The 57671-nt window shown below is 62.9% G+C and carries 58 protein-coding genes and 7 pseudogenes; 48 read left to right on the forward strand and 17 right to left on the reverse strand.

Annotation, left to right across the window (positions count from 1 at the left end; translation table 11 throughout):
- The 3 genes and pseudogenes from QMK32_RS22450 to QMK32_RS22460 all read left to right on the forward strand — a co-directional run.
- Nucleotides 1-798, forward strand: a pseudogene (locus QMK32_RS22450) (hypothetical protein); the annotation flags it as partial.
- A 397-nt stretch (nt 799-1195) separates the two neighbouring features.
- Entirely contained in the window at nt 1196-2422 is a 1227-nt protein-coding gene (locus QMK32_RS22455) for an IS110 family RNA-guided transposase (protein WP_283477695.1), read from the forward strand.
- A 64-nt stretch (nt 2423-2486) separates the two neighbouring features.
- Nucleotides 2487-2996, forward strand: a complete 510-nt coding sequence (locus tag QMK32_RS22460; RefSeq protein ID WP_283477599.1) for a P-loop nucleotide/nucleoside kinase family protein — start codon at nt 2487-2489, stop codon at nt 2994-2996.
- Here QMK32_RS22460 and QMK32_RS22465 read toward each other — a convergent pair.
- Both QMK32_RS22465 and QMK32_RS22470 read right to left on the reverse strand, forming a co-directional pair.
- Nucleotides 2932-3273 carry a winged helix DNA-binding protein gene (locus QMK32_RS22465; protein ID WP_502943740.1) on the reverse strand — a complete coding sequence of 114 codons (342 nt, stop codon included), beginning with the start codon at nt 3271-3273 and terminating at the stop codon, nt 2932-2934. The genes QMK32_RS22460 and QMK32_RS22465 overlap by 65 nt on opposite strands.
- Entirely contained in the window at nt 3195-3815 is a 621-nt protein-coding gene (locus QMK32_RS22470; RefSeq protein WP_283477602.1) for a MerR family DNA-binding transcriptional regulator, read from the reverse strand. The genes QMK32_RS22465 and QMK32_RS22470 overlap by 79 nt, the downstream gene beginning before the upstream one ends.
- A gap of 63 nt (nt 3816-3878) precedes the next feature.
- Between QMK32_RS22470 and QMK32_RS22475 the strand changes: the two genes are divergently transcribed.
- From QMK32_RS22475 to QMK32_RS25460, 7 genes are all read left to right on the forward strand, one after another.
- Entirely contained in the window at nt 3879-4490 is a 612-nt protein-coding gene (locus QMK32_RS22475) for an NADPH-dependent FMN reductase (protein ID WP_283477604.1), read from the forward strand.
- A 264-nt stretch (nt 4491-4754) separates the two neighbouring features.
- Complete coding sequence (locus QMK32_RS22480) at nt 4755-4910, forward strand: hypothetical protein (protein ID WP_283477606.1); 156 nt, start codon at nt 4755-4757, stop codon at nt 4908-4910.
- A 130-nt stretch (nt 4911-5040) separates the two neighbouring features.
- The gene (locus QMK32_RS22485) at nt 5041-5205 is read left to right on the forward strand and encodes a hypothetical protein (protein WP_283477608.1); all 165 of its coding nucleotides are present in this window, start codon (nt 5041-5043) and stop codon (nt 5203-5205) included.
- Between the two features lie 82 nt (nt 5206-5287).
- Nucleotides 5288-5458, forward strand: coding sequence for a hypothetical protein (locus QMK32_RS22490; RefSeq protein WP_283477610.1), 171 nt, complete (start codon nt 5288-5290; stop codon nt 5456-5458).
- Nucleotides 5455-5871: an ImuA'/RecA-like NTPase gene (locus QMK32_RS22495; protein WP_283477612.1), complete on the forward strand. Its 417-nt coding sequence runs from the start codon at nt 5455-5457 to the stop codon at nt 5869-5871. Before QMK32_RS22490 ends, QMK32_RS22495 begins: the two co-directional genes overlap by 4 nt.
- Nucleotides 5753-6130 (forward strand): hypothetical protein, encoded by a 378-nt coding sequence (locus QMK32_RS22500; protein ID WP_502943741.1) that lies wholly within the window; start codon nt 5753-5755, stop codon nt 6128-6130. The genes QMK32_RS22495 and QMK32_RS22500 overlap by 119 nt, the downstream gene beginning before the upstream one ends.
- Nucleotides 6131-6744: 614 nt before the next feature.
- On the forward strand, nt 6745-7893 hold the full coding sequence (locus QMK32_RS25460; protein ID WP_502943742.1) for an LGFP repeat-containing protein: 1149 nt from the start codon (nt 6745-6747) through the stop codon (nt 7891-7893).
- 85 nt (nt 7894-7978) lie between these two features.
- Here the strand turns inward: QMK32_RS25460 and QMK32_RS22505 are convergent, their stop codons facing one another.
- Together QMK32_RS22505 and QMK32_RS22510 are read right to left on the reverse strand one after the other, a co-directional pair.
- Nucleotides 7979-8377 (reverse strand): hypothetical protein, encoded by a 399-nt coding sequence (locus QMK32_RS22505; protein WP_283477616.1) that lies wholly within the window; start codon nt 8375-8377, stop codon nt 7979-7981.
- A 669-nt stretch (nt 8378-9046) separates the two neighbouring features.
- A pseudogene (locus QMK32_RS22510) lies at nt 9047-9431 on the reverse strand (tyrosine-type recombinase/integrase); the annotation flags it as partial.
- Nucleotides 9432-9492: 61 nt separating this feature from the next.
- On the opposite strand from QMK32_RS22510, the pseudogene QMK32_RS22515 reads away from it, so the two are divergent.
- The 3 genes and pseudogenes from QMK32_RS22515 to QMK32_RS22525 all read left to right on the forward strand — a co-directional run.
- Nucleotides 9493-9902: pseudogene (locus QMK32_RS22515) on the forward strand (transposase); the annotation flags it as partial.
- 88 nt (nt 9903-9990) lie between these two features.
- Nucleotides 9991-10365, forward strand: a complete 375-nt coding sequence (locus QMK32_RS22520; RefSeq protein ID WP_283477617.1) for a hypothetical protein — start codon at nt 9991-9993, stop codon at nt 10363-10365.
- The gene (locus QMK32_RS22525; protein ID WP_283477618.1) at nt 10349-12544 is read left to right on the forward strand and encodes a Tn3 family transposase; all 2196 of its coding nucleotides are present in this window, start codon (nt 10349-10351) and stop codon (nt 12542-12544) included. Before QMK32_RS22520 ends, QMK32_RS22525 begins: the two co-directional genes overlap by 17 nt.
- A gap of 21 nt (nt 12545-12565) precedes the next feature.
- On the opposite strand, the gene QMK32_RS22530 is transcribed toward QMK32_RS22525, so the two are convergent.
- Nucleotides 12566-13504 carry a tyrosine-type recombinase/integrase gene (locus QMK32_RS22530; RefSeq protein WP_283477620.1) on the reverse strand — a complete coding sequence of 313 codons (939 nt, stop codon included), beginning with the start codon at nt 13502-13504 and terminating at the stop codon, nt 12566-12568.
- Between the two features lie 91 nt (nt 13505-13595).
- Here QMK32_RS22530 and QMK32_RS22535 point away from each other — a divergent pair.
- Nucleotides 13596-13991, forward strand: a pseudogene (locus tag QMK32_RS22535) (SDR family oxidoreductase); the annotation flags it as partial.
- A gap of 314 nt (nt 13992-14305) precedes the next feature.
- Nucleotides 14306-15295: a site-specific integrase gene (locus QMK32_RS22540; RefSeq protein ID WP_283477623.1), complete on the forward strand. Its 990-nt coding sequence runs from the start codon at nt 14306-14308 to the stop codon at nt 15293-15295.
- A 281-nt stretch (nt 15296-15576) separates the two neighbouring features.
- On the opposite strand, the gene QMK32_RS22545 is transcribed toward QMK32_RS22540, so the two are convergent.
- Nucleotides 15577-15729, reverse strand: a complete 153-nt coding sequence (locus tag QMK32_RS22545; protein ID WP_283477625.1) for a hypothetical protein — start codon at nt 15727-15729, stop codon at nt 15577-15579.
- A 386-nt stretch (nt 15730-16115) separates the two neighbouring features.
- Complete coding sequence (phoU, locus tag QMK32_RS22550) at nt 16116-16763, reverse strand: phosphate signaling complex protein PhoU (protein ID WP_283477627.1); 648 nt, start codon at nt 16761-16763, stop codon at nt 16116-16118.
- 1099 nt (nt 16764-17862) lie between these two features.
- Here phoU and QMK32_RS22555 point away from each other — a divergent pair.
- The gene (locus QMK32_RS22555; protein WP_283477629.1) at nt 17863-18651 is read left to right on the forward strand and encodes a GAF and ANTAR domain-containing protein; all 789 of its coding nucleotides are present in this window, start codon (nt 17863-17865) and stop codon (nt 18649-18651) included.
- Between the two features lie 50 nt (nt 18652-18701).
- A complete protein-coding gene (locus tag QMK32_RS22560; RefSeq protein WP_283477696.1) occupies nt 18702-19019 on the forward strand; it encodes a hypothetical protein in 318 nt (105 codons plus the stop codon).
- Nucleotides 19020-19154: 135 nt separating this feature from the next.
- Here the strand turns inward: QMK32_RS22560 and QMK32_RS22565 are convergent, their stop codons facing one another.
- Nucleotides 19155-19730, reverse strand: coding sequence for a TetR/AcrR family transcriptional regulator (locus QMK32_RS22565; protein ID WP_283477631.1), 576 nt, complete (start codon nt 19728-19730; stop codon nt 19155-19157).
- Between the two features lie 58 nt (nt 19731-19788).
- Between QMK32_RS22565 and QMK32_RS22570 the strand changes: the two genes are divergently transcribed.
- Nucleotides 19789-20784, forward strand: coding sequence for a hypothetical protein (locus QMK32_RS22570; protein WP_283477633.1), 996 nt, complete (start codon nt 19789-19791; stop codon nt 20782-20784).
- Between the two features lie 48 nt (nt 20785-20832).
- Here the strand turns inward: QMK32_RS22570 and QMK32_RS22575 are convergent, their stop codons facing one another.
- Nucleotides 20833-22320, reverse strand: a complete 1488-nt coding sequence (locus tag QMK32_RS22575; protein ID WP_283477635.1) for an FAD-dependent oxidoreductase — start codon at nt 22318-22320, stop codon at nt 20833-20835.
- A gap of 220 nt (nt 22321-22540) precedes the next feature.
- Nucleotides 22541-22747: pseudogene (locus QMK32_RS25465) on the reverse strand (MarR family transcriptional regulator); the annotation flags it as partial.
- A 637-nt stretch (nt 22748-23384) separates the two neighbouring features.
- Here QMK32_RS25465 and QMK32_RS22580 point away from each other — a divergent pair.
- Nucleotides 23385-23849: a hypothetical protein gene (locus tag QMK32_RS22580; RefSeq protein WP_283477637.1), complete on the forward strand. Its 465-nt coding sequence runs from the start codon at nt 23385-23387 to the stop codon at nt 23847-23849.
- A gap of 39 nt (nt 23850-23888) precedes the next feature.
- On the opposite strand, the gene QMK32_RS22585 is transcribed toward QMK32_RS22580, so the two are convergent.
- On the reverse strand, nt 23889-24536 hold the full coding sequence (locus QMK32_RS22585; RefSeq protein ID WP_283477639.1) for an RES family NAD+ phosphorylase: 648 nt from the start codon (nt 24534-24536) through the stop codon (nt 23889-23891).
- Between the two features lie 3 nt (nt 24537-24539).
- Nucleotides 24540-25136 carry a hypothetical protein gene (locus QMK32_RS22590; protein WP_283477640.1) on the reverse strand — a complete coding sequence of 199 codons (597 nt, stop codon included), beginning with the start codon at nt 25134-25136 and terminating at the stop codon, nt 24540-24542.
- Between the two features lie 188 nt (nt 25137-25324).
- Here QMK32_RS22590 and QMK32_RS22595 point away from each other — a divergent pair.
- Together QMK32_RS22595 and QMK32_RS22600 are read left to right on the forward strand one after the other, a co-directional pair.
- Nucleotides 25325-25664, forward strand: a pseudogene (locus QMK32_RS22595) (PLD nuclease N-terminal domain-containing protein).
- Nucleotides 25665-25951: 287 nt separating this feature from the next.
- Nucleotides 25952-26476 carry a hypothetical protein gene (locus QMK32_RS22600; RefSeq protein ID WP_283477642.1) on the forward strand — a complete coding sequence of 175 codons (525 nt, stop codon included), beginning with the start codon at nt 25952-25954 and terminating at the stop codon, nt 26474-26476.
- Between the two features lie 196 nt (nt 26477-26672).
- Here the strand turns inward: QMK32_RS22600 and QMK32_RS22605 are convergent, their stop codons facing one another.
- The 3 genes from QMK32_RS22605 to QMK32_RS22615 all read right to left on the reverse strand — a co-directional run bounded on the left by QMK32_RS22605 (nt 26673) and on the right by QMK32_RS22615 (nt 30602).
- Nucleotides 26673-27362 (reverse strand): hypothetical protein, encoded by a 690-nt coding sequence (locus QMK32_RS22605; protein ID WP_283477644.1) that lies wholly within the window; start codon nt 27360-27362, stop codon nt 26673-26675.
- Nucleotides 27363-27729: 367 nt separating this feature from the next.
- A complete protein-coding gene (locus tag QMK32_RS22610) occupies nt 27730-29604 on the reverse strand; it encodes a hypothetical protein (RefSeq protein WP_283477646.1) in 1875 nt (624 codons plus the stop codon).
- A gap of 611 nt (nt 29605-30215) precedes the next feature.
- Nucleotides 30216-30602, reverse strand: coding sequence for a hypothetical protein (locus QMK32_RS22615; RefSeq protein ID WP_283477647.1), 387 nt, complete (start codon nt 30600-30602; stop codon nt 30216-30218).
- A 491-nt stretch (nt 30603-31093) separates the two neighbouring features.
- Between QMK32_RS22615 and QMK32_RS22620 the strand changes: the two are divergent.
- The 3 genes and pseudogenes from QMK32_RS22620 to QMK32_RS22630 all read left to right on the forward strand — a co-directional run.
- Nucleotides 31094-31294, forward strand: a pseudogene (locus QMK32_RS22620) (helix-turn-helix domain-containing protein); the annotation flags it as partial.
- 173 nt (nt 31295-31467) lie between these two features.
- On the forward strand, nt 31468-32907 hold the full coding sequence (locus tag QMK32_RS22625; RefSeq protein WP_283477648.1) for a cytochrome P450: 1440 nt from the start codon (nt 31468-31470) through the stop codon (nt 32905-32907).
- Between the two features lie 137 nt (nt 32908-33044).
- Nucleotides 33045-34043 carry a GAF domain-containing protein gene (locus QMK32_RS22630; RefSeq protein ID WP_283477650.1) on the forward strand — a complete coding sequence of 333 codons (999 nt, stop codon included), beginning with the start codon at nt 33045-33047 and terminating at the stop codon, nt 34041-34043.
- Between the two features lie 245 nt (nt 34044-34288).
- Here the strand turns inward: QMK32_RS22630 and QMK32_RS22635 are convergent, their stop codons facing one another.
- The gene (locus QMK32_RS22635; protein ID WP_283477651.1) at nt 34289-34747 is read right to left on the reverse strand and encodes a helix-turn-helix domain-containing protein; all 459 of its coding nucleotides are present in this window, start codon (nt 34745-34747) and stop codon (nt 34289-34291) included.
- Nucleotides 34748-35312: 565 nt separating this feature from the next.
- Here QMK32_RS22635 and QMK32_RS22640 point away from each other — a divergent pair.
- The 24 genes from QMK32_RS22640 (at nt 35313) to QMK32_RS22755 (ending at nt 55903) form a co-directional block, all read left to right on the forward strand.
- Nucleotides 35313-35573, forward strand: coding sequence for a hypothetical protein (locus QMK32_RS22640; protein ID WP_283477653.1), 261 nt, complete (start codon nt 35313-35315; stop codon nt 35571-35573).
- Nucleotides 35574-36008: 435 nt separating this feature from the next.
- Nucleotides 36009-37295 (forward strand): hypothetical protein, encoded by a 1287-nt coding sequence (locus QMK32_RS22645; RefSeq protein WP_283477655.1) that lies wholly within the window; start codon nt 36009-36011, stop codon nt 37293-37295.
- An 89-nt stretch (nt 37296-37384) separates the two neighbouring features.
- Nucleotides 37385-38287, forward strand: a complete 903-nt coding sequence (locus tag QMK32_RS22650) for a DUF8176 domain-containing protein (RefSeq protein ID WP_283477656.1) — start codon at nt 37385-37387, stop codon at nt 38285-38287.
- Between the two features lie 31 nt (nt 38288-38318).
- A complete protein-coding gene (locus QMK32_RS22655) occupies nt 38319-39986 on the forward strand; it encodes a cutinase family protein (protein ID WP_283477657.1) in 1668 nt (555 codons plus the stop codon).
- 32 nt (nt 39987-40018) lie between these two features.
- Nucleotides 40019-40657: a DUF6668 family protein gene (locus tag QMK32_RS22660; protein ID WP_283477659.1), complete on the forward strand. Its 639-nt coding sequence runs from the start codon at nt 40019-40021 to the stop codon at nt 40655-40657.
- A 41-nt stretch (nt 40658-40698) separates the two neighbouring features.
- Entirely contained in the window at nt 40699-40998 is a 300-nt protein-coding gene (locus tag QMK32_RS22665; protein WP_283477660.1) for a hypothetical protein, read from the forward strand.
- Nucleotides 40995-41195, forward strand: coding sequence for a hypothetical protein (locus tag QMK32_RS22670; RefSeq protein ID WP_283477662.1), 201 nt, complete (start codon nt 40995-40997; stop codon nt 41193-41195). Before QMK32_RS22665 ends, QMK32_RS22670 begins: the two co-directional genes overlap by 4 nt.
- Before the next feature lie 34 nt (nt 41196-41229).
- The gene (locus QMK32_RS22675; RefSeq protein ID WP_283477664.1) at nt 41230-41496 is read left to right on the forward strand and encodes a hypothetical protein; all 267 of its coding nucleotides are present in this window, start codon (nt 41230-41232) and stop codon (nt 41494-41496) included.
- Between the two features lie 54 nt (nt 41497-41550).
- Nucleotides 41551-42189 carry a DUF8175 domain-containg protein gene (locus tag QMK32_RS22680; RefSeq protein ID WP_283477666.1) on the forward strand — a complete coding sequence of 213 codons (639 nt, stop codon included), beginning with the start codon at nt 41551-41553 and terminating at the stop codon, nt 42187-42189.
- Nucleotides 42186-43022, forward strand: coding sequence for a DUF8175 domain-containg protein (locus QMK32_RS22685; RefSeq protein WP_283477668.1), 837 nt, complete (start codon nt 42186-42188; stop codon nt 43020-43022). Before QMK32_RS22680 ends, QMK32_RS22685 begins: the two co-directional genes overlap by 4 nt.
- On the forward strand, nt 43019-44599 hold the full coding sequence (locus QMK32_RS22690) for a hypothetical protein (protein WP_283477669.1): 1581 nt from the start codon (nt 43019-43021) through the stop codon (nt 44597-44599). Before QMK32_RS22685 ends, QMK32_RS22690 begins: the two co-directional genes overlap by 4 nt.
- Entirely contained in the window at nt 44596-44856 is a 261-nt protein-coding gene (locus tag QMK32_RS22695; RefSeq protein WP_283477671.1) for a hypothetical protein, read from the forward strand. Before QMK32_RS22690 ends, QMK32_RS22695 begins: the two co-directional genes overlap by 4 nt.
- Nucleotides 44853-46358, forward strand: a complete 1506-nt coding sequence (locus QMK32_RS22700; protein WP_283477673.1) for an SCO6880 family protein — start codon at nt 44853-44855, stop codon at nt 46356-46358. The genes QMK32_RS22695 and QMK32_RS22700 overlap by 4 nt, the downstream gene beginning before the upstream one ends.
- A 70-nt stretch (nt 46359-46428) precedes the next feature.
- Nucleotides 46429-48264, forward strand: coding sequence for a putative type IV secretion/conjugal transfer ATPase (locus QMK32_RS22705; protein WP_283477675.1), 1836 nt, complete (start codon nt 46429-46431; stop codon nt 48262-48264).
- Nucleotides 48264-48587, forward strand: coding sequence for a transposase (locus QMK32_RS22710; RefSeq protein ID WP_283477676.1), 324 nt, complete (start codon nt 48264-48266; stop codon nt 48585-48587). Before QMK32_RS22705 ends, QMK32_RS22710 begins: the two co-directional genes overlap by 1 nt.
- Nucleotides 48584-50218, forward strand: coding sequence for a M23 family metallopeptidase (locus QMK32_RS22715; protein WP_283477678.1), 1635 nt, complete (start codon nt 48584-48586; stop codon nt 50216-50218). Before QMK32_RS22710 ends, QMK32_RS22715 begins: the two co-directional genes overlap by 4 nt.
- A gap of 22 nt (nt 50219-50240) precedes the next feature.
- Nucleotides 50241-50579, forward strand: a complete 339-nt coding sequence (locus QMK32_RS22720) for a hypothetical protein (RefSeq protein WP_283477679.1) — start codon at nt 50241-50243, stop codon at nt 50577-50579.
- The gene (locus QMK32_RS22725; protein ID WP_283477681.1) at nt 50576-51124 is read left to right on the forward strand and encodes a hypothetical protein; all 549 of its coding nucleotides are present in this window, start codon (nt 50576-50578) and stop codon (nt 51122-51124) included. Before QMK32_RS22720 ends, QMK32_RS22725 begins: the two co-directional genes overlap by 4 nt.
- Nucleotides 51125-51186: 62 nt before the next feature.
- The gene (locus tag QMK32_RS22730; RefSeq protein WP_283477682.1) at nt 51187-51843 is read left to right on the forward strand and encodes a type IV toxin-antitoxin system AbiEi family antitoxin domain-containing protein; all 657 of its coding nucleotides are present in this window, start codon (nt 51187-51189) and stop codon (nt 51841-51843) included.
- The gene (locus QMK32_RS22735; protein WP_283477684.1) at nt 51844-52902 is read left to right on the forward strand and encodes a nucleotidyl transferase AbiEii/AbiGii toxin family protein; all 1059 of its coding nucleotides are present in this window, start codon (nt 51844-51846) and stop codon (nt 52900-52902) included.
- 339 nt (nt 52903-53241) lie between these two features.
- The gene (locus QMK32_RS22740) at nt 53242-53877 is read left to right on the forward strand and encodes a DUF1109 domain-containing protein (protein ID WP_283477686.1); all 636 of its coding nucleotides are present in this window, start codon (nt 53242-53244) and stop codon (nt 53875-53877) included.
- A 287-nt stretch (nt 53878-54164) separates the two neighbouring features.
- Nucleotides 54165-54548, forward strand: a complete 384-nt coding sequence (locus QMK32_RS22745; RefSeq protein ID WP_283477687.1) for an SdpI family protein — start codon at nt 54165-54167, stop codon at nt 54546-54548.
- A 345-nt stretch (nt 54549-54893) separates the two neighbouring features.
- Nucleotides 54894-55253 carry a PadR family transcriptional regulator gene (locus tag QMK32_RS22750; RefSeq protein WP_283477688.1) on the forward strand — a complete coding sequence of 120 codons (360 nt, stop codon included), beginning with the start codon at nt 54894-54896 and terminating at the stop codon, nt 55251-55253.
- A complete protein-coding gene (locus QMK32_RS22755) occupies nt 55250-55903 on the forward strand; it encodes a hypothetical protein (RefSeq protein ID WP_283477689.1) in 654 nt (217 codons plus the stop codon). The genes QMK32_RS22750 and QMK32_RS22755 overlap by 4 nt, the downstream gene beginning before the upstream one ends.
- Before the next feature lie 516 nt (nt 55904-56419).
- On the opposite strand, the gene QMK32_RS22760 is transcribed toward QMK32_RS22755, so the two are convergent.
- A complete protein-coding gene (locus QMK32_RS22760; RefSeq protein ID WP_283477690.1) occupies nt 56420-57319 on the reverse strand; it encodes a hypothetical protein in 900 nt (299 codons plus the stop codon).
- Nucleotides 57320-57671: the final 352 nt, after the last annotated feature.

Raw genomic sequence — 57671 nt, forward strand, 5'->3', positions numbered from 1 at the left:
TCCCCCCCCCCCCCCCCCCCCGAAATCGCCGTCGGGTCCCTCGCGGCCGTCCTCCCGGCCCTTCAAGCGCAGTTCGGTCACATCAGCTCCCTGGTCCAGAGGGTCGAATCCGCGATCGGGACCGTCTCGGACCCGAAGGCTCTCGACCAGCGTCTCGAGCTGATGCGCGCCGAAACCGCACGCACTGTCTCGGCCGCCGAAGAACGCGCCGCAGCCGCCGAAGCAGCAGCGCACGCCGCGACCGTCCGCGCCGACGCGCTCGATGCCGAAAACGACGAGCTCCGCGCCGATGCCGCCGACGCATGGGAGCAGACCGAGGCAGCAGAAGACGCGGCCGAGCGGGCCCGAACCCAGGTCGAGGAGCAGAAGGCCGCGCACCGCGCCGAACTCGACGAGCTCGACGCACGCCAACGCGCCGAAATGACTGCCCTGCAGGACAATCACGACTCCATCGTGGCCTCGCTCAACACCTCCCACCGCGAGGCCATCGACCGCTACGACGAAAAGGATCGACGCTTCGCGGCCGAGCTGGCCGAGCTGCGTACCGAGGCGAAAACTCTGCGCGCGGATCTCACCGCCGAACGCACCGCCCACCAGGACGACAACCGCACTCACGCAGCAACACTCACCCAGCAGCGCACCGACGCCACCAAACGCGAAGCAGAGCTGCGCCGCGACTACACCGAACGCATCGACGAACAGAAGACGATCGCCGCTGACCTGCGCGAAGAGATCTCACTGCAACGAGCCGACCTCGACCGACTCCGCGGCCTCGAGGAAGATCGCCGCCACAACTGAAGGGCGCAGGGACGCGGCCACCCTGGCGAGGTAGTGCACCTGCGCTACCTCGCCGCCTGCAGCGTCGCCCAATATGGGTCACCAAGGGGGTCGTACGAGGACGCCGAGTCTGACATGCCGGGGACCCCGACCAGTCAACCCACGGTCCCAAGCTCCCCTCTTCGGGGTTGACAGGCCACCCGTTATCTTCTTCTCAGTCCTCGACCATCGGGGGCTGGTCGACCGATCCGGTATGGCTTACAGGCCACCGGCCGACTTCAGGTCTCGGCGAGTGCTGCCGCCGGATCGGTAGGCGCCGATTCACCGCTGATAGAGGCATGGCTACGACGAAGGTCTGCATAACGTGGGTGACGGGAACGGTGCCACGACCACCACAACCCGAAGGGCAGGGGAGACGTTGGACAACAACAGCTACCAGGTGTTCTGCGGCATCGACGTCGGCAAGACCAGCCACTACGCCGTCGCGCTGAACCGAGACGGTGAACGACTCACAGGGATCGACGTACACCAGGATGAAGTGAGCATGCGGCGACTGTTCAAAGATTTGAGCCATCACGGGAAGCTGCTGGTGATCGTCGACCAACCGCGCAACATCGGCGCACTCCCAGTTGCGGTGGCCAGAGACTGCGGCATCGATGTCGCCTACTTGCCGGGACTGCGGATGCGACGCATCGCCGATCTATACCCAGGCAACGGAAAGACCGATGCCAAAGACGCCCACATCATTGCCGACGCTGCCCGCACGCTCCCGGACACGCTGTTGCCGGTCGGGGAGAGCAACGACCTCGTCGAAGGACTTCGCATGTTGTCCGGGTTCGACGCCGACCTGGCGGTCGACGAGAATCGCCTCATCAACCGTCTGCGGTCGGTGCTGTTGTCGGTGCATCCGGCGCTCGAACGCGCGATCGGCGCGCAGATGCACCGCCCAATTGGACCTGGACTGCTGGCAGAATTTGGTGGACCGGTGGGCTTCTCTACTGCATCACGGACCGACATCGAGTCCTGCGCAAAGGGTCTCGCACCACGACTATGGAGCAAGATTGTCGACAGCATCGTCGGCACGCTCGGTGAACAGACTGTGAGCGTGCCCGGTGCGGCGCAAGCCGATGTCGTCGTCAAGCACCTCGCCCGTCAGCTGCTCGAGGTCCGCGTCGCACGCAGCGATCTGGCGGCTCGCTTTGAACAAGCGTTGATTGAACACCCGGCAGGCCCGATTCTGACGTCTCTACCCGGTGTTGGAGTGCGGACCGGGGTGACGATGCTCGTCGAGATCACCGACATCGGCCGCTTCCGAGATGCAGGCGCACTCGCCGTCTACGCGGGGGTCGCACCCCGGACACACCGCTCTGGAACGTCCATCAGAGGCGAACACCGACAACACAGCGGAAACTCCAGACTCAAACGTGCCATGTACCTTTCAGCGTTCGCATCTTTGAAAAATCCCATCTCCCGTGCCTACTACGACCGAAAACGGGCCGAAGGTAAAAATCATCGTTCGGCACTAATTTGTCTCGCTAGACGCCGCAGCAACGTTCTGTACGCCATGCTGAAGTCGAAAGAGTGCTACAGGGCGGTATCGAGACCCGAGCTTGGTGGCACCGCCGGCGACCGAGCCGCCGCTTAGTCTCGGTCCGGCAGACGAAGCCAACAGCGCGAGGGTTGTCTAGTCTGACCACCTGCTGATCGTGATGGCGGGACTCCCCGGAAGCGGCAAGAGCACCGTTGCAGATGTTCTCAGTGTAAAACTCGGCGCTGTGCTGTCGGTCGACCCGATCGAAGCGGCCTTGTGGCGGTCGGGTGTAGACCGGCAGCAGCCCACGGGACTCGCGGCGTACGTCGTCGCCGAAGAACTGGCGCGGGTGCAGCTCGGCTTGGGTCATGACGTGGTGGTCGACACTGCGAACGATGTCGCCGCCGCACGAGAGCAGTGGCGACTTCTCGCCCGCAAGAGTGGCGCAAGGTTGATCTTTGTTGAAGTCGTATGCACCGACGCCGCCGAACGTCGACGTCGCCGAGCTATGGGTCAGGCACCCGATTCGGTCTGGGCCGTTGCTGACGCGGTGACGGGCCCATCGACGCCGACGGACTCGCCGACGAGCTGCGCCGGATCTTGTAGACGTCGCGCCGTGTGGCTCACCAGTGCCAGGCATCTCCGCCCACGTTGGAAATCGTGCGCTGCAGCACCTCGATGGTGGTGACGAAGTCTGCCTCGCTGATGCCCTGCATGCGTTCGGCCTGCAGGTGGTCCTGCACCTGGGCGGCGCGCTGGAATATCGCGGTGCCGAGCTCAGTCGCTCTGACGCGAATGCCGTCATCGACGGTCCAGGCTTGGGCCGATGCCGAGAGGAGTGCATCCTCGATCACCGGGATCGTGTCGTTGGGTCCGATCGTCTCGATCATCGTCGCGCGATCCATCCCGTCTGGGTGGAGCGAGAGCTGATGCAGCACCCACCACTGCGGTTGGGACACACCCACGTCCGCGAGTGCGCCTCGAGTACGGGCCGCGACGGCCTCGCCGGCCCGTGTGGTCCAGAAGCCGATGGGTTGTCGGGAAGGGGGCTGCAAGGGTGTGATTGGCATGAGGTGACGCTAAGAGTTGAACCTTGGTTGAAGTCAACTGTCGGCGCGAGGATGTCCGATCTCGCACAGCCGGCCTTCGCGCCACCCCCGAGCGCATCGAGGGTGGCGCGAAGGCCGGCGATCCGCTCCTCGGCCTCGTCGATCAGGGTCCGACAAACGAAATCCCAGTCCTGAGGTCGTGCGTCCCTGGGCAGGACGGCCAAGATGTCGGCGATCTCACGCACGGTCAGTCCGACGCGTTGAGCCACCTTGGCGACCTTGATCCTGCAGGCGGCGTCGGCCTCGAAACGTCTGGCGTCGCCTGCGGTCCGCCTGGCGCTCACGAGTCCGTGCTTCTCGTAGAACCGCACCGCGGAGGTGGCGACGCCGGCTGCTCGGGCGACGTCGGCGACGGACTCGGTGAAGGTGCCGGTGGTCGCGGCTGTGTCGATGCTCACGTCTGCACCGTCGCACATAGGAGCCTTTGACTTCAACCAATGTTCTACCTGCAGCCTCGGCGTATGACCTCTCTGACGAACTCTCAGATCGCTCCTTCTCTCGTGCCGTCTGCCGCGCCCGCCCCGCTCCGTGTGACCGTCATCTCCGGTAGCGTGCGGGACGACCGGATGGGCTCGGCCGTCGCGGACTGGGTGGTCGATCGCGTCCGAGCCTCGGGCGCGAGGACGGAACTCATCGACCTCGCCGACGTGACCCTGCCCGACGACCGTCACCTGCAACCGGGGGGCGGGCCGCGCTCGGAGATCGCGGACATCATCGATCGATCCGACGGGTTCGTCATTGTCACGCCGGAGTACAACCACAGCTATCCCGGATCTCTCAAGCGAGCGATCGACTGGCACTACGGCGAGTGGATGTTCAAGGCAGCGACCGTCATCTCCTACGGTGCGCGTGGAGGACTGCTAGCCACTGAGCACCTCCGTGGTGTGTTCGCCGAGCTGCACGTGGTCACCACCCGCAGCGTCGTGGGACTGTCCGCGCCGTGGAACCACGTCGACGACAGTGGTTTCCACGCTCCGGAGGGCGTTGACGAGGCTGTGGACGCCGCGGTCACCGAGCTCTGCTGGTGGTCCGACGTGCTGCGCGACGCGCGTGAACAGCGACCGTTTCGCTAGTCGACGGATGATCGGTCAGCTTCAGGCGTGTTTGACGTACTGCAGGGCCCACGGGCCGGCCTCTAGCTGACGCTCGTCGCGCGCTCTTGCACTGGTTCGCAGCAACGATGCAACCCTCGGCTGCTGCACAAGGGATTGCGAAGTTGATAGAAGCACTCGTCATGTCCGATCGCTGCGTCTCATCGACAGCCTCGAAAGGACCCTCGCCATGCTTCCCGATCGCCTCTCCGCATCGCATCCGCTGCCCACAACCGCGGCGCAACGATGGCCACCCACAACCTGGGAGGCCTGCACGCGGACGTGCACCACGCCACGATGTGCGGGCAGTCGGTCACACCCGAGCAGCTCGACACCCGCACCTGGGAATGCCTACTCGGCAAGCACCGCACCGACGAACCGATCGAACCGCTCAAGCTCTAGGCCGGACGGCCCCGCCCACACCGGGCGGGGCCACTACCCGTCCCATCTGGTCGGGCTCCACGCTCGTACAGTCATTCACACGAATGACTGTTGCGGGAACCATCGCACCCCCGCGCGCGTCCAACAAAATATGGACGAAGACGAACGCGCAGCCATCAGAGACGAAGGGTACGACCCCGACGATCCCGCAGTCATCGACGCCCTAGACCAGGTCACACGCACCCTGCATACCTATCGACACCTCGCCTGGACCCTCACCAACGACGGCGTTCACGGCAGTCCTGCACGCCGCTGACGACGCCACCAGCACTTCGACAGTCGAACACACGTTCGATATCCTGTCGATGTTCCTGCCGGCACGGCGAAGGTCGACCCACATGGCCACCGTCGACGCGATCGAAGACCTCACCGGACTCGACAAAGCCACCCAGCTCGACGTCCTACGCCGACGGATGGCCACCGTGCCGGGTCGACGCGACCACGCACCCGCCGACCTCCCGACTGCCGCCCCGCTCGACCGGCCCGAACCCACGACTCCCGATCAGTGACGACGATCCGGAACCGCTCGCCGCCGCTGTACGCGGCGAAACCCTCCGGACCATGCCCGTACCCCCACCGCTCGCCGAACTGCTCCCACGCCGAGCCCTGGCCCGCGGATCCGCCATCACCGTCACCGGCCGGATCGATCCTCATCGCCGAAGCCTCCGCTGCCGGCCACCATGTCGCCCTCATCGGCCAACCACGACTGAGCCTGCTCGCCGTCCACGAACACGGCGGAAATCTCGCAAAGGTCGCTCTCGTGGATCCAGGATCGACCGACCCCTCTCGATGCTCGCTCGATCTTGCTCGATGGCATCGACATCGTCATATCGACGCTCGGCGGCCGAGACGTCCCGCCGACACGGGTGCGGGCACTTCTCGCTCGGTGCGGAACGCACGCATCAATCCTGATCTGCGCTGATGGACGAATGCCCGGCACCGACCTCACCATCGACTCCCGACCCGTCGCCGTCACAGGTATCGAACACGGCAGAGGACGACTACGGTCGATCACCGTCGAAACCACCATCCACGGACGCGGAACACCCATGCGCACCGGCCGCTACACCCTCACCGCACCCACATTCGGCACCGAACGCCGCCTCGACTGGACGAACGCCACCGACGAAGACGCAGCACGCACCAGCACAACCCGCCGGCCTCAGGCGGCCGCACAATGACCATCTCCAACGAACAGGGCAGCGACCTGTTCGATCGCTGGCCCGTCGCCTTCGACCCGCCCACGTTCCACCGCTCTACCGGGGACTAGGTGTGAACTCGACGCCGAGACGGCTTGACAATACGGTTGACCGTCACGCGGTCGACCGCCGCTCGTCACCCGTGGTCAACGTCGACCGCGGGTGACGAGTCTCCGTGGCATTTGATCAGTCCACCGCAGACGTGTTGTAGGTCGCGCGCACGCCGGTCCACTCCTTCCCTACAAAAGACGAGATAGCTACCACAGGTGCTAGACGTGACGTACTGACAGACCAGAAGCCCGCCCGACACGCCGTAGGACGTTGGGCGCAGACTGGCCGCTCGCAACTGCACGCATACTTCCGACTGGTCGGTACTTACTATCGGAAAGAAACTATGCAGCAGACGCATTTACCAACAAAGCAAGTGAGATCACCAGGTCGCTGCGGCACTTTCGGGTCCGTCGTCGCAATTGTGATGGCTTTGGCCCTCACCGTCATGGTTCCAGGGGTCGCTAACGCGGACTCATTCAGGAATAATTTCTGGATCTACGGCTCGATTGACAGGGAATTCCGAGCCCTTGGCTTTCTTTTTCCCGGTGGACCCCCCACCGTGGGGTGAACCGAATAGCCCTGAGTTACCAGCCGCCCGAGGCGGGGCCTGGCAAGCATTCGGGGCTGATACAAACCGAATCTATTGGAGCCCTGAGGTTGATCAGAACCAAGGCCGCCAGGTGGGCGGGTTAATTATGTCGAAGTGGCTAAACTCCGGAGACGAGCGAGGATTCCTAGGCTATCCAACCACCCGTGAGCAAGCCGCGAACGGTGGAAAATTTAATCATTTTCAGGGCGGCTCGGTATACTGGTCCCTAAGTAGCGGCGCTCGCGTGATTCATGGGGCTATTCGAGACGCGTGGGCAGCAGCGGGATGGGAAAATTCTTACTACGGATTCCCAACCTCTGATGAATCCACACAAAGCAATGGCGTTATTCGACAGAACTTCCAAAACGGGATGATCGAATATCAACCCGGCGTTGGCATTGTGGAAAGCAGATCAAGCACCTTCCGATACGCTACCTTCATACCCACCCCATCAGTAGAGGCCCCCTGCAGCAATTACGGTGCAATCTCTGAGAAATACAAGGGTGATAACCGGGGATACAACGCTAATTCTGATGCCTACCGGACCCGCGTAGACGTCAACGTTTACACGCACCCCAACCGAAATGGTGGGCCGCAGGCCCGTATGACTAAGTCAGTGCACCCAACAGAACGAACCCTGACGTATTACGAATCCGCGCCTTATACGGACCCGGTGACCGGCGAGACGTACCCACCGCCCAAGACTTTAACTGAGACCATGCAAGCCCCGGACACGGGAATTACGATGAAGACCCTGGCGAGAAATGGAACCGATTTTCGTGATGTTACACGGTTCGAAGTGCATCACGAGGCGACTCAACCGTTCTGTGATGTCAAAGAGCTCCTCGGAGCGATCAAGTATGATATTACCGTCGGATTCTCGGGTGTGAAGAATCAATTTTCGGTGTCAGGTAGTTACCGCCAGATGCCCAACCACGAAGCATACATCCGGAACTGGGCTAATCCAAACTCTTCCTGGACGACTGTCCTTCAGAAAGACCTTGTCAGCGCATCATGCCTATCGCCTCTAACTCCTTCGATCGTGTGCCCTCCGGGCAACGTATCGGCGACCTCGTCAGGCTGGAATGGAGGCGCACCGCGATAAAGTCCAGGTGATCCCGCTCTAACCGGGCCGCTGCTCGTCGTCTTCGATCAGGCGGCGAGTGGCCCGGGCTAGATCCCGCTCGGGGTCATCTGCGCGCCGCTAGCAACGATCCGGCCGCCGATAAAGCAGTAAAGATCATTAGAGCCGTTCCAACAACCTGGAGCATCAGAAATTGCAGCCATAGAATAGATATGACTGCGAACAACGCCGTCGCTCCAAGCGTAAACCGAAACGTATTTATTTGAGAGCGGTCTCGAAGCTTTCCCTTGGCTATGCCGATACCATACGGGACCAGCACGCCAGTAAATGCATTCCACGCTGTCAGTGGCAACACGGAAGTCCAATTAGTCGAGTTTTGTAGCCCACCCACGCTGAAGAAAAATATAAATGTAATAAGCGCGAGAGCGATAAGTGATACCTGTGCGGCAGTGGCGCAACCAATCGCCACTTTGTAAGTTCGGCCGGGGCTATTGGCGTCATGCATGACTCTATTATAGTCGATGGATCGCATGTTGGCTGCTGCGTGATTGAAGCAGACGTCGTATTGAGATCGTCATTCATTGGTGCCGAAGGTGGACGAAACTCGCGACAGTCCAGAATCGGGTACACAAGCTAGTCAAAGAGTTCAGCGCAGTTGACGACCTGCCGTTTCTGGGTCAGGAGAGAGGCAAAATCGGAACGCACTGCGCTGCCGAAGTGGCTCGACGGTAGCGCGGTTAAGGAAGCAGCGTATGCGGGGTCATATCGAGTAACGAAGATCGAATTCGACTTGGCGTCAGCGCGTGCGTGTCAGGTGCGGGGGACTCGGTTGTACTTGGGCTACGGGGCAGAAACCGGAAAGCAGCGGGGCACCGCGCTTGGCCCGACGCAACCGAGGATCACCTCCATAATTCTCGAACTGGTCGGTTCGCCGTATCACTCGAACTGCGCAATACCGAGTGACCGGCCACGACACGATCAGTCCGCCGACACGCAAAGCCGGTTTCGCCATCGATCGGTATCAACCCGGAGGCGGAACGCACCCGGTGGACCAGCGTGGCGAGTCGACTACAGCGGCGACCTCGACGAATCAACTTCACCTCAGGCTCTCTCTGTCGAGAGGTGAGAACGGTCCACCCACAGGTCACGTACCTGATGGCGACTGGCGGCGCGCCGGACGGATTTCGTCGATCCACTGGTCGAGAACGGGGACGATCCAATCCATCTCGGGGGACGGTGAGGACGGTGCGACGTTTGGGAGGTCCGCCTCGAGAAGGTTTGCCCCACCGCACGAACAAGCCGCCGCTGCGGCCGAACTCCGGCACCTTCGGGTTGTGTCGCAGATCGGTCAGGTCCAACCCCCATGCTTCGCGGCGACGGAGCCCGAACGCGTAGATCGTCTTGAGCAGTGTTGCGCTGAGTGCGCCCTTGCGGTGACGGGTACGGATGTCGTCGACTCGGGTGTCGGCGGCGTCGAACAACAGTTGAACTTCGTCGTAGGTCAGCGGGCGCCGGTGTGGGTTGCCTTCGTACTCGTTGACGTGGACGACTGATCGGCCCAGGGATTTCGGACAGTGGACCCGCTTAGAATAGGGATCTACCGAAATGAGCCAGTCCAGCATGAGCAGATCGCGTCGATCGTTCAGTCCCGAGTTCAAGGACGAACTGTGCCGAGAGGTCATCGACTTCTCCAAGCCGATCAGCGAAGTCGCCAAGGCCTACAACGTCGGTGACGACAGTCTGCGCCGATGGTTGGTGAAGTACCGTGACACCCACGGCGGCCCGGACACCGAACTCACCCTCACCGAACGAGCACGCCTCGCCCAGCTCGAACGTGAGAATCGAGAACTTCGAGCCGAGGCAGCCTTCCTGAGAAAAGCAGCCTCGTACTTTGCACGGGAGCCACGGTAGTGGCGAAGTACGAGTTCATCGATTCCTATGTCGCGGCCGATTCCGCGGTAGTACCGATCACCGACCGCTGCCGCTGGCTCGAGGTCTCCACCTCCGGTTTCTACCACTGGAAAAGCCGGCGATGGGCCCAAGGCGATTCTCGCGAGCGCGGGCGACTGGCTGCGTAAGCATCAGGCGCTGCTTCCCGGCCCTCGGACTCTGGAAAAAGTGGTGGCCGGCGGGCGACAGTCGGCTGATCAGCGGTTGTGGAGCACGCTGACTGATCACCTCGCTGCTGGTTCTGCTTCGGCGCTACTGGCGTTACTCGATGCACCCGAGGGCACACGTCGTGTCAGCGAACTGGAACGTCTTCGCCGGGGCGTGTTCCGGACCAGCTCGAAGGGCATGCTCGACGCTCTGGAACGGTTGAGCGGCCTCATCGGGTTGGGTGGGCAATCGCTGGATGTGTCGATGGTTCCGCAGCGTCGAGTGATCGCACTGGCCACCTACGGGCTGTCGAGTAAGGCTCCGACGTTGCGGCGCATCGAGCCCCGCCGCAACCGACTGGCAGTGCTAGTCGGTTGCGGTGAAAGTGTTGTCTGACAGAGCAACTGATGACGTGCTCGAGTTGCTCGATCTGTTGATGGTCACCAACCTGATGTCGAAGGCCGAACGTGAGTCACGCGAGGAGAAGCTGCGCCGATACCCGCGTGTCTCGCGTCATGCAGGAACGCTCTCGGCAGCGGTGAAGATGATGTTGGAGATGAGTGAGGCCGGGCCGGACCTCACCGTCGACATGCTGTGGAATCTGATCGAGAACACCGCGACCAAAAGTGAGCTGCGCACGTCCGTAGCGGTGATCGACGAGTTGGTGCCGGTCGACGATGCCGAGCTCGATGGGCAGCGTCTCGAAGAGTTGGCAGGCCGCGTGGCCACGGTCCAGGTCTTCCTGCCCCGGCTGATGAACACGGTGACGTTCAGAGCGACCGCGGACGGTGCGGCGGTACTGGCGGCGATGAAGACCCTCGGCGAGATGATGTCGGCGAGGTCGAAACTCCCCGCGAGCTGGCTCGATGCCCGCCAGATCGACCATGATCTCATCAGTGGAGGATGGGCGAGGCTTGTCTATCGCGATCCTCGGCCACCGGAGACGGTCGATCGCGCTGCCTATACCCTGTGTCTACTGGAGCAGTTTCATCGGCATCTCAAGTACCGCAACATCTTTGCCCCGCACTCGACGCGGTGGCGCGACCCTCGAGCACAATTGCTGGCCGGGAAAGCATGGGATCGCGCCCGCGACGCCGGGATGAACGCGCTGAACCTACCGAGCGATCCGGCACCGTTGCTCGCCGAGCATGCAGCCACGATGGACACCGCCTACCGTGAGGTCGCCGCGAGGTTGGACGGCGACGGTCCGGCGAGCGTCGACGAGGACGGCCGTCTTCACCTCGCCGCGCTGAAAGCGGAACCGGACCCGCCGTCCCTGGTCGATCTGCGCCGCCGGGTTCAGACAATGGTGCCCGAGGTCGACCTGCCCGAGCTGGTCTTGGAAGTCATGTCCTGGGTGCCTCGGTTCACCGAGTCGTTCACCCACGTCTCTGGCAACGGTGCCCGCGTCGCCGATCTCGGATTGTCAGTCGCGGCCGTGCTGTGCGCGCACGCGATGAACGTAGGTTTTACCCCTGTGACCAGCCCTGGTGTGCACGCGCTGACCCGTGACCGCCTGCACCATGTCGACCAGAACTACGTTCGTGTGGAGACGCTCACTGCGGCCAATGTGGAGCTGGTGAAGACCCAGTCGGAGATCGAGTTGGCGCAGCTGTGGGGCGGTGGGCTACTCGCCTCCGTGGACGGTATGCGGTTCGTGGTCCCGGTCCGCACCATTCACGCGAGACCGAACCCGAAATATTTCGGCCGCAAGCGTGGGATCACCTGGTTGAACATGCTCAACGACCAGTCCGCCGGCCTGGCGGCCAAAGTCGTGTCGGGGACGCCCCGCGACTCTCTGAACTTCATCGATGTCGTGCAACTCCAGCAGGGCGGAAGAGTGCCCGAACACATCGTCACCGACACCGGCTCCTACAGCGACATCGTGTTCGGTCTGATGCACCTGATCGGCAAGAGGTATCGGCCGCAGTTGGCGAATCTGCCCGATCAGCGATTATGGCGGTTCGACCGGTCAGCAGACTACGGACCGCTCAACCAGGCCGCTCGGGGACGCATAGACGCAGAGAAGATCGCCTCGCACTGGGAGGACATGTGCCGGGTCGCGGTGTCGATCAACGAGTGTGAGGTCTCCGCTCACGACGTCACCCGGATGATCTCCCGGGACGGGAAACCTACCCCCTTGGGTCAAGCGATCGCGCATTACGGGCGGATCTTCAAAACCCTGCACATCCTGCGCCTGGCCGACGACGAACCGTACCGCAGGGAAGGCAAGATCCAGGCCAATCTCGGAGAAGGCCGCCACGACCTGGCGCGCCGGATCTACCACGGAAAGAAAGGGGAGATGACCCGCACCTACTACGAAGGCATGGAAGATCAGCTCTCCGCACTGGGGTTGGTGCTCAACTGCACAGTTCTGTGGAATACGTTGTATACCAACCGCGCATTGGAGCAGCTACGCGCTCAGGGCTATCCGGTGCTCGATGCCGACGCCCAGCGACTATCGGCGTTTATCCGCACCCACATCGGCATCGACGGCCACTACGCCTTCCACTTACCGGACCTCGGTGGAACACACCGGCCGCTGCGCGATCCCGATGCCCGCGAGAGCAATTGACAGTGCAACTCACCACGCCGATCATCGACTCGGCCGACGACGCGCCGCCGGATCGCTGCCGGCCTGAAAGCGCCGCAGTCCTTCGTCGGAGATTCTCGTGTACTCGACGAGGCCTCGCACCGACACCTGACCCGACAGTGTCATCAACACCGGCATCGACGCACCCTCCTCGACCGCATGCGTCAGCCGTGACTGCCGTAGCTGGTGCAGCGTGTGCGGGCCGTCGTCGTACCGGACGGTGTGGCGTTCGAACATCTCGGCTGCGCGCCGATAGGACAGTCGTGCCCGCCCCGTCGACGAGTCGACATCGCCTGCAGCCACAGATGATCGGGCTCTTCTGTCGGTGAGGAACAGTGGACCGCTCGTGCGGCCGGCCAGCATTCGCGGCAACAGCTGCGCAGTAGCGCTCTGCCACACGATGAGCTCGCGTGCCCCGACCGTGCGGGTCACCTCCGCGCAGCGGTTCGCGGTGTCCAGATCGGGCACATCGAGCATCAACACCTCGTCGGCGCGCGCCGCGGATTCGTAGAGCAACTGCCACAGCACCCGTTCCCGGAGTGCTGCATCCGATCCCAAGATATTCGCGACCCGATCCTTGCTCAGCGTCCTGCTCGTGCCCGGCGGTGCGGGACGCGTTCGCAGCCGCACCAAAGGATCGCCCGCCAACCACTGCTGATCGCGCCAAAATGCGCACGCCGACCCCAGAGCGGTCAATCGGATGTTGAAGGTCTTCGCCGACCTGCCACCCCATACGAAGGTGAACCAGCCGCTGACCCGATCCGGCTCCGAGCCCAACACCGCCACATTCGTGTCCGCCCCGAAATCGACCACCAACCGATTCAGAGCCGCTGCGTAGGTCGCTCGGGTGTTCGGCACCATGAGCGTCGCCAAATAGAGCTGTACTGCATCGGCAAGCCGCACATCACTCGTCGACGCCGACGAACTGTGAAACCGGACCATCTCATCGACCTCGACTACTACAGCACATAGCACCACACTATGTGCGGTAACCCGTTAGCGCCGGATTGAGCAAATTTAATCCTCAACCCCCGCGTTGTTCTGGATCAGCAAACGCGCGGCCGCTGTCATGACTGCCGGAGCGACGATCATCAACACGACCTCGATCCAGGCGTCGAATCCATCGCCCGAATTGCTCGACTACGCAACGACGAAGGCCGGAGTAGTAGCCTTCACCAAAGGCCTGTCCGGTGAGCTGACCTCTCGCGGAATTCGTGTCAATGACGTTGCCCCCGGGCCGATCTGGACTCCGCTGATCCCGGCCACGATGCCCGCGGACAAATACGAGAAGTTCGGCGAGACGGTTCCGCTCGGCAGACCAGGACAACCCGCGGAACTCGCCCCAGCGTATGTCTTCCTGGCGTCCAACGAATCGAGTTACATCACCGGTGAAACCATCGCCGTGACCGGTGGGACACCCATGAACTGATTCAAGAAGCGGCGGCACCCACAGAGCGTGGTGAACCGAGCGTAGGAGGTGCTGAAACTACTGGTCCATCGTCACCGCTTGGTGTCTCGAGTGGCAACCACGTGAAGATGTCCCAACGGTGGCGGAACCTTCTACATCCAGACCTGCACCCCCGTAGGGGCCATGGTGCCGACGCGCGGCACACGGCCCCAACGTCGACTTCGGTTTCAATTTCGGTTTCGGCGACAATCGCGACCAGGGGAGTCGCATACCCAAGCGTGCGGCGCCCGTGGAACTCGTCGGCGTTGTCGGTGTCTGTAGGTAGCGTCACGTTGGTGTCTGCGAGACCACCAGCCGCACTAGGCGGATACCGTTACGAGTGGCAGCTGTTCGTCGATTGGTGCACCGCGAGCGATGTGGATCCACTACCGACATCGGCGATCACGCTGGTCGAGTTTCTGGGCGACAATCCCGCCGGCGATGCCGTTCAGCTGCGGCGAGTCTCGGCGATCAACAACCGCCACCGCGGTGCCGGCCTTCCTGAGCCCGGGCGCGTCACCGCGATCAGGCTCGCACTCGACTCCACGCGCAGCACCCGAATTCGTCACCGCGCTAAAGAATTCGAGACACTGGCCACAGCATTACCGGCGACCGGGTCGACGGAGGCACTGTTCGGGCGCCGCGACGCGATCCTGCTGCTACTAGCGGGTGCAGGTATGTCGTACACCGCAATCGCCGGTCTCGACCGGGCCGACATCGAGGTTCGGACCGCCTGCCTGTGGATCGGCGGCCGCCATCAACTTCTGATCCCATCGACGCCTGAGCTGGATCCCGGTGAGCTGTGGAGACGTTGGCACACGGTGCTGGCGTTTTCCGACCGCTACCCCTCGACAACACTGCTCTCCCAGCACCTGCTGGGAGATACGTTTCCGGATATGACCGCAGTCCCGAATCGTGCAGGTCCGGTTGCTGTCTCGATCGATCAGTGGGGACACATGCCGCTGCCACCGGTTGCGATGTCGCCGGCCGCGATAGCCGACATAGTGCGCGCGCATGCGACCGGTCAGCCGCCGCGCCGCATTATCGGCCGTCCCCTTCGGTACAGCGATCAACTCGGCAGTGACCACCACCCGATTTCGAGTGCAGCAGAATCTGTTTCAGCCGATCTCGATCCTGGCTACTACACCGCCGGTGTCGCTGCCCGCCGACGCGCGCACGAGAAGTTATCCGAGCTTCCCTCGCTCGTCGACGACGTCGAAGACCGCATCGAGCAGCTCCTGCAACGCACCCTCGATTTGCTGGACGGCGCGTCCATCACCGAATAGAGAAATACGGCAGTACCGAACCAGGGCATCGACGGAGGCGCACTCGATGTGTCGATCTGGGATCTTCACCGGCGTTACGCGTACCGACACGGGGTAGATGTGCTGTGTGACCGGACAGGTAATCTCGCCGTGGACACCTACCCCGGCGGGCCGATTGCCACCGTCACCGTGAAAACTCGTCAGCGAGCAGTATCCGGCACCATCGGGCCCGTGCCACCCACGGTGTGTACGCGGTGACCGATCCACGCTGCAGCGACCATAAGGCGGTTGCGCTGGCTGATTTAGGTTGCTTTGCGCTTGAGCCATCCCCACACCGCGGTCGCCACGAACAGGATGATCCCGATGATCGCCAACCACAGCAAGCCCTTGACGACAACGCCCAAGACAACGAATACAAGCCAGACTATGAGAAGAATACCTATGAGTGCCAGCATGTTTACATTTTACACCTCGATAGATTCTCGATTGGCAACGTCCGCTCGACAGGATTTACGTGTCGACTTCTCGATGTTCAGGCATCCTTCCGCGCGGGTTCGAGCAATGACACTTTCCGAGCGCGGGGATGGATTTTCAACCCGTCAGATCGCAAGGACTTCTTTCACAAGCGTCAATGCCGAACCGCAGGCGTAGAGGCGCAAAACCCCTGTGTGGTGCCGAGAGCGAGGTCCTTGTGCCAGTGGGGCTCTAGCTCCCCGTAGCGGTCACGTTCGGTATCACCATCGCGGTAGCCGGCTTCGGTATCGGTGCCTCGTGATCGAGGAGAGTTAGCGGCTGGGTTCCCTCCCGCGGCTCCGGAACGCGATGTCCACCAGCATGGACGCTACTGCAGCACTCGTTCTCCGGTCACGAGGAAGATCACTCGACGCCCGACCTCGACCGCGTGGTCACCGAAACGCTCGTAGAAACGGCTGAGCAAAGCTACATCGATGGCAGAGGTGATGCCGCCCGTCCACGCTGCATCTTTGACCAGCGCGAGTAGTTGTCGATTCAGGCAATCGATATCGTCGTCGATGATGACGAGTTCGGCGGCCTCCTCGGGATTTCGCGTGCGCAGCACCTGTTCGGCGGCACCCGCCAATTGGCCCGCCACCCTACCCATCTTGGTCAGCAGCGCTTCGGCATCTTCCGACGCGACGTGGTCGGGGTGACGGCGGCGCACGCTTTCGGCTACGTGTTGCGCCAGTCCACCCATCCGACTCAGATCTGCCACCAAATGCACCCCAGTGAGGATTTGACGCAGGTCTCGGCCGACCGGTGCCTGCAATGCCAACAGTGTCATCACCTGCTCCTCGCACGGGCCACGCAACGCCTCGATCCGCTCGTTGAGTGCAAATACTCTCTCGGTCAGCGGCAGGTCGGCCTCGATGACGGCAGCCGTGGCTGCTTCGTTGGCCTCACCCGCAAGGTGACACATCAACGTCAGCTCATCGGTGAGCGTGTCGAGCTGCTCGTGGAACCTCTTGCGCATGTGCATCAGTATCGTGCAGGTAGGCGTTGCCCACCGCCGAACGATCCGAGCTGTTTCGAGGTTGTCGATTCATCCTCTTCATCGAGAATGGAAATGCAGCGGGCCAGGACGTCCAGGTAGTGCTCGTAGCTGGCCCTGCGGATCCATCGCCACGAGAGCCTCTGTCGAACTCCCTCTGATGTGAATCACGGACATATTTACGGTGCCTACTTGGCTATCCAGGACGCACGCGTGCTGGGCCTAGGTGGGGGTTCGCTGCGGTGTGGTGAAGATGTCGATTTGGTCGACCGTCTACATCGATCGGTTAGCTCGATCGGCCAAGCGCGCAAGTAGATCTCGGCCCGGGATCTTCGCGTCGCTCGCGCGGGCGTCGGGTTGCAGAACATGTGACCGTATTAGCAGGTCAATGATGAGGGCCCGTCCGAATTGAGATGTGCACGCAGAGCACCGCTGTCAGTGGGTTTGCTTGTTCGGCTTGCGACACCGGGCAGAGCAAGTTTCAGGAGCTCGAGACATTGCACAGCGGAGTGTTGCCGTGAACCCGGTTCGCGGACCGGATGGCTTGTTCACCGCGGGTGCTGATGCCTCCGCTGAGCTGGTTCCAGAAAATTTCGGACTTTCACGACCGATTCGGCAATGCCGGATCGAAAAAAGGCAGATCATGAAGAGACAACAGCGAATTCTCGTCCAATATAGGTGTTGTCCTCGTTTTTCACCCGGTGTGGGAGATGTGAGTTGCTATGAACTACACACAAATATCCTCTGAAGTGCTGGGGGAGCGATACACCCGACTGCTCGAGGATCGACGTTCAGCGATCGCCCGCGATGCGACGCCGGATGAAGTCGTGTCGGTTGCAAACGAGTGCAAACGCGTCCACAACGAACTCCAGCGACGCGGGTTGAAACCGGCGTGATCTCGAGGGGGACGCGGGCCGGTTTTCGTAGCACGTGTACATCGGACCTGGCCGTCACTCATCGGCTGACTTTGGACCGCTGCGCTCTGGTGCGGCGTGATAGATCACCTCGGCGCGATTGAAGCTACACACCCGGTGAGAAGGTCGTTAGTTGCCTTCACAGAACGTGTGATCGAATACCGAGTGTGAACGACCCGACCGTATCCGGGACTGGCCCCACCGATTCCGTGGTCTACGAATCCGATACCGCACGCGCTGCAGCGGCTCGATTCGGTCTCGTTGTCGCGTCGGTCGGCGAGTCGATCAGCGACGATGACCATCTCCTCGAGGCCCTCGGTCGCCTTGTCGACGCCGCCTGCAGCGCTATCGGGGGCGCCGACTGCAGCGTTTTGACCGTAGACGTTCGTGGTCGAACCTTCACTGTTTGTTGGCCGGAGAAAAGCACACATGCCATCGATACCGAACAATACGATATCGACAATGGGCCGTGCCTGACCGCAGCGAGGACCCGGGCCACAGTGTTCGCCGACTGCGACGCACTCGATAGTCGTTGGCCTGAATTCGGGCCCACTGCGCGCCAGGCTGGCGTGCACTCGATGCTCGCGGCACCCATCGCAACCGGGACCACTGTTTTCGGTGCAATCAATCTCTACAGTCACCAACCCGGTGCCTTCGATGCCATCGATGCAGATCTCGTCGCCGTATTGACTACTGTCACCGCTCGCGCACTCGGTGACTACTCCACTTCGCGCAGTGCGCTGGACACTGTGGACGGTTTGCGCACCGCGATGGAGCACCGGGCCCCGATCGAGCAGGCTAAGGGTATTCTGATGGCGCTGCACCGGATCAGCGCAGATGACGCTTTCGCGATGCTGTCCACCGAGTCCCAGAACACCAATCGGCGGGTTCGTGAGATCGCCTCCGACTTCGTCACCACCGTTGTCGCCGCTGCGCCAAAATGTTCACCTGGTTGACCTGCGTCTGTGGGAAACCTCGGGCGGACGGATCGATATCGACGTCCCGGATGCTGCCTATCCAAGCGATCGCTATCGGACGCACCTTATGTGGTGGGACCGGGAGACTCCAGCGCGCCGACCGCAGACTGCAACCTTTCGGTGAGGCTGCCACACGCGTACCCACCCGATCGATCCCGAACTTCGTCGTGCGCGCCACAGCGCTCTTCGACCACAAGTTCCGCACTGTTGCAGCTGATCTGGGCCATATCAAACGAGTTTCGGACGACAGGATGCGTCGTATTCTCGGAGTGAGTCCGCGTCGTCCCGAAGACGCGATCATCGCCTCTGCCGAGAGCATGATCAGGAAGTCGCTAGCCGGGCGCTGAACACATGTGCAATCTCCCCCGGCTAAACGCATGGGGCTTTCGATCCGATCGACGATCCGATCGACGGGACTTTGGAACGGTGCGTTCCTGTAGATCGTGGCGACGATCGGCAGATGGTGGCGATGATGGGCAGGCCTACGAGGGCGTGAGTAGCTCGACCGCAGTGATGGACGAGGTCAGGTCCTGGTGTCCCAGCACGGCGGCTCGGACGATGTAGCCCTGGCAGAAGGTGAGCATGGCGCGGGCAGTGTCACGGGATGGGGCCGGGTCCTTGCCCGCTGCCACCAGCCACCGCTCGGCGGCAACGGCGAAGGCGTCCTCGATCGCTGTCATCCGGGCCTCGACAATGGAGCGGATGTCCGGATCCGATGCCGCTTCGCCCCAGATCTGGAGCGCGGCACCATACGGGAGTGGGTCGTTCTCGAGTCCGGACAGCCACCAGTGCACGGTCTCGCGGGGTGAGCGCGGACGCTCCTGGGACTCCACACGGAGCTGCTCGGCGCGTTCACCGATCACCCGGGCCGCGACGAGCCCGATGATTTCGTGCTTGGTGGTGAAGTGGGAGTAGACCGAGCCGGCGGACAGACCGGACTCATCGATGATGTCGGCCATCGTCATGGTTCGCAACCCGCGCCGTGCGATCACTCGGAAAGTCGCGGCGACGATCTCGTCGCGCTTGGTTTGGCGGTACGCATCGCTGACTTTTGGCACAAAGCGAGACTACCGCTAACATGCATAAAAAAGAATGTCTATTCTGTTTGGAGTTCTCATGTCGATACAGCAGACCGGAGCCGCACCGCGCTCCCGCTCCTTCGCGACCGTAGTGTTCGGCGTTCTCGCCGGGGCGATCGTGGCCCTGGTGACGCTCGCTTTCCTGTGGCCGGTTGCCACGTCCGATGCCCACGACCTCCCCGTCGGAGTGGTGGGTGGCCAGCTCTCGCAGTCGGCGGATCTACCGGTCGAGTCCACCTCGTATTCATCGCGGGCCGATGCCGTGCGGGCGATCGAGGAGCGCGAGGTGTCCGGGGCGTTCATCTTCGGTACCGACGGCCCGGAGGCCCTCGTCGCGGGCGCTGACGGTGTGGCGGCTACCTCGGTCATCGAGGGCATCGGCAAACAGATCACCCTCATGCAGAACGCGAACCTCACCATCACGGACGTCGTGCCACTGTTGGCCGAGGACTCCACCGGCGGCGGGATCAGCGCGATGGGCTTCCCCCTCGTACTCGGCGGCATAGTCGGCGGCGTCGTGATCTCACTACTTGTTGCCGGCGTCACTCGTCGGCTACTCGCACTCGCGGTCTATGCCGTCGTGGGCGGTGTCCTGGTCGCGCTCGTGACGGGACCACTCCTGGGGATCCTGGGCGGCCACTTCTGGGGTGAGGCTCTCGCAATCGGCGTCAGTATGCTCGCCACCGCCTCGACCATCGTCGGGCTGAATGCGCTCCTGGGGGCACCGGGCATCGGGGTCGGCGCGGTGATCACCATGCTGATCGGCAATCCGATCTCCGGTGCGGCACTCCCATACCAGTTCATCGCGGGACCGTGGGGCGCGATCGGGCAGTACTTCGTTCCCGGGGCGGCGGCGAGTCTGGTCCGTGAGGTCAACTACTTTCCGGACGCCTCTTCGTGGCACGAATGGGTCGTGCTGCTTACCTGGACGCTCGCCGGTGTCGCACTCTCGGTGCTCGGTCACCACCGCAGCACGACTCCCATCCATCTACCGGAGCGCGAGCTCGAGCAGCCAGTCGGCACTCTCTCGTAGTCCAGATGCGGACAATATTTGAGGGGTCTACCTCGTGTTTACGATTTTCTAACGGGGCGAAAGGTTCGAGGTGACCGGGCCTTCTAGTACGGTTCCATCGGCGGCGAATCGAGAGCCATGCAGAGGACAGTCCCAGGACATTTCGGCGTTGTTCCACGCCACGATACCTCTCAGGTGTGGGCAAACAGCGGAAACCGTGTGGGTGACGCCATCGACTGTGCACACGGCCTTGGGTACGACGCCGCGCTCGATCCGTCCTTGCCCCTCTTCGGGTGGAGGTGACTGTGAGCTCGAGGATAACGGGGCGATCCACCCTTTGGTCAAGTTCACGGCGACATTGACGTTGAGTCGGACCGCGTCTACCGCACCGGCGAGCTGACGCACATTCCAACTGTCGTATGCGCCGGCCCAGGGTAAGTCTCCACCGAAGGCTCGGTGCGTCAACACCATTGCGGCCGCAGCGGCATTGGTCATTCCCCACTTGTCGTAACCGGTCGCAATGCAAATTCGGTCGTCACCGGGCAGCAACGGGCCCGCATAGGGGAGGACATCGATGGATTGGTAGTCCTGTGCGGACCAGCGATACCGGCGCCGCGCGCCGGGGAAGTGTTCGGCGGTCCACGAGTCCAGATCCTCGACTTGACACTGCGGGGATGGTTCTCGGCCGACGACGTGGCCGTTGCCACCGACAAGGAGAAGGTCACCGGCAGCGGTGGGGGCATAGCGAAGAGAACGACTCGGTGAGTCCACGGAAATGTACATCCCCCGAGGGATCGGTCCGTCGACCTCGTAGGCGGCAGCATACGAACGCAGCGGTTCCAGTCGTGCGAAGAATCCACCGCGATCCAGTGTCGGTGTGCCGGTTGCGAGCACCACTCGACCGCAGCGAAGGGTGCCGCGGTCAGTGGTCACCTCGACGTGTCGACGACCGCGGTGTACCCCGCGTACCCGCGTTCCTTCGGCAATGTCCGCGCCTTCGGTAACGGAGTCCTCGGCGAGGGCCTCGATGGCATCCATCGGGTCGAATTGTGCCTGGTCCGGGACAGCTACTGCGCCGACGACGTCGTACGGTAATTCGGTCGTCGTGGTGTAGGTAGCGTCGATTCCCGCCGACAGCGCGAGGCGCATTTCCTCTCTTACCGCATCGAGGCCCTCGGTACTGGTGGCGTAGGTGTATGCGGTCTCGCGCTGCACGGCGATGTCTCGAGTTGCGCAGTAGTCCAGCAGCCAGGACTGGCCGGCCGTGTTCCCGTCTACATACCGACGCACCTGCTGCTGGGTATGTTTCGACGCGATCGAGGACAGCTTGGTCCCCTGTAACATACTGATTTTGCCGGTGGTGTTTCCGGTCGTGACGGCCCCCAGCGCGCGGGCTTCGATCACTGCGACGCTATCGCCGGCCCGCGCGTACATGAGCGCGGTGATCAGGCCGGTGAGCCCGGCGCCGACAACGACGGTGTCGTATTTTTGCCCGTAGTCGATCGAATCGTACGGGCTTTGTTTCGGCCGGTCGAGCCACAACGAGGTCTGAGTCACACTTTGTTGTGCCCTACCCGTAGCCGACGGAAACCTTCTTTCTCGGCGTTTGTTTGGACTCGCAGGGATGTGGCCTCGACAGGGGGCTGCGGGGTTTCCAAGGCTTCGGGAACCCGTCTGTACGGTCTACATGCCTGCAGCGGGTGATGAAGGAATCGATCGCGTTCGTAGAACGGAGATCATCTCTGGGTTTCGATTTCGTGGTCCAGAAAGGGTCGACCTAATACAAATCTCGGCATATTAATTGGGGCACAACATGGTTGACTGCTGCGATTTCCCTAGGTGAGTCCACTGTCGCGGAGCATCTTTTCCTCTGCCGCTGGTCATCGACATCACGCATCTGTTTGATAAACCCCTTGCGCACCAGCACTGTAATTTCCGCGCTGATCGTTGCCCGTTCGACGTCTAGCTCGCGCGTGAGATCTCGTGGGCTGAGCGGCTACTGATTGCTCAACCGATACAGCACGTACTACCACTGCGTGTTTCCAAGGTCGTAAGGACGGAGGATGGACTCCATCAGAGCTCTGTTGGTGAGGACCCGACCGAGGGCAACATCGACCCCAGCCTCATCAACGCGGGCAAGACCGTCACCGCCAACCCCGGTGCGGTAGAAGTAACCGTCGAAGACTGGATGCCTGTTACAAACAGAGGGGCTATTCGCAGAACATGCGAATGACGGAACTAATACGACCTGACATAATCTAGCTTATCGGTACATTTCGAATAGTCCGAAAGCCCTGTAACACAATTGTTTTGAGCTTTAGACACATTCCCCATCGTTCTACGTACGGTACGCAACGCCTGACAGGTGGCACTGCCTCGACACCCGGAGCGTCCTGACATTTGAATTCAACCGGGCCCGTCTGTCGCTGAACCTGTTTCCGTCACAACAGATCCCCAACGATAGCCTCAATGCGGACTCCTTCTGCATCGACAGAACCCGTCATCTCGATCTTACCAATAACGACCTTTTCGTCACTGTGACGAAAAGCTTGTAAGGTGTGTCCAACTGAACGTGCCGAGGTGCCGAAAGTCGAGTAGTCGGCCGCGTCTCGTCAGCTCAGATGACCAGCCGCGCCGCCAGCACGATGCTCGGCGTGCGCGGCGATCTCCATGGTGATGCGAGGATTGTTGCTCGTGAAGTCGAGTCAACACGATCCGGGCTGCATGGCCGCGAGCGCCCCGTCGCCGATCATAGCGTCGCGGCATTCACCGGGGCCCGGGCAGCACGTCATCAGAACGTCTGTCCTGGATGCTATCTCGGCGATTCTGGTGACAGTCCCGTAGCCTGCGTTCGAGGCTTGTGCGAGTTGCTCGCTGTCGGAGTCGAACGCCACCACGCGGGGGTACTGCGCGCCTACCAGGCGGGCCGCGATCTGCAATCCCATCCGCCCGGCACCCACAATTCCTACTACTTCTGCCTCATCGACCCCTTGTATTCCAGTCCGGCCACCGCAGACCGACTGCATACCACCGTGTCGTCACATCCACCGAAGGTCACTGATTCGTGGCGGCGATCAGCCTACTGATCCAGCGAATCTGGATGCATGCGTGGACACCGGGCCCAGTCAGATCGGGGAGGCAAACGTGGCGTTGTAGTAGGCCAGGATCCGGTCGACGAGTGCTGTTCCGGTGGGGCTGTCGAGTTGCACGGCGTCCCCGGCCGCTTCGAGTGCGGGATGAACCTGATTGGTCGGGTGCGTTGTGAGCATCCATGCGAACTGGTCCTCGTTGTGGCGGCACCGGTAGAGGAGTCCGTTTGCCGACGGTGCGGCGGCGAACAGTGCGCTCGCCCAGGTTCTGGTGAGTACGTAGTCGGCGGGGTCAGATTTGGTGAGCCAGGTGTCCTGGCCGATCGCGGACAGGTGGGGTCCGTGGACGGCGATCACGGTGACAGGTTCGATGACCGTGAGTCTGCTCAACACGCGCCCCGCGATGGAGATGCGGGGAACCAACCGCGGTGTCCCGGTGACCGGGAGGTTGCGGCACAGGGTTTCGGCGACCGCTGCCTCGGGTGAGTCACCTACGTAGGTGTAGGCGTAGTCGCCGGTGAGACTGTCGAAGCGGGCCCCGCCGGGGATAGCCGGTTGCGCAGTGGGATTCACAGCGTTCGCTGCGTAGGTGCCGGAATGGATGCGCCACAACTCGGCGCCCACGGGGAGCGGCACGGTGACGGGTTTCCCGTCCAGGTCGGCCGGGGGTGGGGTTGCGGGCAACGCTCAGGCCGCCGTCAGATCGCGTGCGATGGCCCGGATCCGTTCATCCTGTCCACCTTCTACTGCGAGGTCTGCCGGGGACAGTCCCTCGTCGAGCCAGCCGGAGGGGCTGATCCACCACGAGCCGACGCCCCAGGGGTCGTGCTTGGCGTCGAGGAGGTGGTTGACCTCCGCGACGACGGGCCGGATTTTCGCGGTCGCGGCGTCGAATTGGAAGCTGGGATAGAGGTACCGGCCGCCGATTTCGTACCCGACGATATCTCCGCGGTCACGCAATCGGCTCGCAGTGCTGCGCCGGTTGCTGTCGCGTGAGCGCAGTACATCGGCAACATCGCCCGGTTCGAGGTGCGGATGCTCGAAGATCGCTTGACGGGCCGCTGTTTCGATCCGGGCACGCGCGATCGACGTAGTCACCGTATGCGCGGGAACGGCAGCGGCGATCGACTCGCTGAGGGTGGGTCCGGACACCATCAACGAGAGTAGGACGTCCCGGACCGAACGCATCGAATCCCGGCTCTGCACCTCACGGGAAAGGATGCTGAAGAATTCGCCATCAGGTAGCGCCCGTAGCTCCTGGCCGAGATCGTGTTCGACGGTCATGACCTTACCTCCTAAGCGACATTATCTACAGAATACGCCAGTGTCGCACTCGTCGCACGCGGTCGTTCGATCCGCGTATCGCTCCTCGTCCCTGGGGGATATGCTCATCCGGCCAACGAACCATATGGTCTCAAAACTACGAAAGGTCACCGATGCCCCATCTCGGGTTGCTGATCATGTTGTAGTAGGTGTTCTGCCTGATCGATGTGATCACCGCCGACGGCGGTGAGGTTCGATACCTATCGAAAATGGTGTGGCTGCTCCTGGTGGTATTCATTCCGTTGGCTGGATCGCTGGTGTGGCTGGTGGCGGGCCGACCTGTCGGCGGAGGCATCTGGGGCGGTTCCGGCAACAGCCGCGGGCTTCGGCGGCAGAATGCGTCGGCGTTCCCGGAGTACGAGACTCGCCCCCGGCCGTCACCTCGCGCAGAGCCCGGAGGCAGACGAGGAGTTCCTCCGTCGGTGCCGCGCACGGGCGGAGGAACAGCGACGGATCGAGCAGGCACGTCGACGCGCTTCCAAGGGCTGAATATCTCCGCGCAGGCTACAAACACCGGTACAGATCGGTTGCCGCTCGTCACCTCAGTTCGACGTTTTTCACGACCCTCCCAGTGGCGGTTGTCGATGCCGCCTGTTCTTCTTACGTTCGACGACCGCTCCTGCCCTGCCCCGGCACGCAATCGAGCTGACCGGTTCAACAGTTCAATGACTTGCTTCTCCCCCGTTCAGCTGCATTCGGTCCGAAAGATGCCTGCCAGTTCTTTTCGTTGCACACTAAACACTTCGACCATCGTTCACTCGACGAAAAGGATTGCCATGCGATCGATCAACCGGGTAGTACTTGGCGTATGTGTCTGCGCCCCAGCACTGTTGACTTTTCCTGCAACGGCATCGGCGGCCGAACCGACCGATGTGTCCTACGCCTTCGAGGTCGACGGATCGACGGTGACAAACACGATCACCAACAATTCCGACAACACCCTGACCTGCGCCACATCGCTGGCTCCGGCCCCGGACGGTGTCCTGCCTCCTGTCTGGGACGTGATCGGCAACGGGCAGACGCTGTACTCGACCGACGACGCCGGCCAGAGCGGAGTCAGCACACAATCGGTCCTCGACATACCCGCCGGAACGTACGTCGCGCTGGCTACGTGCGGCACCGAGAACATCGACCCGGCAACCGTGTGGATCTCCGACTACCCGGGCCTGACAGAGGTCCTGGCTACGCTGCCCTGGACCTCGTACACCGTGCAGCAGGCCTCTCCGATCGTCACCATCGAAAACCCCGCACCGGCGCTACCGGACCTCGGCTCCCTTCTGGGCAGTGGCAGCGCCCGCTGACGAAAACACCTTCACGTATTTGAGGTATCGCCACGGGGTGGTCGACGCCCGAGGGGAGACGGGCCCACCTCTTCCGTCGACCGAGCGCTCGTCGCATCTCGGTGCTTCCTGCTTCGAGTAGCTGCCGCGGCCCCGCCTGTCTCGAGAGCATCCGGCGAATAGTTATTCGACGGCAAGCTTTGGCGGTCTCACTCCCCTATGACATATGAGGCGGCAGCCGGTTGAAGATCACCGCACACCGGGACTGTGACCTGGCGTTTCTCGCTGCCGCGGTGAAGTCGATTTCGCGACGGCACCGCAGTTGACCGAGTCTACTCCCGCCGCGGTCATCGTCGATCTCACCGACATGCCCTCCCTGGCATGAGCGTGCTGGCCAAAGCCAGTCAAGCGCGTCGGCAAGTTCAGTCGTTTCCCCGTCGTCGCGGACGGGCCCGCCACCAGCAGGCCCCTGGTACTGAGGGGTCTCGATCAGACCTTCGCGATCTATACCGACATGGAGTCGGCGGTCACCGCCCTCGCATCGTGACGGGCTAGAAAATGACCAATTGGTCGGCGTCGACGCATCGACGCCGGGCGGTGGGGCGCTTCGCGGGAGATACACCGGACTCGGGTGGAGAAGGCATAACCGATGCGTCAATCCGATACCGGCACGGCTGGCGAGCACCGCGCGTACGTAGAGGCGCCGGGCGTGGTGTTGGCGACCGCTCTCGCTGTCGCGGCCGCGCCAGTGTCTATGCCACGCCGCGGTCCCCGCGTCGGGCACGGCGAGAGCACGGTCGGTGAGGCGGTCGAGCAGGATGTCGAGCCTTTCGGTGAGGGTATGGGCAAGCTCATCGAGGACGCGCTCCGAAACGCCCGCCACCTCTACCGATTCCCTTTCGCCCATGCACGCACACTAGACCGGACCTCCGACATTTCCGGGGAAGCCGAGCCTGGTGGCCGTCATCGGCGACGGGCAACGAGGATGTGGCCCGACGAATCAGCCGGTCGCGGGCACGGTCGCGGCGCTGTCTCGGTCAGCACGAGCGCGGCGGCGACAGCACGGACAACTTCGTGCGGCAAGGGCGGACCCAGCAAAGTTCGAATCCTCACGCTAAGTGATTATTCGGCGCACCACCGACACGTTCTGGACGTTCGTCCAGGGATGGACGGCGCCGCACGTCACGCCCGATTCCGCTCACGTGGTTCTGATCCACAGATCACTCCCCCGGATTACGCCAGGTGTGCCGCACCAGCACAACCAACGCGCAGCGCTAAAGCGGATCCGGTGGGCCGGTGCTCATGACCGCAGCGATGTATTCGGACTCGGGTGGATCCGATGGATGATCATCACCGATCGTGAACAATCCCTGGTCCGGTTCCGGCGGTGTCCGTGCTTCTTCACGGGCAGCGAGCCATTCGCGCCAGACGATACGTTCGGCGCGGTGCCGCACGATCCGGGCCCGCACCGCAGAGGTGAGGCCGTGTCGGCGCCCAATGTCGTCGAGATCGACCGGGCCGACGCTGATCTGGGTGTTATCGACGGTAAGCAGGCCGGCGATCCGTAGATCCAGCAGGGCTTCGTAACCGCTGGTGCGTCCGATGCCGACGGCGGTAAACAAAACCTCCGGGGTCATCGGCTCAGGGGCCGCGGTGACGGCGTCGTAGAGGATGCGGTGGCGCCATCCGATGACGCTCCAGGCAGGGTGCACCGATTCGATTCCCCCCGACTCGTACGGCACCTCAGAGGGCACCATAACGGTCCGTGCGTCCGGAGTCGACACCAGCGCGTACCGATCGGGGATCTGACCGACTCCTCGTTCGATCAGCAGCAATGGTGAACCTTCCATCTCCCGCAGCCGCTCCAGAATCGACCACACCGTCGATTCCGGGAGCATGCCCGCAGCGATCGACAACGACCGTCCACCTACACCGACAGTAGGCACTCCTTCCACGATTTGACCTGATACTGCGGCAGCCCATGCCAACCCCTGTAGGACGGCGTGGGCAGACCAGCGATCTCGTCGTCGAGAGAGTTCGTGGGTGACCCAGATTTGCGCGTGAGTTAGCCACGAACTAAGAGCCGGATCATAGGCCCCCCCTGTGTGCTTTTGCTTGTGCCCGGTATCCCGAACTGGATCGGGGAGGACGGTAGCGGCCCAGTCGAGGGCGCGAGCGGCGTCGCGAGCGATGGCGCGCGACGGTTCGCTGTAGCGGGCGTACGCGGCGCGCAGGCCGGCCCAATCGGGCACGGCGACGCGGGCCACGATCTCGGCCGTGGTGGCGCCAGCAAGGACGGCGTGGGTGATGACCGATTGGCGTGCTTCCGAACGAGAGGGCCACCGGCTGCTGTCCATGCGGCCGGTGTGAGCGAACTCGATCACGCAGCGCGGCGGCGGCGTGTTGCGGCAGAACCGCGGATGCAACCGTGCATCGTGACCGGCGCCGACGACGCGTTCGGTCACCGTTTCGGTTCGGATGTAGGCCTCGGTGGGTGTGGTGGGGGTGCGGCCGGTCCCCCCGAGCAGGGCTTCGAGCCTGGTCAGCATTCCGGCGTCGGAGCCGATGGTCAGGATGTCGAACGCTGCGGCGGGGTCGAGGTCGACGAGTTCGCGGTGGCCGCCTTCTTTGCACGACGAACCGGGAACGGTGATGCAGCCTGTGGAGGCGTTGGTCATCGGGGTGATGTCCAACGTGGGCAGTCGCACAGTAAGCAGGCGCAGTAACGGCCTGACCTCGTCGACGGAGATTGTCTTGCCCGGGGCCAGCGGTATCAGGACATGTCGGCCGCCACTGGTGGATTTGTCGACGACCGCGCGGCCTCCGCACTCGGTCACCCACGCCAGCACACGCCTCACGTCTGCGGCGACGGCGTCGTGACCATGGTGTTTGGTGTCGAAGTCCAAGGCGACGACACGGGCGCGGCCATGCAAGAACAGCGGTACCGCGGACGGCAGCGCGGGTCTTTTGACCGTCAACGGTCCCGCGGAACCGTACTTACGCGTGGTGGGGTCGTAGAGCCGCATCGACCGACGCGCAGCCAGAACGGGCGCGAAACGATGCCATAACCGGTCCGGTGTCGCGTCCGGGTCGACGACACGAACGTCAAATCTTGTACCTACTTCAGGGCACGATGTACCCTGAGACATGTCCGCCAAGACAGTCCCTTCGGGGAAGAGCACCACACACGAGTAGCGAGCTAGTCACTCGCTTCTCTGACTTCGAAAACCCTCGGCCCGCCGCCGGGGGTTTTTCGTCATTCGCAGTGCTGCATAGATTCAGTTGACGTATGACCCGAATGTCGGTTCAGGTCATATCTGCTACGCAGTCAGGGGCAGCACCCCCTGGTCATGCACCTGGTTTAGTTCGAGAGCAAGGTCCTCGCGATCGCTTGCGATCGCGAGGAGGTCGGCGACGAACTGACTTAGAGAACTCGCGCCAGCCGAATTCCGCTGTGCTTTGAGCGTGTCAATTAGCTCTGACGGGAGTCGGACAGTCAGCGACGTCCGGTCACCCTTACTGGGCATCGGCATGGCGCAGCCTCCTTCTGTCTAGATGTTCTATCCCCAACCTGGCCTTTATCCTGAACCAGATTCAGCTTCACGCCGAGCTGACACGCCGACAACAAGTCGGATATCTACGCACGATTAGCAGCCGGTCGCCCATCTGAATCGCGAACGTTAGATGCGTACGGGCTAGATATTGCTGGCCATGAGGTTGTTGACGGCGCCGAGTGCGTACGCCCGATCCGCTTGGCTGGTTAGCGCGTTGCCCGGCGACTGCCGGTGAAGATGGCCCCCGAGCTGATCACGAGTAACGGGAGCACGTAGATGGCGGCAATCGTGTAGCGGTGCTCCCGTGGCAGGAGGTCTCCGGCAGGAGATGCTGTGGCAGAGTTGCTGTGGCGAGCCAGAGGGCGGCGAGGGCGCTTCCGATGCTGGATCCCACGGTGCGGACGATCTGGTTGATCGACAGGACACGGGATGTCTCCTGCAGGGGGCACGCCGTCGAGTACGAGTCTGGGCATGATCGCGGATGCCCCGCCGACTCCAAAGCCGAGGATTGCCATCGACCCGAGGGTAATGAGTGAACCTGGGACGACGGTGAAGAGCGCTGCCGAGAGGGTCACGTGGGCGGCGTAGATCATGAAGGTCCTTCGTGCAGAGACCGTGAGTGGTCAGCCAGCCTGTCAGACGGCCAACGATGAAACCGAGCGCCGAGAACGGGATGAGTGCGGCTCCTGCACCCACTCCGTAGAGCCCGAATCCGTACCCGGCGTCAGGGGCGTCTAGACGTAGCGGGTGAGGAACGAGGACAGCAGGTACATGCCGATTCCCGCGGTGAGCATGGCCGCGGTCGCGCGGCGGGTACGATCGCCGGGCTTGAGGCCCCGCACGGGCGGTTTGGGGGTCGCCGTCTCGCACATCGCTTCGTCTCCGCGGTGATGTGCGCGAACAGCCCGGGGTTGATCCGGGTCCGAAGCCCCTCAGCCCATACCCATTAATGTCTTCGACATCCAGTGCCACCCCGGAGCTCAGCAGCATCCCAAACCCAAGGAATGACTTCACCGTGACCGGCTCAAGCCCGGTAGCCTGCGCGACCACCTCCCACAACGCAGCGATGCTTGCCCGCACCGTCATGACTCACCGCCACGCACCACTTACCCCGGAAGGGCGCATGCGTCTCGTCGAGCGCTGCCGCACGCGCCCGATCTCACACGTCGCAGCCGAAATGGGAATCTCCCGCGCGACCGCATCCAAATGAGTCGACCGGTTCCGGAGATACGGCAAAGTCGGCCTCAACGACCGCTCCTCTCCCCCGATCAGGGTGCCGACCGCATGCAACGGTCAGCAACACACCTGGGAACATAGTTGCAAACCGCTCCGGTGCTCGCAGCATCCGCGAGAAGCAACCGCAACGGTCGGGTAGGGCACACTGGTCGCTGACTGTGAGAAGGAAAACGAGTGCGTTTGTCCTCGCATAAACGCGGGGTCGGGGGGAGGACCTTAACCATGGCTACTACCGATCGAAGTGTTAAAGATTCGCCGATGCTGTCTCCGCTTCCACACCCATCTGGACGCCTCCCAATCTTGGGTGATGTGCTCAAGCTGAGCCCGTCTACGCCAGTTCAGGGCGAGATGCGAATGGCGCAAGATTTGGGATCAATCTTTGAGATCAAGATCATCGCGGACAGGCTCGTCGTGGTGGCCGGCGCTGACATCGCAGAGGAAATATTCGATGAGTCGCGGTTCGCGAAGGCGATAGTTTCACCACTTACCAAGGTCCGGCAGATCGCGAAGGATGGACTCTTCACCGCTTACAACTCGGAGCCGAACTGGGCCAAGGCGCACAATGTACTCGCGCCGGCATTCAGTAAGACTGCTATGCGTAGTTACCACGACACCATGGTCGAATGCGTCACCGATCTCGTGACGTACTGGGAACGATCTATCCAGGGGAAGCCCGGTGGCGCGGTCGGCGTGCCGGGGGACATGAACAAGCTCACCCTCGAAATTATCGGTCGCACTGGCTTTGGTTACGAGTTCAACAGCTTTGCCGCTGAGGCGACAGATCCGTTTGTCGCGTCAATGAGTCGGGCGCTCAGCCATGTTTCTTCCTCGGCCAACGACATTCCGATTCTTCGAGACATTTTGGGTTACAAAGGTATCCGGCAGTTTCCTAAAGATGTAGAACTATTGCAGTCCGTGGTCGACGATGTCATCACGGCCCGACGCCGGGGCGGGTCGCCCGAGCAAAATACAGATCTTTTACAGCGAATGCTGGACACTCCGGATCCCGCCACCGGCGAGCTACTCACCGACGAAAACATCCGGTACCAGGTCCTTACCTTTCTGGTGGCGGGACACGAGACAACAGCTGGTGTGCTGGCCTTTGCGCTGCACTACCTCTCGCTGGATAGTGACATCCTCACGAGAGCTCGCGCAGAAATTGACGAGGTGTGGCCCGATCGCAGCCAGGTAATTACCTTCGATCAGGTCGCCAAATTTCGATACATCCGACGCATCGTTGACGAGACCCTGCGTCTGTGGCCTTCTGGCCCAGCGTTCTTTCGGAAAGCGCGCGAAGACACTGTCGTGGCCGACAAATATCTTCTCAAGAAGGGACATCCGGTATTGGTTGTGCTTTTGGCGTTACACCGGGATCCAGCGGTGTGGGGCCGGGACTCGGAGCATTTTGATCCCGATAGGTTCTTGCCCTCCGCAGTCCGTGCACGTGCAGGCCATACGAACGCATACAAACCGTTCGGAACGGGGGCCAGAGCCTGCATCGGACGTCAGTTCGCGTTGCACGAAGCTGTCCTTGCTTTGGTAATGTTGATCGACAAGTTCGATTTCACCCCGGACCCCAGCTATAAGTTGAAAGTTAAAGAGTTACTTACCATTCGGCCTGACGGCCTCGAGTTGACTCTTACGCACCGCACTCGACTGTAAGCCCCACCGCGAGGCAGGTTAGGTCACTTGCGCCGCGTTGTATCGTGGCTCGGAGCAGTTGCGAAACGCAGGTCGCCCGTCGGGGGCGCCACCAGCTGCCTCATGTGCAGGGGGGTTCAACAGTGGGATCGTGGCATTTGATCGAGACTTTGATTCCGGATGTCTCAACAGTTGTTTCTACAGACGGCAAAGGCAAAGACTGGGGGAGCACCAAACGGCTACATCCGGACCGCGCCAACGACATTCGCATTGATCCGATCATTGCTGCCGTGCGCAATGATCTTGAAAGCCGTGATCTCACGCTTACATCGAAGAGGACGAAAGAGACAATTCGGATTGTCGCTATCCCAGTCGTAGGGCCTTTCAATGAAGCACACGGAATTCAACTCTGGTTCGGCAAGCCAACCGAAGACCCGGGCGAACCCAGACCCTGCTCAGGAGTTGCCTGGCTGACGTCCGACTTCATGATTCACCAGACACTCCAATCAAGCGAAATGTCTGGGGTCGATCCGAAGGAATGGGACCCGGTGGCCACTCCAGCGGAGTACATCCGCCGGTCAGTCCAATTCGACGATGAGCTCGAGTTCGTCAAGTTGGCGGTCGAACCAACGCCGGGCCAATCCATGAATACGCAGTTCTCGGTTCGACATGACACCGGCCGTGTCATGCAATGGCAGGTCGTACTGCGTACCTACCCAGACCCAGGCCAAGCTGGATGGAGAGTCCTGTTCCAAGATGTCTCCGACGTCTACCCTGCATCGAGTCCGACGCTCGCGCAGGTCGGACTCACAGAAGGACTGAAAGGAATCGGCTACCACGTAGCTCTCTTTCATGCTCAGAATGGAATGCTAGCCCTATGGATCTCGCCGGCCGCCGACTGGATCGAATGGCAGTTCACGCACCTTACGGGGCCGGTGATGGAGCCTTCCGACCTCGACGTGTTCCGCGAGGCGACGGCCCGACTCAAAGCCGGCTCGTCCGAAGAATTCGTTACTATCGGACTACGCACCCGTGAGCTTGAGTATGTCAAGTCGAGTCTGAGAATTTCTTCCTTCAAAAAGGACAATCACGACGTAGACGAAAATCTCGTTCTAGCCCAGATCTCCAGTGTAGAAGGGCAAGATCCCTTTGCGTGAGTGTCAGTAGACGCGCTTAGCGCACTCGCTTCGCAGCCGCAGCGCGCAACATCGCCCGGGCCTGCAATAACCCTGCATTCGCTCCAAGTTGACGAGCCTCGGCCTGCTGGGCCATAAGCTCCGTACGTATGAGGGCGCGTTCCGCGGCGTGAGCAACCTCTTGCTCACGCGGGACTGCCCCGTTTCAGAGAGATCGACGACCGAAAGCCAGCACTCGCAAAAGCGAGATAAAATTGCGAGAAGGATTATAGGGCTCGGGCGCGCCTGAGGCGGTTCTTCTCCGTTCTCGTCCAAGCATCCCTCACCACTTGAAGATCCATCTCGTACACGCCCGACATTAGCTCGGCGCGGGCTTCGTTCGCGCTTAATTTCTTCGCCCCCCGCTCGATGTCACTCAACACCGTCGGCGAGATGTCGAGCAAACCTGCGGCCTCTACCTGGGTCAATGACGATAGCGCCCGCAAATCGGCGAGTCGTAGCTGACTTTCCGGGATGGGCATGAGAGCACTGATCGATACATCCAACTCTTCTGCGATGTGTCGGAGTTTGTTGGCCGGCGGCGTAGATCTGCCAGTTTCCCATGTTGAGACCGCTTGTCGAGAGATGCCTAATCGGGCCGCCAAGTCGTCGGCTGAGAGTCCTGCTCGAATCCGCAACTCGCGCAGTCGGTCCGCGCGAAATCCGCGTACTCCGCTGCGCGCCATCTCATCAACTCCTGCACTCGCCTACACATCGCTGTCGCCTAATTCTGTCTCTTACTTCGACCATTTGAAGCCCTAGTCCCGATTACTGTTGCGTGATATTGTTGCGCACAGCCAATGCGACTGATTTTGGTGAAGAAAAGGGGGAGTTCAGTGTTCATGCGATTGCCAGACACGCGATACGTGACTTACACTGACCCCGCGCTTCCACCCGGAAGGTACCCCCGCGGCTTGTCCATCAGCCCGGATGCTTGCACAGAACTTGTGGCACACCTGCATCTAGATGTGCCACATGTCCGGGCGGGGGCCTGATGATTTTTCGATTGAATGACGTTGCGCGACGCAACGATCGACCGCGAACGCGGCTCCACATCAACATGACAAAGCACCCAAGGCGTTCCTTGGGTGCTTTGTCATGTCCAAAAACCCCAAGTGCGCTGCTGATTGGCGTCCGCGCGCGCACTCGGGGTCTTCACTGCACGGCCGAAATCGAGCCGAAGCATCGATCCGAACCGCTGGGCTCTCCGAGCCTTCGCGGGTTCTCACTCGCTATGCACCGGAGGTACTGATGACATCAGCTGTAATGCCCGATGCGTTACACCAACGCCGCAACTCATCGAACACGCGCTTGCCGGCGCCGGAACTCTGCACCTCACTGGCCTACGCAGGTCTCGGACTTTTGGTTGCATGCTCTCTCCGCTCCGGACACTCCGGTCCCTCGCACGTTGAGCACGACCCCGACACCGGCGAGGTTCTGACCGAGTGGGCGGCACATGCCACTAACTCAGGTGCGCCGACACCTCTAGTTGCGCACCCGATGGCCGCCTAGCTCTGAAACTTGATCACCGACTGCCAGGTTCGCCCCACTGGCGCGTGATCTTGACGGTAGAGGCGGTTGTGAGCGCCCACTTTCAACCGCTTCTACCGAACTTCCTGCCTCGGCCGTCACGTGCGGTCGTCAGCGCCCCTCTTAAACCTTTTCTGACAGAAAGGAATACAACCCGATGCCTTGGATTTTCTCGCAGCTCTGGTTTTTGCTCAGCCTCCTGGGTTGACATCGCGGTAGGTGGCGCTGCGATCCACGCAGTGCCACCTACCCATCCGAGGCATCACCGTCGTTTGCGCTGAGGGATCACCCGAAAGCTGACCCTCGTTTTCGGTCGGTTTCTCAGCGCAGACGGTGGTGGTTCCACCACCAAACACTTCTTCCCCAGAACCTGAATCTCGCTGGTAGCACAGCACATAACGAAAGGTTTCAACTCCAATGTCTTCACAGCAAGGAATCGGTGGCCGCCACCGCCGCCGCAGAGAGCGTGCAGCAGTGGTTACTGCCGTCCCGATCATCATCGCTTTGGCCTGGGGATCCGGTGTCGGACACGCAGCTCCGCAGGACTTCGTGACCGCACCCGACACTGCACAGTCCGGAACGACGGATACCACCCCCGTTGTCCCACCACCGGCACCGACACAGGAACGCCAGTTCCTACCCGGTTACCAGCCCTCACCGCGAGTGCAACAGTCCGAGTGGCGCAGCTACGACGACTACCAGTCCGGCAACCAGCAGTCCTCGTACCAGACCACCTACTACGAACAGACCCCCACGCCGCAGGCGACGCCGCAGACCGCACCCACCGAGGCACCACCGGCATTGCAGGCAGCTCCACCGCCCCCACCGCCGATTCCTACGGTGCAGCGCACTGTCATCGCGCCGATCGACGCACCCGACGGTTACATCCTCGCCGGTGGCCAGCTCGTGCCGTACGACCAGAACATGCTCGACCCAAACCTGGTCGAGCAGTTCAACAACACCGCGCAGGCTTTGCAGGCAGACGGCGGTAACTTCCTCGTCGACAACGGATTCGCCGATGCCCCGCAAGCCGACCGGATCGCGGCAGGCACCGCGACCGGCTTCATCGCCGGCGGCGCAACCGGTTTCTTAGCTTCCTTGCTCCCTGCCGCTGTGATCACCGGCACCGGGGGCGCAATCGGGGCCGGGTTGGGAATCGCGGCCACCACGGGCACAGGTGCCATTGTCTGGGGAGGGCCGTTGGGATGGATCTTCATCCCCGGCGCTGCCGCTCTCGCTGGTGCAGGAATCGGCGCAGCGCTCTCGGTTCCCATCGTCTTGGGCTTGACCGCCACAGGGGCCGGTATCGGAGCGCTCCTCGGCGGCACCCTCCTGGGCGGCGAGCAGCAGATCATCGAAGAGCCTGCACCACTTCCGGCACCGGAGAGCATCCCGCCCGCGCCGGTCGCGCCACTGACCCTCGATGCTCCCGGCATCCAAAGCGTCATCGACACCACTGTCGGCCAGGTCGAGGAGTACCTCAATCCCGCACCAGCCGAGTCCGATTGGGCAGTCAGTGAAGCCCAGACGTGGATCGAACCCGCCTACGAGGCAGTACAGGGCTTCACCACGACCGTGCTCGAACAGCCCGCGGTGGCAGAGACGGTCGCTGCTGTGAACGCGGCCGCTGCACCCGCTTTCGATCAGGGCACTGCGGCACTGAACAACGCCCTCGCAGGGGCCGGTCTGAACTTCGCGTTCTGACCTTCGGAGGTAGCTCGTTCACATCCTGAACGAGCTACCTCCACAACTCGACCCTCGTTCTCTACTTCTACTCTCGGAAAGGCCCTGTTGTGGCACCTCGAGACCCCGCTGCCGGCGTCGACAACGACGACCGAATCGGTGACTGGTTCACCGACACCGAAGTGACCGAATCACGCCCTGATGGAGCCCTTTCCGAGTGCCCGCCCGAACGTCGGTTGACGGTCCTGACCGATGAACCACAGGTCGAGACCGATTCGGACGACGACGACTGGTTCCACGGCGGCCAGGACAGCAGCGCTCCACACGACGGCGCAGAAAGTTCGGACCGTCACCACACCACCGGTGAGTACGAGTCTTTCGACGCACGTACCGCTGTGCTCCGAGACCAGCGCACCTACATCTCACCCACCCCGCCCGCGCAGTCGTGGTGGAGGCGTCACCGCGCAGCGGTAGCGGTCACCGCCGCGCTCACCGTTGTCATCGGCGGCGTCGCGGGAGCAGCTCTCGTGCTGACCGGCGTCGGCAGTGAACCACCATCACCCGCCGCGCTGCCTCTCGACGAAATCGTCACCACACCGGCAACACCCACCTCCACCACGCCCGCAGCAGCCGGGGCAGCAGCCGCCGATGTCACCTGGTGCGCAGGACAAGCCGACGGCGACCCGGTCACCGGCGACAGTGACGACCCCGGCGCGGTCGCGATCTGGCGATTCGAGAAGGCGTTCTACTTCGACCGCGACGGGGCCGCTGCACGCGCGGCCGGCGCACCCGATGCAGTGATGGCCTCGGCGCAACGCCTGCAACAGGGTATCGACCAGCTCGAACCCGCTATCGAGTTCTGCGTGCTCGCCGACCCGGTCGACGCCGGGATCTACAACGTCACCGTGCTCGAACGCGGACCCGGAATCGACGGCCGACTGAGCCGTCAACGGATCACCACCACCGCAGCAGCAGACGGCCAGACCCTCATTGCCGCGATCGTCCCCCGCTGACCAGGCACACCCACCAGAGAAGAGAGAAGCTGTGCACACAACTATCGACCAGGCCCGCCGCCTCACCCCGCGCCTGCTTGCTGCCACCGCAGCGCTGACCATCGTGGTCTCCGCGAGCGGTGTCGCAGCCGCGCAGCCGACCACAACCACACCTGCACGTGCTGACGGTGGTGACTGCTCGGTACTGCATCTCGTCGTCGTGCCCGGCACCACCGAAATCGACGAGAACTCCTCCCCAGATACCGATTCCGGCTTCTTCTCCCGCGTGACAGTCCCGGCGATGCGTGATGCGAACTCCGGCGACAGCCCTGCTCTGAGCCGCAGTTACGTGCCGTACCCGGCCAGCTTCGGGGGCAAGCCCGGTGACCGTTCGACCGTCCCGTACGCCCAGTCGGTCGACATCGGGGTCGAGAACACCCAGAACATGATCTCCGATATCGCCGCCCGCTGCCCCGGCACGAAGTTCTTCGTCTCCGGATATTCCCAAGGCGGCGAAGCAGCATCACAGGTCCTGCGCTCCATCGGCGCCGGGGACGGTCCGATTCCCGCCGAGGAGCTAGCAGGGGGAGCCTTGTTCTCCGATCCCACCCGCGCCGAAGGCGAAGACATCATCGCCAGCGGCGCGTCTGCACCTGCACCGGCACCGGGAACCGACGGCGCGGCCGTGGATACCGTCACCCTCGCTCCGGCCGTCGCCGCAGCTGCCCCCGCCGGGGGCGGTATCGCGCCGACACCGAAGATCAGCGGCTTCGGCGCAGTGTCGGACCGTGTCGCCTCCTACTGCACCGCAGGCGATCTCGCGTGCGATACCCCCGCCAACGCCCCCGCCGCCAAGCTCGTCGCCTCCATCGCCGGTCAGTCCTCGATGGACACCCGCGACCCCGTCCGAATCCTCACCGACGTCTCGACCGCAGTCGGGCGCACCGCCCTGATGACCGGAGCATCGGTAGTCAACGACAACATCGAATTCGACGACGCCGCTGGACGGTTCGAGGTCAACTCCGCACCCGAAACGGTGCTCTCGAAGATGGCGAAATACTCCGACCCGTCCGCTACCTCGACCGAGGAGATGATCGACGAAGCGGTCGGTGCGGTCACCAAGATCGCCGGCATGGCCATCGGTGCTGCGATCACAGTCGCCAAAGACGTCATCACCCCCGAGACAATCGGCCAGCTCGCCACCGTCGGACTGACCAACCCGCCGGCAGCACTCGGCCTACTCGCCGCCAAGGTCGCGACGTCGGCAGTCAAGCTCGTACCCCCAGCCACCATCGACTCCGCCGTCGACGTCGCCTTCAAAGAAGTATCGAACACCATCGACGAAAACGCCGGCCTCGCCCAGCTCGTCACCGACACCTCGTACTGGAACACCGCCACCAAACACAGCTCCTACGACAGTGTCCCGGTCGGATCCAAAGGTGAAACCCCCGTCGAGCTGACAGTCCGGTGGATCGTGGCCCTCGCCGCCGACCTCACCGGTGATCAGAGCCTCGCCGACAAAGTCGGCGCAGTGATCACACAGGGCGCGGCACTGTTCGCCACCACTGACACCGTCCGCAGCGCCGGGAGCATCCTCACCGCCCACGCCACCATCGGAAACACCGCCGCCACCTCGACAAGCACAGCAGCAACCGCCACCTCTACGAGCGTGGCCACCACCGCAGCACCTACCACCGCCTCGCCGACCACCACTCGGTGACCGAGACCGCCGGAGAAGGAGGTGCGCCCGAGATGGCCGCACAACCAGCAGAGCGCCGTGACTACTACCGACAGGGTGAACCGTCGATCACACCGGCAGGGTTGCGGGTACCCCCGCCTGCCCGGCGGGCACCGATCCACGACGAGCCCGTCTCGGTCCACGGACGCCCGCCCGTGATGTGGCTTCTGGCCGCCCATGGGCGCTCCGGCGCAGGCACACTCGCCCAGATCTGGGCACCGGCAGGCGATGCCCGACGCGGCTGGCCCGCCGCCGACCGGCACCGAGGCGTCGCAGTCGTCTGCCGCACCGACCGCGACGGCCTCGACGCCGCCCACGACCTCCTCCTGCAAGCAGCCGCCGGCCTGACCGGCGGTTGCACCCTCCTGGGCCTGGTGCTGGTCCCCGACGCCCCCGGCCCACTCCCGAAGACACTGCGCAGACGCGCCGACGTGGTGGCCTCCGCCGCCCCATCGGTATGGCGCATCCCCTACATCCCCGACCTACGCACCCACGCCCAAAGCGAGCTCGCGGTGTGGTCACCGAAAGAACCCGACCCGCTCCCACCTACGCGGATGCGCGCACTCACCCCCTCGACCACAGCACCACACCCCGAACTTGCCGCGATCGGGCGGGACATATTCACCGCCGCCCGTATCGCGGCAGGCCGCTGACCCCCGCACCCCTCTCACCAGGACAGAAGGAGAACACCACCATGATCACCACTCTCACCGCGGCGACGACCACGTTCCTCGCGCAGAACATCGGCGACGTCACCCCCAAGCCACCAGACGGGCCCACCGGTCAGAAGATCCTCGAACTGCTCTCGTGGCTGATGTGGGGCTGCATCATCGCCGCCGTCGCCGGAATCATGATCTGCGGCGCGATGCTCGCCTTCGAGAAGATCACCGGCGGAGGCCAAGGCGGCAACGCCACCGGAAAACTCGTCGGCGGCCTATTCGGGTCCATCGTCATCGGTGGTGCCGCCGGCCTGGTCAACATGCTCGTCCTATGACCAGACTGACCATGGCCATCCTGAGCTGGACTCTGTGGGGTCTGCTCTTTGCCTCGATCGTCGGCATCACGGCCGGCGGCGCAATGCTGGCCTGGGACAAGGGCACCTGCCGCACAGGTCACCGCGAACTGGTGCTGCTGTTGATCTCCGGTGTCGTCGGTAGTACCGCCGGTTTCCTCAACCTGGTGATCGTATGAACGACACTGCCGCTCCCGCTGAAGGAGTCAGTTCATGACAATCATGTTGGCGCAACCACCCACCTCACCGGTCGAGTGGCCCGCCGAGGTCTGGCAACCGATCATGACCGGGCTGTCGTGGCTGCTCTGGTTCGCGATCATCACCTGCATCGCGGCGCTGATGGTTTGCGGGGCGACGTTCGTCAACCAGCGCAAATCCACCGGCAAACAGATCGTCGAGGACGCCACCCTGGCCCGGATCCTGATCTGCGCCGCGATCATCGGCTCCGCATCCGGAATCGCTCAAGCCGTTCTCGTCTGAGTACCTGAACCCACTGCACCCGTTCTTCATTCGACCCGAAAGGCATTTCTCCTGATGACCACCTCGCGCACACTCCGGATCGCCGCGACAGCGGCGACCGTCTTCGTACTCGCTGCGTGCGGATCCGGTACCGACGACGCACCGGCCACCGCCACAGATCCGGCACCGGATCTTCGGTCCGCTCCGGCCGAGCTGACCTGGCGTCAAATCAACGGCGTCTCGGTACCGACATCACGGATCGATGGCCCTCGCACCGGCACGTCGGTCAACCGCAGCGGATACACCCAGACACCACAGGGCGCTGTGCTGGCCGCGATCAACGGTCAGACCGCCCTCGCCGTCGCCGACGACCGGACATGGCCGGAGGTGGTCAACACCGTCACCGCGCCCGGACCTGGCCGCGACGAGTTCGCAGCCGCACGCGCGGGGGTCACCGTCTCCGGATCCGTCCCGGCCGGCGCGGCACCGACATTCGCCGGTTTCGAGATCACCGACTATCAGGCCGACCCGCTGACGGCGGCGGTGTCGGTGGCACAAACAATCGGCGACAACAACCAGCTCTACTCGTATCCCGTTGCATTGCAGTGGATCAGCGAGGACTGGCGGATCGTGCTTCCGACCGCCGAAGAGAACATCGACGCAGTCGAGCTCGGCTCCCTCGACGGTTACACCACCTTGGAGCAGAACTCATGAGCCGCCGCCTGCGCAACACCCTGATCACCGTCGCGGCCCTCGTCGTGGTCGCTGTGGTCGGCGCGATTGCGTTCATCATCCCCAACATGAACGACGACGACACCCCCCAGATCGCAGCCACTCCGCCGCCGACGACAGCGCCTCCGACGCCAGGGGACTCCGGCCTCGGCACAGGGGCCGAAGGATTCGGTATCCCCGATGCAGACCTGTCCGGACGCACCGTCATGGTCCCGAACAACCCCGCCGGATCACCGCTCCCGCAAAACGCCCCGACCGGACCACGCACCGAATGCAGCAGCGACGGCCGCCCAGTGACCTCACCGGAGTCGATGATGATCCAACGCAACTTCGGTGTCTCGACGCTGTACTCCGAAACCGATGGGCCTTCCTACCTCGACGGTCTCGTCCTCGCCGGATACACCCGCACCCCTCAAGGCGCGGCCCTGGCCGCCGCGAACTTCCTACCCCGCGGACTGGCAGGCGGCGAAGTCGCCATCGAGGCGAGCGACAAGCTCCTTCTCAACGGTGACCAGGTTGTCGATCTGGAGGCACGAGCGGTAGAGGAATCGAAAGCAGTCAACACCGAAACCGTGGCCTTGCGTGCACCGATGGCATTCAAAATCCTTTCGTGCACCGACAGTTTCGCTGTTGTCGAGCTCGCGTCGATTCGCGATGTCGACGACACCGGCAAGCGTATGCAGTCACCGGTCTACTTCGGTTTACGTCTGAACATGGTTTGGGACGGTGGAACCTGGAAAGTGCGTGAGAACACCGGCCCTGCACAGTTCGGCCCCTACAACTCTCTCGACGGCTTCACTCGGTGGGCACTGTGACCCGCACAGCGGCCCTGGCCGCCCGCACCCTGGTGATCTTGTTCCTGTCCCTGATCGCGGTCGTCGGGGCCAGCGGACTCGCCCACGCCCAAGACCCGACACCTGCTCCTGTGCCGAATTTGACCGAGCAGATCAACCCCGGTGCCGACGGCAACGACTTCCAGAAACAACGCCGCGACTGCCTGGCCGACGGCTCCGACGTGATCGAAGACGGCGGGATCGCAGACAAGTTCCTGGACGCGATCGGTGGTAGAGGGGCAGCAGATCAATTCTTCTGCCTGGATTCGGCGGTCTACGATCACCCCGGCGACGCATTCTCCACCGCCGTCTCCTCGGCAACATCAGCGTTCTGGGGCGACCCTATCGGCGACTTCACAAAATCGGTGATGGAAGGCAACACCCAAGCGTTCCGGTCTGTGATGACGTTCTGGATGTCCTCCGGAATCCCCGGTCTGGCCGCCGAAAACGCCATGTCCGGGCTCCGCAACATCATCTCCGGATTCACATTGGTGGCGTTGTTCGCCTCGATCGTCATCGCGATGACCAAGCTCGCCCTCGCCCGCAAACAAGCCGTGATGGAAGGGGCCACCGAGACCGCGAACATGCTGGTTCGCACCGTCATCACCGTTTCACTGTTGCCGATCCTGGTGCTGATGTTCCATCAGGGCGGGGACATCGCCTCGTCGTATGCGCTGGAGAAGTTCGTCGGGGGCAACCTCGACGAGAAGATCACCGCCATCACCGCCTTCGACGACAAGACTGGTCTGGGCCCGATCCTCGCGCTTGCGTGCGCCGGGTTCGCCTTCCTCGGCTCCGTCGCCCAGTTGATCGCACTGCTGATCCGTGAGGCGGTGCTGTGTGTCGTCGTGGCCGTGATTCCGATCGCCGCTGCGGCGTCGGCTACCGGGACCGGCCGATCCTCCTACAAGTCGATGATTGCCTTCACCCTCGGCGCGTTGTTGTTCAAGCCGGTTGCGACGCTGCTGTATCTGTTCGCGTTCTGGGCGGCCTCGGCGTCGAGCTCGGATCAGATCGCGACGGTCATCATCGGCTCCGTCCTCTTGGCCATCATTGGGTTCGCTCTGCCGACCTTGATCAAAATCGTCGCTCCCGCAGCAGAATCCATCTCTGCCGGTGGCCGCGAAGTCGGAATGCTCGGCGCGGCAGGTGGCGCGGTGATGGGCAGCGGCGGTGCCGCTGCCTCGCGTGCTCTCGGTGCGGTCGCGAACACCGTCGCCGGATCCGCGGGCGGCGCAGGTGGAAGCAGCGGAGGCACTGGCGCTGCTGGTTCCGGCGCACGTCCCGCCACCGGACTGCAAGGCCGCTACACCGGCGGATCGGGAAGCAGCAACACCTCGCACGCCGGCGCATCATCCGGGCCGATGGGCGCAGCCCGGCGGGTCGGGTCCGCCACTGCATCGGCAGGACGTACCGGTACCTCAGTAGCAATGCGCGGCGCAGCGGGCGCACTCAAAGCCGCCGGCAACGCCGGCCGCACCGCCGGCTCGGTCTCGAGCACCCTCGGCTCAGCCGCTGAAGGCGCAGTCGGCAACTACCACGGACGGATTCAACGATGACTCGAACAATTTCTCGGCCGGTGATCGGCGGATATTTCGCCGTATCACTTCTGGCGTGCTTGGGCTTCGGATTGCTCGGCGTTGTGGCGGTGGGCGCGACAGTGCTGGTTTCCCTGATGGTGCTCGCCGTAGCCGTGCGGGTCGAGGCACCCGGTGCAGCGGCTATTTGCACGAGGGTACTCGAGCTGGCGCAATGGCAGCCCAACCAGGCGGCCGTCGCGAAGGCAACGCAGATGAGCGCCGGTGACGAACGATGAGCACTCAACTCGAGGCCCCGTACGAACCGCCGATCTACTCCGCCGGTAACCGACCTCAGTCGACGTTCGCGTTCGGTCTGCCGACCAAGGTGATCGGCTACGGGGCGGGATTCTTCGCAATCTCCTTCGCCGTCCTGATCTTCGTGCACGTCGTAGCCGGCCTGGCACTGATGGGCATCGGCGCACTCGTTCTCACCCCTCTGGTGTTCGCGCCGAACGGCCGAACCCTCTACGAGACAGGACAATTAGCTATGCAATGGCAGTTCCGTAAGCACATCGAAAAGTCCACCGAATACCACGCCGGACCGAACTCGAGGATCCCCGGCGGTCGCTACCGGCTTCCCGGCATCCTCTCTCGCACCAATCTCTACGTGGGAATCGACCGGCACGGCAACGAATTCGGCATGATCCACAACCCCGATGATCACCGCTACACCGTCGTCTTCGATGCCCTCCCCGGCGGTGACGAAGCGATCATCCAACGCGACAAGGACCTCTACACCGCCGACTGGGGCGTCTACCTGGCCGATCTCGGCCTGCCCGGTGACATCGTCGGCGCGGTAGTGGTAGTGGAGAACATCCCGGCCACGGGCCTGCGGTTGGCCCGTCGCGCCCGCCAAGAACTCGTTCACTCCGCACCCCCCATGGCGGCTGAGTTCGTTCGCCAGTCCGCCGTCCGGATGCCCTCGGGTCGACACCGCACCCTTGCCAGGCTCGCGATCACCTTCAGAGCCACCACCAAGGAGCGGCAGAAAGATCCGGAAGAGATGGCCACCGAACTCGCTCGGCGCCTACCGGACCTGTACGAATCACTGAGCGGAGCCGGGATCGACGCCCAACCGATGACTGCCGCCGAGATCACCGCAGCAGTGCACCGCAGTTACAACCCCTCGACCGAGAACGACTTCGAAGAACTCGACATCTCCGGTGAAGACCACGGCGTCGACTGGGAAGACGCCGGCCCGGGCCGCGCCAAGACCGAATGGGGTCATTACCGCCACGACGGCGGCGTCTCGGTGGTCTGGGAAATGGCTGCGCCACCGGAATCGGTGTTCACCGACACCGTCCTCAAACCGCTCCTGCAACCGCACGACGACCTGCCGCGCAAACGCCTGACCCTCATCTACCGCCCCTACTCGGCCGGGGACGCAGCGAAGAAGGTCGACAAGCAACACCGAGACGCCCTGCACGCCATCAATTCCCGCGGCAACAAGATCACCTCCGCAGGGTCGGAGAAGCGCCACGAGATCGCCGAACAGGCACGACGAGAAATGGTCTCCGGAGCCGGATACGAGCGCTACTCCGCTTTACTGACGATCACCGTCGGCTCGGTGGAGGAAATCGCAAACGCGGCCGCAGTGACCGAATCCCTCGCGGCGCGTTCCCGCCTGCGGTTGCGGCGCGCGTTCGCTTTCCAAGATGCTGCGTTCGCCGCCGGTCTCGGCGTCGGAGTGCTCCTCCCCGACCAGATCTCCACCTCGATCCTGGTCCGGCGCAGCTAGACCACCCCATCTTCAAACCCCAACTCCTGCCCCCACATTCCAGCTCACTGCGAAGAGAGAGAGACGCTCGATGACCCTCACCGACGATCGCCCCGAACTGGGCTACGACGATCCCTACTTGTTCGAGACCGCCGCAGTGCAGCCGTCGGCGTTCGTGCGATGGATCATCGGCGACACCGACTACGCAGACCTCGCCGCCCGCATCGCCAACGGTGACGCCGACGAGCCCTACCCGTACTCCCGCCGCGGTCTGGGCCTCATGCGGTGGCGCAACGATCACCCCCACACCCTCCGGGCCGTCACCGAGGCAGCCGGGGACCCATGGTGGCGCGAAGCGCTGAGCAGCAGCGCCCGCGGCCTCAAAGGTGCAGGCGGTGGCCGCATGTCGACCGTGCCGGCACCGATCGAATACGAAGCCACTTCGGTGCAGATGTGTGGGCTGAACCCCTGGGCCATCGGTGCGGCGGCACCCTCGGCCGGAACCATCGTCGGCCAACACGCCGTCACCGACGATGCGGTCTCGTGCGATCCGTTCGCCTACTTCCGCGACAACCACATCGCCAACCCCAGCATGTTCGTGCTCTCACTACCCGGTCTCGGCAAGTCGACGCTGATCCGCAAAATCCTCATAGGTGCGTGCGGATGGGGCCAGACCCCGATCATCGCCGGCGACATCAAAGGCGAATACATCAAGCTCACACGTCTGATGGGCGGGCAGATCATCACCCTCGGACACGGCGGTGGCCACCTCAACCCCCTCGCCGGCGGGGCACTCGGACAAGCCGTCGTTCGCGCAATCGCCGCCCGCAACATCGAAACCGACCCCGACCGCATCGTCGAGCTCGACGAGCTGATCGCCACAGCCAAAATCAGCATCCGCACCCGCCAAATCAACGCCGTCTGCGCCCTGGTCGAGCTGATCCGCTACGACACCCACTCGGTGAAAGCCTTCGAGAACTCCCTGATCGGCATCGCACTGCGCGAGCTCTACTCCGAGGCCGGCGGGTTTTCCTACGAGAACCCGCCGCTGCTCAAGGATCTCTACAACCGCATCGACACAGGATCCCCGGCCATGTGGCAAGCGGCCTACAAGACCGAGAGCAAGGGCTACCGCGAGGCCATCACCGAACTCATGCAAGCCCTCGGCGCATTGACCTCCGGCCCCCTCGGAGACATCTTCGCCGACCACACCACGCAGCCGATCGACCTCGACGCCCCGATGATCTGCATCGACGTCTCGAGCCTCGACCGAGGAGATACCACCCTCAAAGCCGCCGTGATGCTCTCCTGCTGGGCCGATGCCTACGGCACCGTCGAAGCCGCACACCTGCTCGCCGACGCGGGCCTGGACCGCCAGCGCCTGTTCCTGATGGCCCTCGACGAGCTGTGGCAGGTCATCGGCGCAGGACCGGGCATGGTCGCCCGCGTCAACGAAATCACCCGCCTCAACCGAACCGACGCCACCGGCCTGCTGATGATTACTCACACCGGCCGTGACCTGGAAACCTTGCCCACCGAAGCCGACATCAAGACCGCGAAAGGATTCATCGACCGCGCCGGCATGGTCGTGTGCGGGGGCCTGCCGATCGGCGAGGTCGAACGCCTGTCCGGGGAGCTGAAGTTCACCGCCGCCGAAGCCGACATGGTCACCTCCTGGTCACGCGGGGCAGCACTGCGCGGATCCGAACGCCGCACCGCTCGCGCCCCTGTTGGACGCGGACATTTCCTCATCAAGGTCGCCAAAGACAACACACCCGGCATCCCGATCCGAACCGTGCTCACCGACGTCGAAATCGAGACCGGCGTCCACGACACCAATGCCCGCTTCGCCGAATACTTCTCCGGCCGTAACGTCGAATCCCCCGCCCTCGACGATGATGCCTCCCAGATGGCGGGTGCGTACTGATGCGCGCCGGATACACCCCCCAGACCCGCGGCTGGGCGCTCGAGGAATACAAGAAGTCCCGGCCCAACTACGGCTCCCGCGCCGAATGCGTTGCAGCACTCGCCGTAGCGATCGGAGCCCACGAGAACACCGTGGCCCGATGGATCAAGCTCGAATACGGTCCACCCCGGTTACCCGCCGCCGATGAGACGGTCGTGCGGATGCGGGCAGTGGAAGCCGAGAACGAACGCCTGCGCAACGAAAACCTCACGCTCACAGCACGGCTCGCCGCATATGTACCGCGCTCGATCGCCGGCGAGTCGCTCGGAGCGGCAGCGCTGTGAAAAAAGGCGGCGCGATAACCCTCACCGTCGTACTCGCGTTGTCACTGTTCGTGATCCTGTTCATCACCACCGGAGTCCGCGACGACGCCGCCGAGTGCCTGCCCTCCGGCGGCGGGGGCTCGTCCACGGCGGCGGGAGGGGTGCCTGCCGGATCGTTCGCGAAGCCGACGAAGACCACCGAATCGACCCTCTCGAGCCCGTTCGGTGAGCGAGAAGGCACCATGCACAACGGCATGGACCTCGCCGCCCCCGTCGGCACACCCATCTACGCCTACGCCGACGGCATCGTCACCCAGGCCGGACCCGCGACCGGGTTCGGGCAGTGGATCGTCATCGAGCACAACATCGCCGGCCAGATCGTCTCCACCGTTTACGGCCACATGTTCCCCGACGGGGTCCTGGTCAAGGCCGGAGACCACGTCACTGCCGGTCAACACATCGCCGGCGTCGGCAACAACGGACAATCGAGCGGGGCGCACCTGCACTTCGAATACCACACCGGACCATGGTCTTCCAGCAACGCGATAGACCCGACACCGTTCTACGACGCCGCCGCCGACCCCGGCACCGGGCAGAGCGGCCAGAGCCCACTCCCAGCACCCTCCACCAGCCCGCCGCCCGCACCGTCACCTGCCGGCGGAACCGCAGAGATGGCGGCCCTGCCTGGATCCGTCGGCTCCGAAGACCACTGGCAGGTCGACACCGTCCGCGTCGCCCGCGCCGTGCACGCCAAGTTCCCGCAAATCTCACGTATCGGCGGCTGGCGGCCGGGCGGCGGCGGGTACGACGATCACCCGTCCGGACGCGCTGCGGACATCATGATCGAGAACTGGTCCTCCGAAGAGGGTAAAACACTCGGTGACCAGGTCAAGGACTACCTATGGGCGAACCGCGACTACTTGCAGATCGAGTACATGATCTGGCGTCAGCAGTACATTCCCTCGACCGGTGAGTCGAACACGATGGAGGACAGGGGATCTCCTACCGCGAACCATTTCGATCATGTCCATGTCACCACCATCGGCCACGGAATGCCGACACCAGGGCAGACCTACGGACCCATCCCCGGCGGTACCGGATCGGCACCGAAAGCGGCAGGAAACTGCACCACCGCCCCCGGCGCTGGGCTCGGTGACCGGGCCGACCTGGCGGCCGGCCAGATCCCGCCTGAATTCCAGCCGTGGCTCACGCGGTCGGCCGCACAATGCCGCGAGGTGTCCCCCGCGATTCTCGCCGCGCAGCTCAAACAAGAAGCCGGTTTCACACCCGGCCTGACCAGCCCCGCAGGGGCCAAAGGGTACGGACAGTTCATGCCCGAAACCTGGGCCGCATACGGATTCCCCGTCGATGACAACGGAACCGTCACCGGCCCAGCAGGAGCAGGCGACCCGAACGACATCGGTGACGCCGTGATGGCACAAGGGCGCTACAACTGCTCCGTCGCGGACACCCTGCGGCCCGGTATCGAATCCGGCTCCATCACCGGCGATCCCGTCGAACTGATGCTCGCCGGATACAACGCAGGCCCCGGTGCCGTGCAGCAGTTCGGCGGTATCCCGCCCTACCCCGAAACCCAGAACTACGTCACCACCATCACCGCTAACGCCTCGAACTACGACCTCGCCCGATAGCCGCACCCACCAGGAGACCCCGATGACAACACCTCACTGCGCCGACGATCAACCGACACCGCCGCAACTGTTCGATGCCCGCGGATGGCTTCTGGACTGCGGTTTCAGCGACGAACTGATCGACGATCTCAACGACAGCGCGATCGTGCGCTTCGTGGACCGCGAATACGAGGGAGGATGGGCGGCGTTCCTGCTCGATAGCACCGGCCGTCTCGTCGAGCGACAGATCGTCTCCAAGCGCCCCTCTGCCACTACCGATGCAGTGGCACAGTGGACGTTCATGCTTGCCAAAGCGCACACTCTCGGGGTGTTTTCCCCTGACGCGGCCGCCCTTGCTTCGAGCAGCGGGGCCGGGCTGTGACCCGCCGGACACTGGCCGTTCTGATCGCGCTCGGCCTTCTCGCGACCGCTGGCATCGCGAGCATCGTCGTGCTGATCCTCGGCGGCACCAGCGCACCAGACCAGCCGGGCACCGATGCGGGATACGCCATGTCCCCGATCGGTACCGAACCCGCCGACGTCGCTGTAGCGGTGATGTCAGGGGTGTTCACCTGGCAACCCGCTATCCAAGACTCCTCATGGGAAGCACTCCACAACCAGCAGGACCAGCTCAGCGGCGCGATGGCCACCGCCGCAGCGCAGCCACCGACACCTGCACCTCGGCCCCTTCCTGAATGGGCAGCCTGGGCGCGCAGCCGGGACACCATCACCGCGATCGTGCAACCGGACGGCGACCCAGTAGTCGACGGAGACACCGCCACCGTGCCCGTCACGATCAGTCAAACAGTGCAGCACACCGACGGCTCCGTGACGCCGTTTACCACCTACACCGCCAGCGTGACACTCGAAACTGATTCCGGTGCTTGGACAGTAGCGAACTATTCTCTTCAGAACAGCGACCGGTAGATCGCGGTCGAGCATGAGATTCCCGAGCAGTACTTCAGATCCCCAAGTGCTATTATTGCTGCATGTCGGACGAGTGGAGTGAACTGCGGGAGGTCTCGCGTAATCAGTTCTGGTTGTTCACCGCCGCCCAGGCACGCCATCGCAGGTTTCGCACGTACCAGTTGGCCCGAGCAGTGGATCGGAACGTACTCGTCCGGGTCCACCACGGGGTCTACGGATTCGTCGACGCCGAAGGGTGGTGCCCGTTCGAGAACGTCGCCGCCCAGTGGCTTGCGCTGGACCCCGGAGCCGACATCGATGCACGCCGCGGCGCACCGGAGGTGATCGTCAGCCACGAGAGCGCCGGCTCGATCAGGGGCATGGGAACGATCGCCTCGTACGGGGTGGACCTGACTTCACCTCGGCGGATCAACGTCCGTGACCCGCACACCCGCACCTACCGCCGGCCGCTCGGGGAGCGCGGTGTCGACTGGGACCTGTACGAGGGATTGCCGGTGGCCACCGAAACGCGAGTGATCACCGATCTTGCCGAAAAGCGTATCGATGGCGGCGATCTGGGCACTGTTGTGCGCGATTGCATCGACTACGGCACCCTCTCGGCCGACACAGTCGTCGGTCTTCTCGCCCCGTACGCCGCGCGGTGGAATCTCCCGGCGTTCGACGGCACGAGTCTGCTCGAGCTGCTGTTGTGGTCGTGCCGTGAGCCGGTAGGGGCCTGAGTGCCGCATTACGCCGACGAGGGCGACTTTCGGAAAGCGCTGATCGCGCGACTTCGAGAGCTCGGCACGGACACCGGATGGGGTCCACAGGACGCCGCTCGCGCCTTCGCACTGCAACAGCTGACCTCGCGACTGTTCCGATCCTCCAGCGCCCGAAGCTGGGTGCTCACTGGCGGCACCGCCCTGCAATACCGCAGCAGCGAAGCCCGCCCGACCACCGACGCCGACCTTGCGTTCGCGGCCGACGCAGCTACGCTCCGCAGCACTCTGACGAGCGCCCTCGCACCGCGCGAGGGCGAGTACGGCATTTTCGACGTCGCTGTACGTGTCTCCGCCGACTCGGGCCAGCACAAAGCTCGCATCACCTACTTGGTCGACGGTCAACGGTTGGCCAGTGCCACCCTCGACGTGAATACCACTCGTACAACCGATTTCGAGCCGGACACTCTCACTCCGGCACCGTTCGTGTCGATGCCCGATCTTCTACCGCCGCCGCCGATGCAGGTCTATCCCGTTGCGCGGCATCTGGCGGACAAGGTGACCGCGATGTACGAACGTCACGGCGCCGCTTCGGCGTCGCCTTCGACGCGCCCGCACGACCTCGCCGACATCGTCATCCTTGCCCGCAGCAGTATCGTCGATGCTCGCGATTTGCTCGCCGCGATCCGAAGCGAAGAGCAGCGCCGCGGTGTCACTGTGCCATCCCCACTTGTTCTGCCTGACGAGTTGTGGGTGAGTAGCTATCGTCGCCGCGTCGAACGCAGCGGATTGCCTGCCTCACTGCATGAGGCGCGATCTGCACTGGGCGTCGCCAACGAACTGCTCGGCCCGATCATGTCTGGACAGGTACTCGATGGGCGGTGGGATCCGACTTCTCTCACCTGGACTGCGGGCGAGAGGGGAGGGGTGCAGCCACCGCTATCGATGAGGATGCTCTTTCGTGCCGTCAAGCCGCGGCGATCGACGTCGCAGCCACGGCAATCAGATCACCAGTCGGCGCCGCAACCTCCAACACCGCCGATTTACGAAGCGCGCCCTGACACCGGATTCTCACTGTGAGGCTTCGCCGCGAAGGGAGGGGCGTTCCGGGAGTACAGCGCACCCATGCGGGCTTGCACGACGCTGTCTCTAACACTCGCAACACCGAATGTGTATGAATCAGACCATTTGACAACAGCTTTCGCGACTACTGGTAACCCTGAAAAGCTCGTCGTGTTGCCCAGTGTCGAAACCCTGTGCGGATGGGCGGCTGCACCACTTTATGCAGCCCCCTACCGGTTTCTGTCACGTCCACGCCGACATCCCATTCGCGACTGACTTCGGGTGCCGATACCAGTGCTGAGCATCGGTTCTGTGCGGTCGGTGCCACCGTTGTGTTGTCACCGATACGCTGGATCGATGGCGAGAATGACATCGCTCGACAATTGGGTGCATCGGCAGCTGACGGGAGAGCGGACACTGGCGAAGCCACCCGGTCCAATACTGCTGTTCATCGTGACGGCCGCCGTCGCGGTATGGATCTGCGTCAAACGAAATTGGTGGCCATCGCCGTTCGGCGCACATACCTGGGCCGACCCATTGCTTGCCCATTTAGTCGTACTGGGCGTTCTGGCCGTCACCGGACTGGTGTGGGCGGTACGAACCCTCTACGTGCTCGGCCGCGACCGACGTTGGTCCTGGTGGATACTCCCTGCGCCCTTCGTCGTCTCTGCCGCTTTCGCGTTCGTGGTTTGGGGGCCAGCTACGACATTCCTCGACAAACGTGGCGAGTTCGAGGCCATCGCCATCGACATCAGGGAGAACCCCGGCACGTCCCGCGAGGAGTTCGAGATCGGTCCTTTCGATATCAGTAGCGCGCGAGGGGGCTCGTCGGGAGAGGTCTACTTCGTCGACAATTCGACTGTTTTCTTTAGCTTCACGAGTGGGTGGGTGCACTCACCTGATCATGAACCGCGCGGCCTCGGCAATGTCGATTTCTCCTCGGCCCACCTCGATGGCCCGTGGTACCGATACGAATCGGTGTACCGAGACTGATCAACATTCGTAGCAGCAAGGGTGTGGCGGCGCAGAGCGAGATACACTGTCGCATAATACATTCAGAGGCTTACCGGTAACCCTGCATATCAAGACTGGTCGTATTGCTGCCAGTCCGGAGCCAGTAACTGGACTACACACTCCACGGTCTTCAAATGTTTGCACTTAGAGTTGATCCTGTGACTGGAACCCGCAGACCTCAGTACGCGACCACCAGTGAAGTACTGAATTAGCCGCCATGGACGAGACGTTGGCCTGTCGCGCAAACAGTCTGGATGGAGGACGGAGTGGAGACAGAATCTGTTCGTGGTTTGGTCGTAGCGCTGGCAGCGACCCTGTCGGCGCTGTCGATAACCGTCTACGTGACGGCATTCGTGACCAAGGGCCATCAGGAGCCGAATTGGGCTATCGGCATCAAGACTCGTGCGACGAAGTCGAGCAAAGAGGCTTGGGTAGCGGGGCACCGTGCGGCGTATCCATTCATGATGGCGGGCGCGACGCACTGCGCCGTATCCGCGGTATTGATAGCGGCGCTCCTGCTGATCGATCCATCACCTGGTACCGCGGTTCTGGTTCTCTCCGGCGCGCTTGCACTCGGGGCGGCCGCCATTCTTACGGTGAGTGGCATCAAGGCCGATCGAGAGGCCAGGAAACACGCACCAACCACCTAGCTTGAATCCCACTTCGGGTTCGTGATGTTGATGTTTCCGACGCGGATGCGAGTGTCCGATAACAGGACTGGTCGAGCGCATGCCCGGCGCTCGACGACACGTGACGGACGAAAAGTACTGCAACAGGGCAATATACAGACGTTCATTGGTAGCTCCGAATATGAGGAGTTGCCGTGCTCCCCGATTCTTGGCGGCCACCCGCACTAGTGCTGCCTCTCCGGCAGGGTCGCGCATTGACGCACCGCTACTTGCTTCCGCACCTGATGTCGGGTTGCGGTTGTCGCATGTCCACGCGGCTCCGTCGGACTCTTGCTTAACACGCTAGCGGCAGCTACCTTGTTGAGCATGAGTGCTGTCGAGAGGCGAAGCCTGGTGCTTCGAGGGGTGTTGGACTTGTGCCTATTGGCGCTACTGAGGGAGCGGCCCGTCTATGGCTATGAACTGACCCAACGACTTGCCGAGCAGGACCTGCTCGTCGCAGGAGGGTCGGCGTACCCATTGCTTGCTCGCCTGGAAAAGACCGGGCTCGTCGTCTCCGAAAAAGCACCGTCCCCATCTGGCCCGCCTCGAAAGTATTACTCGCTTAGCGCACTCGGAGCAGATGCGTTGGAGAGCGGTACGACCGAATGGATCGCCGTCTCCACGAGCGTCACCACTCTTCTTCGATCACCCAACTCAGCCAACAACAGAACGGTCGTGACATGAACTCCTCCATTGCAGATGTCGAGAACGACACAACCCAAGATGTCCTGCGGGAGGCGAATCGTCTATGGAGACGTCGCAGTGTGCGAGGCGTCGACCGCGCCGAACTACTCGACGAGTTGGAAGCCGAACTCGCGGGCGCGTACCGTGATGGACACGGACCGACTGTGGTCCTGGGTGACGACAAATCTGAGACGCTTCGGCAATGGGCGGACGAGCGACGAGTGTCCGGTCGCGCACTGCGGCTCGGTCTGGTTGTTCCAGCCGCTCTGGTCGGCATCGCCGTGGGCTTGGCGGTCGTCCTGCTTGCCCTCTTCGCAGGTTTCTCGAACCGCTGGTCATTCGATCCGGGCCCCTTCGTGCTTCCGCTTTATACTTCGGCAGGACTGCTGGCCTACCTGTGTGCACTCCTCTGCGTGTGGTTCACCCTTCGCCACGATCCGCATGCTCCGTCGACCGTCTGGTGGCTCGCTGCGCTTCTACCGATGGGTGCCGTTCTCGGCACGGGAGCAGGCGTCGCTGTTGCGTGGTGGAGAAACTTCAACACCAGTTCAACTGTCTTTACCGTAGTTATTGGAGTGGTCGTAGTAGTGATCGGTGCGACGGTCGGACTGGCCCGGTATCAGGCAGTTCGATCGTCATCTGCGCGCTAGCTTCGCCACCGTGTCAGCAGCCGTGGTCTTCCATGCCGAGAGCACCCAACCAGGACATCAGTAGCTCAGAAAACTGTCGGGGACGACTGGTCATAACGCCGTCACGGCCCTGCTGCGAGGCGGACTGATCGTTCGAACCCGCTCCATCTGAACCGCCGACGGGTGAGCAGCAGTGTACGAGCGAAAGATGCTGCGGCTCAGCATATGCAGAGGTTTACTGGTAGCCCTGCATATCAAAACTTGTCGTATTCCCTGGTGCCCACTAACGCCTCAGTTAGGAATCTTCACTGCCACGCGGCTTGACATGAAACCGTGTGGCACAGCCTCGCGTGGGTGATCGGTTCTCAGCTGGGCGAAAACGTTATCCGGATTGGCCGGATGCGGCGCGGACGATGACTGGCCTCAACCCCGCCTTGACAAATTCCGCAGTCCGGTACCAATGCCAGGACTGCACAGGCCACGGTCTGCACGTGCGTGCAGTTAGCGTTGATCCGCTCCCGGCATCTCGGGTTGTGGTCATGACAACGCACGTATCAAGTTCTCCGGTGCCTGCAGCGGCAGGTAGCCGTCGGCGATGACGCGTCGGCAACCGTCCAGCTCCACCAGTACCTGCCTCTGATCCGTCGCCGCGCCCTCTACGTACACCGTGGAGGCGATTCGCGACGCCGCGTCAACACAGTCCGGTGCCAGGGTGAGCGAGGCGGTATCGAAACCGGATTCGACGTAGTCGGTCCCAACGAAGTCCGCACCTTCCGGTGTGATGTCGAAACGGCAGTAAATGTTGCCGACGGTGAGCACACCCGGGACGGTGGACCCTCCGCGCGGGGGTGCAAGGATCGGCGCGCAACTCGATAGTCTCAGACGGAGATTCAGCTCGTCCTGTGTGATGCGATATTCGATAGACGATGCCACCGTCATGTTGCCGATAGCCGAGAGCGCGGCGATGTTCGGCAAGCCGCATTCGTGGGAAGGAAAGGTCGGAGCTATCGCGCGGCCCTGTGCGTCGAGTAGCCACAAATCGGGCGTCGGCACAACACTGTAGCTCGGACATTCTCCGGCGAGAGGTGACCGGCGCGCCGTTGGTTCGTTCAGGAGCCGAACTACCTCCTTGAAATCGCCCTCATACCGCGTTTCGTCGTATCCGCGGCCGTTGCCCAGTTCGAGGGCTCCAGAAAAGTCGGTCGAGCAGACCACCGCCGCGACCGGTACGAAGTCGACGGGAACTGTTCCCGATGTCGGACGGCTGGGTGGTGGTGGCCGGCCCGGCGGCAGGCTGTCGTCGCATCGAAACGACTCCGCTGACCCGATCTGCGCGACGACACGGGTTGGAGCGTTCGCTACCCAGACCGCGTAGCCGCCCCCGATTATCAGTGCGAGCCCAGCGACCGCGAGCAGGTAGATCCACCGCCGCGTCATGCCGTCACAGTAGCCGCTGGAACAGTGTCGAGGCACTTACGTCAGCGTGAGCATCGGAACGCATTCAACCGGTAGCTACAGCCAGTTTGACTCATCCGATGCAACATGCAGTACTCCACTGGATATGCCCGTTATAGCAAGTCGACTTATTCGCCGGATTCGAGGGGGAATCGGGGCCCTGCGGTTCGAGTCCTCATAGGTGCTCCGTTAGAGCGCGGACTTCTCCCGCCTTTCGTTAGGGTCCGTTCATGGCAGTGGCGGACTATCGGCAGGTGGATCGATCATGAAGAATCGACGCTGGTTTGGAAGCACCCGGTTCGAGCTCTGGCTGAGTGCGGTCATTTTGGTGTGC

The organism is Rhodococcus sp. H29-C3, assembly GCF_030063405.1.
Taxonomy (GTDB): domain Bacteria; phylum Actinomycetota; class Actinomycetes; order Mycobacteriales; family Mycobacteriaceae; genus Rhodococcoides.

Bases quoted from the DNA above. Each gene is read 5' to 3' on its own strand.
- QMK32_RS22705 (WP_283477675.1), top strand. From the start codon at position 46,429: ATGACCCTCACCGACGATCGCCCCGAACTGGGCTACGACGATCCCTAC.
- QMK32_RS22730 (WP_283477682.1), top strand. From the start codon at position 51,187: ATGTCGGACGAGTGGAGTGAACTGCGGGAGGTCTCGCGTAATCAGTTC.
- QMK32_RS22570 (WP_283477633.1), top strand. From the start codon at position 19,789: ATGTCGATACAGCAGACCGGAGCCGCACCGCGCTCCCGCTCCTTCGCG.
- QMK32_RS22590 (WP_283477640.1), bottom strand. From the start codon at position 25,136: ATGACCGTCGAACACGATCTCGGCCAGGAGCTACGGGCGCTACCTGAT.
- QMK32_RS22755 (WP_283477689.1), top strand. From the start codon at position 55,250: ATGAACTCCTCCATTGCAGATGTCGAGAACGACACAACCCAAGATGTC.
- QMK32_RS22680 (WP_283477666.1), top strand. From the start codon at position 41,551: ATGACCACCTCGCGCACACTCCGGATCGCCGCGACAGCGGCGACCGTC.
- QMK32_RS22740 (WP_283477686.1), top strand. From the start codon at position 53,242: ATGGCGAGAATGACATCGCTCGACAATTGGGTGCATCGGCAGCTGACG.
- QMK32_RS22720 (WP_283477679.1), top strand. From the start codon at position 50,241: ATGACAACACCTCACTGCGCCGACGATCAACCGACACCGCCGCAACTG.
- QMK32_RS22475 (WP_283477604.1), top strand. From the start codon at position 3,879: ATGACCTCTCTGACGAACTCTCAGATCGCTCCTTCTCTCGTGCCGTCT.
- QMK32_RS22615 (WP_283477647.1), bottom strand. From the start codon at position 30,602: ATGATCTACGCCGCCCACGTGACCCTCTCGGCAGCGCTCTTCACCGTC.
- QMK32_RS22600 (WP_283477642.1), top strand. From the start codon at position 25,952: ATGCGATCGATCAACCGGGTAGTACTTGGCGTATGTGTCTGCGCCCCA.
- QMK32_RS22640 (WP_283477653.1), top strand. From the start codon at position 35,313: ATGACATCAGCTGTAATGCCCGATGCGTTACACCAACGCCGCAACTCA.
- QMK32_RS22665 (WP_283477660.1), top strand. From the start codon at position 40,699: ATGATCACCACTCTCACCGCGGCGACGACCACGTTCCTCGCGCAGAAC.
- QMK32_RS22660 (WP_283477659.1), top strand. From the start codon at position 40,019: ATGGCCGCACAACCAGCAGAGCGCCGTGACTACTACCGACAGGGTGAA.
- QMK32_RS22635 (WP_283477651.1), bottom strand. From the start codon at position 34,747: ATGGCGCGCAGCGGAGTACGCGGATTTCGCGCGGACCGACTGCGCGAG.
- QMK32_RS22695 (WP_283477671.1), top strand. From the start codon at position 44,596: ATGACTCGAACAATTTCTCGGCCGGTGATCGGCGGATATTTCGCCGTA.
- QMK32_RS22645 (WP_283477655.1), top strand. From the start codon at position 36,009: ATGTCTTCACAGCAAGGAATCGGTGGCCGCCACCGCCGCCGCAGAGAG.
- QMK32_RS22700 (WP_283477673.1), top strand. From the start codon at position 44,853: ATGAGCACTCAACTCGAGGCCCCGTACGAACCGCCGATCTACTCCGCC.
- QMK32_RS22670 (WP_283477662.1), top strand. From the start codon at position 40,995: ATGACCAGACTGACCATGGCCATCCTGAGCTGGACTCTGTGGGGTCTG.
- QMK32_RS22460 (WP_283477599.1), top strand. From the start codon at position 2,487: ATGGCGGGACTCCCCGGAAGCGGCAAGAGCACCGTTGCAGATGTTCTC.
- QMK32_RS22505 (WP_283477616.1), bottom strand. From the start codon at position 8,377: ATGCATGACGCCAATAGCCCCGGCCGAACTTACAAAGTGGCGATTGGT.
- QMK32_RS22760 (WP_283477690.1), bottom strand. From the start codon at position 57,319: ATGACGCGGCGGTGGATCTACCTGCTCGCGGTCGCTGGGCTCGCACTG.
- QMK32_RS22675 (WP_283477664.1), top strand. From the start codon at position 41,230: ATGACAATCATGTTGGCGCAACCACCCACCTCACCGGTCGAGTGGCCC.
- QMK32_RS22605 (WP_283477644.1), bottom strand. From the start codon at position 27,362: ATGGGCGAAAGGGAATCGGTAGAGGTGGCGGGCGTTTCGGAGCGCGTC.
- QMK32_RS22530 (WP_283477620.1), bottom strand. From the start codon at position 13,504: ATGGTCCGGTTTCACAGTTCGTCGGCGTCGACGAGTGATGTGCGGCTT.
- QMK32_RS22750 (WP_283477688.1), top strand. From the start codon at position 54,894: ATGAGTGCTGTCGAGAGGCGAAGCCTGGTGCTTCGAGGGGTGTTGGAC.
- QMK32_RS22485 (WP_283477608.1), top strand. From the start codon at position 5,041: ATGGACGAAGACGAACGCGCAGCCATCAGAGACGAAGGGTACGACCCC.
- QMK32_RS22610 (WP_283477646.1), bottom strand. From the start codon at position 29,604: ATGTCTCAGGGTACATCGTGCCCTGAAGTAGGTACAAGATTTGACGTT.
- phoU (WP_283477627.1), bottom strand. From the start codon at position 16,763: ATGCGCAAGAGGTTCCACGAGCAGCTCGACACGCTCACCGATGAGCTG.
- QMK32_RS22625 (WP_283477648.1), top strand. From the start codon at position 31,468: ATGGCTACTACCGATCGAAGTGTTAAAGATTCGCCGATGCTGTCTCCG.
- QMK32_RS22560 (WP_283477696.1), top strand. From the start codon at position 18,702: ATGCTGCCTATCCAAGCGATCGCTATCGGACGCACCTTATGTGGTGGG.
- QMK32_RS22710 (WP_283477676.1), top strand. From the start codon at position 48,264: ATGCGCGCCGGATACACCCCCCAGACCCGCGGCTGGGCGCTCGAGGAA.
- QMK32_RS22580 (WP_283477637.1), top strand. From the start codon at position 23,385: ATGACCAGCCGCGCCGCCAGCACGATGCTCGGCGTGCGCGGCGATCTC.
- QMK32_RS22685 (WP_283477668.1), top strand. From the start codon at position 42,186: ATGAGCCGCCGCCTGCGCAACACCCTGATCACCGTCGCGGCCCTCGTC.
- QMK32_RS22480 (WP_283477606.1), top strand. From the start codon at position 4,755: ATGGCCACCCACAACCTGGGAGGCCTGCACGCGGACGTGCACCACGCC.
- QMK32_RS22545 (WP_283477625.1), bottom strand. From the start codon at position 15,729: ATGCTGGCACTCATAGGTATTCTTCTCATAGTCTGGCTTGTATTCGTT.
- QMK32_RS22490 (WP_283477610.1), top strand. From the start codon at position 5,288: ATGGCCACCGTCGACGCGATCGAAGACCTCACCGGACTCGACAAAGCC.